The following is a 56555-nucleotide window of genomic DNA, read 5'->3' as shown; positions in this document are numbered from 1 at the left end:
TACGGCCGGAAGTGGCCGCCATGGTGAAATTCAGCCAGCTCAATCTGCTGGATGCGCGGTGGGGACTGAACGAGCAGTTCGACGCCATCTTCTGCCGCAACGTGATGATCTATTTCGACAAGCCGACACAGAACAAAATCCTGCAGCGGTTTGCGCCCTTGATGAAAGCGCATGGCTTGTTATTTGCCGGACATTCCGAGAATTTTTCCTCTGCCCAGCAGCCGTTCCGGCTGCGCGGCCAGACCGTGTATGAGCTGGATGCCAGGCAAATCAAGGACAGCACATGATTTCGGCGGCGGAAGAGTCGGTGGCGACGCACCATTATTTCGATCGCGAGTTCGATATCGCGGCGGTCAAGCTGTTGCCGAACGAGTATTACGTCACGCCGGAAGACATGGTGCTGAGCACCGTACTCGGTTCCTGCGTGTCTGCCTGCGTGCGCGATAGTACTGCCGGCATCGGCGGCATGAATCACTTCATGCTGCCGGACGACGGCAGTTGCGCCAACAGCGGCAGCAACATCGCCGCCTCCATGCGCTACGGTGCTTATGCCATGGAGATGTTGCTGAACGAGTTGCTCAAGGCAGGCGCGCGCCGCGAACGGCTGGAAGCCAAGGTATTCGGCGGCGGCGCGGTGCTGGCCAATATGACGATGCTGAATATCGGCGATCGCAATGCCGATTTTGTATTGCGCTATTTGCAGATGGAACAGGTGCGGGTGGCGGCCCAGGATTTGCGCGGCAATCTGCCGCGGCGGATCAGCTATTTCCCGAAAAGCGGCAAGGTCATGGTGCGCAAGCTGCATCGCATCAACGACGCCGAGCAGATACAGCGTGACGAGCAGCAATTGGTGCAGACTCTGGCGCAACAGCCGGTGCGCAGCAAAGTTGAATTATTTGATACGACGATTCGTACGGCTAATCGTGCGGCGACCCGTAAGAAGATCGTACTACAAGGTGGGAGCAGCGCGTGAACGATAAAAAAATCAAAGTACTGTGCGTGGACGATTCAGCGTTGATACGCAGCTTGATGACCGAGATCATCAATAGCCAGCCGGACATGACGGTGGTGGCGACCGCACCCGATCCCCTGGTGGCGCGGGATCTGATCAAGCAGTTGAATCCGGATGTGCTGACGCTGGACGTCGAAATGCCGCGCATGGACGGTCTGGATTTCCTGGAGAAATTGATGCGGCTGCGGCCGATGCCGGTGCTGATGGTGTCCTCTCTGACTGAGCGCGGTTCAGAAATTACGCTGCGGGCGCTGGAGCTGGGAGCGGTCGATTTCGTCACCAAGCCGCGCCTCGGCATACGCGAAGGCTTGCTGGAATATACCGACCTGATTGCCGACAAGATCCGGGCCGCCGCCCGCGCCCGCCTGCAGTCGGCACGCCGGCCTGGCCCTGATGCAACTGCGGGTGCAGGATTGACGCCGATGCTGCGCAGTCCATTACTGAGTACTGAAAAATTGATCATCATCGGCGCCTCCACCGGCGGTACCGAAGCGATCCGGGAAGTATTGCAGCCGCTGCCGCCGGATAGTCCCGGCATCATGATCGCGCAGCATATGCCGCCCGGCTTTACCCGTTCCTTTGCGCAGCGCCTGGACGGTTTGTGCCGCATCACCGTCAAGGAAGCCGAACACGGCGAGCGGGTGTTGCCTGGCCATGCCTACATCGCACCCGGCGGCTTTCATCTGTCGCTGGCGCGCAGCGGCGCCAACTATATTGCCCATCTGGACCAGGAAGCGCCGGTCAATCGCCATCGGCCGTCGATCGATGTGCTGTTCGATTCGGTAGCCAAACACGCTGGCAAAAACGCCATCGGCATGATCCTGACCGGCATGGGGCGTGACGGTGCGGCCGGTTTGCTGCGCATGCGCCAGGCCGGCGCCTACACCCTGGCGCAAGACGAAGCCAGCTGTGTCGTATTCGGCATGCCGCGCGAAGCGATTGCCATGGGCGCGGCTAACGAGGTGGCTGGAATCGATGAGATGAGCCAGCGCCTGATGGCGCGTCTGATGTCGTACGGAGAGCGCTCCAACCGGGTATGAGGGGGGCGAGCAAGCCCAAGCTGTTTTTTTTGGGCATTTGTGACGTTATACGGAAAGAGCGTCAGGAATTCGTTCAAATTTCAATTGCTGGCAGGTCTTGTTTTTAGTGTGGAGTATCTAGTGCGGAGTAATCATGGTTGATAAAAGTATCAAAATTCTGGTCGTGGACGATTTTCCTACCATGCGGCGGATTGTACGAAATCTCTTGAAGGAGCTCGATTTCGTCAATGTCGACGAAGCCGAAGACGGCGCAGCGGGACTGGCCAAGCTCAAGGATGGCAATTTCGGCTTTGTCGTATCGGACTGGAATATGCCGAATATGGACGGCCTGACCATGTTGCAATCGATACGTGCCGATCCCGTCCTGGCCAAGCTGCCGGTGCTGATGGTGACTGCGGAAGCCAAAAAGGAAAACATCATCGCCGCCGCCCAGGCCGGCGCCAACGGTTATGTGGTCAAGCCCTTTACTGCGGCTACTCTGGAGGAGAAGATCACGAAGATATTCGAAAAAATTGCGAAAGAGAGTGCCTGATATGAGCGTCGCCATACAGATGCCCTCCGCCGGAGATTCTGCCGAGCAGCTGGTCAACCGCATCGGGCACTTGACGCGCCTGCTGCGCGAGAGCATGCGGGAGCTAGGCTTGGACCAGGAAATCGCCAAGGCAGCGCAGGCGATTCCAGATGCCCGCGACCGTTTGAATTACGTGGCGGCGATGACCGAGCGCGCGGCTGAAAGAGCCCTTAACGCGATTGACGTTGCCCAGCCGATCCAGGAAAAACTAAGCAAGCAAGCCAAGGCGCTCAATCAACGCTGGGACGAATGGTTTGTCAGCCCGGTAGAGCTGGACGATGCGCGAGTACTGGTGCTGGATACCCGTACTTATCTGAAAGACGTACCGCAGCAAGCCTCGGCCATCAATGCACAACTGATGGAAATCATGATGGCGCAGGACTTTCAGGATCTGACCGGGCAGGTCATCAAGAAAATGATGGAAGTCGTGCACGAGATGGAGAAGCAGTTGCTACAGGTGTTGATCGACAACACGCCGCTGGAAAAGCGTAGCGACAGCAACGGCTTGCTGAATGGCCCGCAGATGAAGGCGGAAGAGAATCCCGACGCGGTGTCCGATCAGGGGCAGGTTGATGATTTGTTGTCCAGTCTGGGGTTTTAGAGATCGAACAGATTGAATAACAATCACGGACCGTCGTGGTAACAAGGCTGTTGAAGTTGTAGTTGTAGTTGTAGTTGTAGTTGTAGTTGTAGTTGTAGTTGCTTTTGATGTGAATTCCGCATTGAGACGTTGCCAAATGTGGCGGGTGTCAGTCGGGAATTGTGGGGGAACATGTTTGAGCGAAGCGAGTTGGTTTCCCCACCCGACTGACACCCGCTACATTTGGGGACCTGACCGAAGGGAAGGCAACGGCTTTGCGGTCGCCTTTCTTTGCTTACTTTCTTTGGCGAAGCAAAGAAAGTGAGTAGCTGCCGGGCTACCCCCGGCATGCATCCACGGAGTAGCGAACGTTTTAAGTAACGATGAAATTTCGTCGCATGCAACGGCACTCACTCCGTGGCCCGTTAAATGGGGTCAGAGTAATTTTCGCAAAGGGCGCGCGAAAAAAAACTCCGACCCCATTTAACTGCGCATTTGGTGGCGCCTATGCTGGCAGTTTCCATCGATTGCCCGAGCAACATGCCGATCCCCGCCTTGTTTGGCCGATTGCATCACCCCGCTTGCATCAATAATCCACATTGATAGGGCGCAATTCGTCCCTTCTGGTACGGAGCATGCATGGCGGAAGAAAGCGATCTCGAAAAAACGGAACCCGGTTCTCCACGACGTCTGGAAAAGGCGCGTGAAGAAGGCCAGGCTGCGCGTTCACGCGAGTTGAGCACCTTCGTCATGCTGAGCACCGGCATCGGCGGTCTATGGCTGACCGCCGTGCCGATGGCGGAACACATCGGCCACGCCTTGCGAAATGGCATGCAATTCAAGCGTGCCGCCGCTTTCGATTCTTCTTACATGCTGACCCAGGCTGCCGCTGCCGGACAGGAAGCGCTGCAAGCCCTGCTGCCCTTGCTTGGCATGCTGGCATTGGCCGCCCTGACAGCACCGGTGATGCTGGGCGGCTGGCTGTTTTCGCCGGACGCGATGGCGCCGAAATTTTCAAAGCTCAACCCCGTAGCAGGCATCGGCCGCATTTTCTCCAGCCAATCCCTGGCCGAGCTATTCAAAGCGTGCACCAAATCGGTACTGGTCGGCGGTATCGGCTATTGGGTCATTTCCCATAACCTGGACAATCTGCTCGGCCTGCTGAGCGAGCCGGTACATGGCGCTTTGGCGCACACGGTACGGCTGGTGGCCAATTGCTGCAGCTTGATCATCGCGTCGCTGTTGCTGGTGGCAGCCATCGACGTGCCATATCAGCTGTGGAGTTTTTACCGCAAGCTGCGCATGACGCGCGAAGAATTGAAGCAGGAGCACAAGGAAAGCGAAGGCGATCCGCATGTCAAAAGCCAGATTCGCCGCCAGCAACAGCAGATGGCGCGCCGTCGCATGATGGCTGAAGTCGCCACTGCCGACGTAGTAGTCACCAATCCGACCCACTTTGCGGTCGCCCTCAAATACAGCGATAAAGAAATGCGCGCGCCCCGGGTGGTTGCCAAAGGCGCCGACCTGGTGGCATTGCGGATTCGCGCAATCGGCGCCGAACACAAGATTCCCATGCTGGAAGCGCCACCCTTGACCCGGGCGTTATATCGCCATACCAACCTGGGCGAGGAAATCCCGGCCGCCCTGTATACCGCGGTGGCCGAAGTGCTGGCCTGGGTCTACCAATTGCAGCGCTGGCGCAGCGAAGGCGGCATAGCACCACGCACGCCGGCTGATTTACCGGTTCCCGATTCACTTGACATCTTAGGGAGCCCGGCATGAAGCCCGCAGGTTCAGATTTCTCATTCAGCGCCTTGCCACGCTTAGGAGCGGCGCTGTTGGCAGGCAACAGCGTCAAGGGCATGGCGGGTCCGGTGCTGATCATCATGATTCTCGGCATGATGATCCTGCCCTTGCCGCCATTCCTGCTCGATTTGCTGTTCACTTTCAATATCGCGCTGTCGGTGATGGTGCTGCTGGTCAGCATGTACACCATGAAAGCGCTGGATTTCGCCGCCTTCCCTGCGGTCTTGCTGTTTTCTACCTTGCTGCGCTTGTCGCTCAATGTGGCTTCCACCCGCGTGGTGCTGCTGGAAGGCCATACCGGACCGGATGCCGCGGGCAAAGTGATCGAAGCCTTCGGCCACTTCCTGGTGGGCGGCAATTTCGCCGTGGGTATCGTGGTTTTTGTGATTCTGGTGGTGATCAATTTCATGGTCATTACCAAGGGCGCCGGACGGATTGCCGAAGTCGGCGCGCGCTTTACGCTGGATGCGATGCCAGGCAAGCAGATGGCGATCGATGCCGATTTGAACGCCGGTCTGATCGGTGAAGACGTGGCGCGCAAACGCCGCGCCGAAGTCGCCCAGGAAGCGGATTTCTACGGCTCCATGGACGGCGCCAGCAAGTTCGTGCGCGGCGATGCGGTGGCAGGTTTGCTGATCATGGTGATCAATGTGGTCGGCGGCCTCATCGTCGGCGTCGCTCAGCATGGTCTGGATATTTCGGTGGCGGCCAAGAATTACACCCTGCTGACCATTGGCGACGGCCTGGTGGCGCAGATTCCGGCGCTGGTGATCTCCACTGCCGCCGGCGTGATCGTTTCGCGCGTGACTACCGACGAGGATGTCGGCCAGCAGCTGATGGGGCAGTTGTTTTCCAATCCGCAAGTGCTGTTCCTGACCGCAGGTATTATCGGCCTGATGGGACTGGTGCCGGGCATGCCGCACGTGGCGTTCCTGATTATCTCTGGCGGCCTGGTCTATCTCGGCCGCCGTTTGCTGCAACGTACTGCTGCAGCCGACTATGCGGCCAAGGCGCCGCCGCCGTCTGCCGCTGCAGCGGAACCAGCCGACGCCAGCTGGGATGACGTGGCGCTGGTCGATCCGCTAGGGCTGGAAGTCGGCTATCGCTTGATTTCATTGGTGGACCGCAGCCAGAACGGCGAGCTGCTCGGACGCATCAAGAGCATACGCAAGAAATTTGCCCAGGACATCGGTTTCCTGGTGCCGGTAGTGCATATCCGCGACAACCTCGAACTCAAGCCGAACACCTATGTGATCACCCTCAAAGGCGTGCAGATCGCGCAAGGCGAAGCGTGGCCGGGGCAATGGATGGCGATCAATCCGGGGCAGGTCAGCGCTACGTTGCCAGGTACCCAGACAGTCGATCCGGCATTTGGCCTGCCGGCGGTCTGGATCGAAACCCATATGCGGGAACAGGCTCAGATCTACGGCTATACCGTGGTCGACGCCAGCACCGTGATCGCCACCCATCTGAACCATCTGATCCATGCCCATTCGTCCGAGCTGCTGGGGCGGCAGGAAGTGCAGCAACTGCTGGACAGGGTAGGCAAGGACGCGCCGAAACTGATCGAGGACCTGGTGCCGAAGATGTTGTCGCTGACCACCTTGCAGAAAGTATTGCAAAACCTGCTGGATGAAAGTGTTTCGATCCGCGACATGCGCACTATTCTTGATGTGCTGCTGGAGCACGGCGCCACCGTCAGCGACGCCAACGAGTTGACATCGCTGGTGCGGCTGGCGCTGGGACGGGCCATCACGCAACAACTATTCCCAGGTAGCGGCGAATTGCAGGTGATCGGTCTCGACAATTCGCTTGACCGGGTCCTGTTGCAGGCGCTGACCAACGGCAGCGGCCTGGAGCCGGGCCTGGCCGACAGCCTGTTGACGCAGACCCAGGCGGCCATCGCGCGCCAGGAGCAATTCGGCTTGTCGCCGGTGCTGGTGGTGCAACATCCTTTGCGCGTCTTGCTGGCGCGCTTCTTACGCCGCAGCTTGCCTCAGCTGAAGGTGCTGTCGCACGCTGAAATTCCTGATACCCGCACCATCAAAGTAACGGCCACCATCGGAGGCAAGTCTTGAGCATGAATAACAACGCCGCCAACATCGAGAACCGCGTCACCATCGTCGCCCCATCCAGCCGCGAAGCACTGCGCCTGGTACGGGAGCGGCTGGGGGCGGATGCGATTATCGTCTCCAACCGGGTGACCGCAGCCGGCGCCGAAATCGTCGCCATGCTGGAAACGGCGGTTGATCTGCAGACCCCTTTGACGCCGCCAGCGGCTGTCGTACCTGCCGCAGCGGCGACTGCATTATCTGTATCAGTACCGGCACCGGCGCAGCCGGCGCCAAGCACGGTTGCGTCCATCAGCAACGATAGCGTCATCAGCGAGATTCATTCGATGCGCGGCATGATCGAAGAGCAGTTGGCCGGCCTGGTGTGGAATGACAAGCAGCGCCGCGATCCGGTGCGCGGCCATCTGCTGCGTACCTTGCTGGGCGCCGGGTTCAGCGCCAGCCTGGCGAAGGCGATGCTGGATCATCTGCCGACCGGCCAGAATTTTGCTACAGGCATGGCCTGGGTCAAAGCCGAACTGGCGCGCAATCTGCCTTTGATGGAAAACGAAGACGCCATGATGGACAACGGCGGCGTCTACGCCTTGATGGGACCGACCGGCGTCGGTAAAACCACCACCACCGCGAAGCTGGCGGCACGTTGCGTCATGCGCTTCGGCGCCGACAAGCTGGCGCTGCTGACTACCGACAGTTATCGGATAGGTGCGTTCGAACAGTTGCGCATCTACGGCAAGATTCTTGGCGTATCGGTGCATGCAGTAAAAGATGCGGCCGATTTGCGACTGGTGCTGGATGACCTGCGCGATAAACACATGGTATTGATCGATACGGTCGGCAAGAGCCAGCGCGATCGCAGCGTCTCCGACCAGGTCGCCATGCTGTGCGGCGCCGGGCGCCCGGTCAAGCGCCTGCTGCTGCTGAATGCAGCCAGTCATGGCGATACCTTGAACGAAGTAGTGCACGCCTATAAAGACGGCGCAGGCGGCAATCAGCTGGCAGGTTGCATCTTTACCAAAACCGACGAGGCAACCCATCCCGGGGCGTTGCTGGATACCGTGATACGCCATCGCTTGCCGGTGCACTACGTCTCCTGCGGCCAGAAGGTACCGGAAAACCTGATGATTGCCGAGCGCTCGGAGCTGGTCGACAGCGTCTTCCAAAGTGCAAGCCGGAGTGCTCTGTTCGTGCCGGGCGAAGCCGATCTGGGCGAGTTGCCGGCGGCATTGAGCAACGACACCGAGCTGGCTGCCGCCGCCGCAACCACAGAGCGTCTGCGCAGTCAATGCCAGCAACTGATCCGGGTCTTGGCGCATGACGCTGAAGAGCTGGCAGCCAATGCCGCTGCGCTGGCTGACGGCCAGATCGGTTTCGAGGCCAGCAGCGCATTGTGGCGCGACCTGGCAAACGACAGCGTCGGCAGCCAAGAGGCAAGCCGCAAGTTGTTGGTGCAGGCGAATACAGAAATAAATACTGCCTGCGCTGCCCATGTGCTGGCAATCAGCGGCAAGACTGAATTGCTGGCCAGCCGCAGCGGCGATGCCTACACTTTGCAATCCAGCTTGTTGCTGTCAGATCGCGACGGCATGCCGCTGGCGGCGCCGCATCAATTGCTGTCCACCGCACTGGCGGCCGACGCAGCTGGCGCCTTGCCAACTCCGGCGCAGCGCCAGCTGACGTGGCTTAGCCGGCAGGATTTCGGCAAGCCCCTGGTGCATCTGCTCGACAGGATGCCGGCGCCAGGCATGATTCAATCCTGGCAGGCTGACGGCCTGCTGTGGCTGGCGCGGGCGCGCGGCACGACCAGCGTGACGGCTAACGGCGGCAGGACAACGCTCGCAAAACTGGCTGCGCAGCTGGTCTTCAGCGCTCCCGAGGCAATCGTCTACAAAGGCAAACCGGCGCAGCAAACGCTGGCGGAGGTGGCGGTCAATTTGCGTGGCGACACCTTGCACGGCGCATGTCTGTGCAATTTGCGTTGCGTGGCCACGCGCATCGTCGATCGACACAGCGGCAAGCTGCTCGCCAGCTGGTATTTGCTGAGCAATGTCGCACCATCGGCGACGGCATCGCAACTTGCCGCATGGTATTGCTGGAAACAAGCCGCCGATCCTTATTACAAGCTGCTCAAACAGGCCATCCAGCAACTCGATGCTTGTACCGAACCGGGCGACGGCCATATGCAGAAGCGGCTGCTGGTGGCGGCGCAGGTCGGCACCACCATCTGGCGGCTGGCGCACAGGCCGGACGGCTGGGCTGTTGCGGCGCGCGCGCTGTTGGCGCAGCTGGCGGGACATCGGATACGCTCCAGTGCCGTCACTGTCGCCTCGGCGGCGGCGCTGTTTGAAGGATTTGGCAAGCTGATTGCAGTATTGGATGCGTTGGCGCTGGATGTCGACAATGTGCTTGACGCAGAACCTGGTCTGGCTGCGGCAAGCAGCACAGCGGCCTTGCAAGGGTGAGGGAGCTGCTTTGAACAAGGTGGTCAGCGATCAGGCAGACGGTTTGCGCTACCTGATGGCGCAGCATTCAGGCATGCAGGCAGCGCATGTCATTGCATTGGTCGGCAGCAGTCCTCGGATTGGCGTCACCAGTGTCGCGTTGAACCTGGCTGCGGCTCTGGTGCAGCAAGGAAAAGAGGTGTTGTTGCTGGATGAGCAGAGCGGATCGCGTTCGGCAACTGCAATGTGCGCGGGAGCTGCGGCGGGCAGCTGGTCGGATGTTGCCGCCGGCGGCATGTCGCTGCCGCTTGCCGCATCGCGCATGGCCTGTGGCGCGTTGCTGTTGCCCGTGTACAGAAATGATTTGGCCGCGGCGGCGACCGCGGTGCGCAGTGTGTTTCAAGGGCAGGTGATCCTGATCGACGCCCGCCTGGATGAAAGCGGCGCCTTGTCGCCTTTGGCGGCGCAAGCCGACGATGTGATTGTGGTGTTGCGGCCGCAGGCGGCATCGATTACCGCGGCTTACACCTGCATCAAGCAGTTGCATTATGCGCACGCGCTGCAGCGCTTAAGAATCATGGTCAATCAGGCGGCGGGCATGCCGGAAGCGCAGCGCGTGCTGAATAACCTGGCCGCCACCGGCAGCCGTTATCTGGGATTGGCGCTGGAATCGGCCGGTTGCGTGGCGGCGGATCCGTATCTGGCGCGCGCCCAGGGCCTCAAGCTGAGTGTGGTAGAGGCATTCCAGACCAGTGCTGCAGCGGTCGATTTTCGTCGCATCGCTGGGCAGCTGCTGCAATGGCCACGTAATGTTGAAACTGCAGTTGAAACTGCGGGTGCCGCTACGGCTGCCGCCACCGCGCGGGCGCATTGATGAAATCGCGCATTGTTGTTAACCGAAATCTGAACACTGTGTGAGTAAGGCAGGAAGAGGAAACCATCATGTATACCGCTCAGGGAAAAATCGATAAATCCGATACGTTGGCGAAGTACGCGCCGCTGGTGCGACGCCTGGCTTTACAGCTGATTGCGAAATTGCCGGCCAGCGTGGAACTGGACGACATGATCCAGGCCGGCATGCTGGGTTTGCTGGACGCCGCCAATCGTTACCAGGATGACCAGGGCGCGCAATTCGAAACCTATGCCAGCCAGCGCATTCGAGGCGCGATGCTGGACGAGCTGCGCGCCAACGACTGGCTGTCGCGTGGCTTGCGGCAGTCCTCGCGTAAAGTGGATGCTGCGGTGCAGGCATTGGAGCAGAAACTGTCACGCTCGCCCAGCGAACGTGAAATCGCGGTATCGATGCAGCTGTCTTTGGAAGACTACCAGCATCTGCTGCAGGAAATTCATGGTTCGCAGCTGGTGTATTACGAAGACTGCGAAGGCGGCGGCAACGAAAATTCCTTTCTCGACCGGCAGCACGGCTACGGTGATCGCGGCGGTGCTGACGATCCGCTGCAGCGGATGCTGGATAGCGGCATGCGCCACATGCTGGTGGAAGCGATTGCACTGATGCCTGAGCGCGAAAGGTTGCTGCTCAGTTTGTATTACGAGCAAGAGATGAACTTGCGGGAAATCGGCGCCGTGCTGGAAGTCAGCCAGTCGCGGGTTTGTCAGCTGCATAGCCAGGCCATCAGCCGCTTGCGGGTGCGTCTGAGCGAAGCCAGCCGGAGCGAGCTGGCCTGAGATGGCGCTCTCAACTTGCGCCGCATCCAGGGCGCGAACGTTACTGCGCAATTTATGCGCCGCGGCCGCCAGCTTGCTGGTGTTGCCGGCGGCAAGCGTCTGTGCCGGCGACAGACCCGCCGCGGCCATCAGTCTGAGCACTTATCTTGAGCGTAATGGAAATTTGGCCGCCGGCCCCGGCGCCATACGAATCGACAGCGGCGCCAGTGAAGGCGGAGCTGGCCGGGTTGCCGGTTCCTGGAGCAGTTCAACTTCTGCGCCAGCGATGTTTCATCGTGGCGTACGCTATCAATCGGCCCAGATTGCCCCGCTCGGCAGCGGGATCAATGCAACTTCGAAAACGCGCCGGGTCGGATGGCAATACAGCTTCCTGACGGCGGCGCCTGCCGGCATCCATGCTTATTTATGCAATTACGCCAGATGCATAGGCCTTGGCGGCGCTAGCGGTAGCACCGGTGCTTTCGAAGGCGACAACGGCTTTTCGAATTTTGTATTTGCTTTTGTTATCGACGGCCGAGACCCCTTGAGCCCCGCGTTGCAGGGATCGGCCAGCCAGGTGATAGTCAGCTACGAATAGGAGCCCGCAAGTCCGGCCCGGAGCGGCGCTTCAGCCCGATGCCAGGCTATGGCCGTTGCCGAGCCCAACCTTATGCATGCCATCCGCGCCATACAGCGATTGCCCGTGGGCACGCAGGTAATTGATGGAGCGCCGCACAAAATCCAGATGGGTATGGATCATGATGCCGTTGCGATGATTGTTGTCGCGGGCCTGGGCAGCACTTTTCAGTAACTCGTGCCAAACCTGTTGCGCATCGCTGCCGCTGGCGGCAGCTACGGCGTCGCCGCCTTCTCGCCCTGGCGCAAAGCCGACCGCTTGTTGCCGCTGTTCCCGTTCCTGCTCAAGCCGGGTGATACGTTCGGCCAACTCAGCCTTACGCTCAGTAATCAGCGGCAATTCCTCAAAGCGGCTCTTGATCAGCGCCTCCGCCTCTTGATCCAGCAGGCTGAGAAAGCTCTCCATGATGGCGCGCTCCTGGTTCAGATGCTTGAGTAAGGCGCTGCTCATGATGGTTTCTTGCCCAGCAGGTCGCGCACCGTATCGAGCAAGCCGTCGGCGATTTTTTCGGGATTGATCTGATAGCGGCCTTCGCTGATAGCCTGGCGGATTTGCGCCACCTTGGCCGCATCGAAATCGCCGGCGCCGGGTCGCAATAACTGGGTTTGCAGCTGGCGCACTTGCGCAGACAATGAATTCAGGGCGGCTGGCATAGGCGGACTGGCGCTGTTGGCGGTGCCGGTAGCCGCGGCGTCAATGGATGCGGCACGGGCCGCGTTATCCTTGTTGAACGCCACATTGGCTTGGTTCGGCACACTACTAAGCGGCTTTGCAGGTTGATCGATTTTCAAGATGTTTCCTCTAAGGGATCTGTCCGGTATAACGGCAGCTGCTGCGGAAAGTTTAGGGTTACGACAAAAATAGTGTTTATTGCAAGAGTTGATATTAATTCGGCAATTCCACCGAGCCGTCGGCCCGGACCATGCCGCTCAGCGTCTGGCCGGCCTGGGTCTTGACCTGGATAGTCGCACCGGCAGCGGCGTTGGTCATCGCCCGTCCTTCGGTGCTGACTACGAATCCGGAACCCTGGGATTGTACTTTGACATTTTGTCCCTGTTGTATCACAGTTGCGCCGCGCAGCAGTTCCAGCCGCAGCGGTGCGCCCAAGGCAATCCGGTTCGATGCCACCATGCCGCTGGCTTGCTGCGGATTGGTAATCACGCCGCGCGGCAGGGCGCTGAGATCGCCCTGGCGTAGCTGGATATCGGCAACGCTCAAGGTGTCGCCGGCGTTGATGGGGCGACCGGCCACATAATAATTCGCCTCTACCGCCACATAGGCGGGAACATAGCGGGTCCACGATGGCGTAGCGGGGCCGTCGCCGCTGTTGTTGCCATTGCAGCGCAGGCCGACCGAGACGCGGCCCCACACCCGGGCGCCGTTGGGCAGGAAAGCTTCGAGCGCATTGCAGTCGGGCAGGGCGCCCGACATGGGCGTGTCGATGCGGATGCTGACTTTGCCCGGCAGGCCGCTGGTCTGGGTCAACAGGAACTGCTCAATCACGGGTTTGGCGCCGCCGCTTAGTTCCGTCGCCCTGGCGAATGCGGGATGGCTGCTGATGCTCAAGCCGGCGGCAACAAGCAGGTACAGGAAGTGCAAGCACGGATTTACAGAACGGCGCGCAGAACGACGCCACCGGCATAAATTTGCACGCATAAAAACCTTCCTTATTCAAAATCCAGCGCGGCCGAATAGCCGCTATCAGATTCTAGACAATAGCCCGGCATCGCCAAGCGCCGAACTGGGTAGCGATTCACGTGTTGTTTGGGCCATTGGATTGAAATCCCCTACCTATAATGAATTGTGGAAATTTGTCGTGCCGGCGCAAATATCTGGCGGCCGGCGCTCTGTAAACTAAGGATATCCGATGGCGAATGTGGGCGAATGCAATGAAGAAATCCCGGCTACGCTGGCAGGCTTTCTGCGGCAGATGCGTTTGAAGCAAACGGGCGAGAACGGCAAGAGAATGTCGTTGACGGCAATGCACCGGCGCTGCGGTTTGTCGGTGCCGGTGTTGAGCAAGCTCGAGACCGGCAGGGTGATCGATCCCAGCGGTTCGACCATCAAGCGAGTACTCGCCGGCTACCAGCTAAGTTTCGATGAAGTGGCCAGATATTTTCCCAATCCAAAACGATGATGGTCTGTCTTTAATTCTGGATATTGAATCTTGAATTAAAGCCCAATCAGCCGCCTGTTCCAGCGATTGCCTCCAGCCGCCGCTACCTATAATCGCTTTCATCAAAAGGTCTGTTGAGGGTAGGTACAAGATGGTTGATAAACTGGATGCGGCATTGCGCTTTCAGCAGGAAGCACTGAATTTGCGGGCACGCCGGCAAGAGGTTCTGTCGTCGAATATCGCGCATGCCGACACGCCTAATTACAAGGCGCGCGATTTCGATTTCAGCAGCAGTCTGACGCAAGCCATGGAGCAAGGCCGGCAGGCGCAGTCGATCAGCATGGCAACCACCTCCGGCCGTCACATCCAGGGCGAAGCGACAGTCGCCAGCGATCCGGATTTGCTGTATCGGGTGCCAACCCAATCCAGCATTGACGGCAACACGGTGGAGATGGATGTGGAGCGCGTCAATTTTACCGACAACGCTGTGCATTATGAATCCGGCCTGACCGTCATAGGCGCACAAATCAAGTCATTGCTGTCAGCCATACAGCAATGATCATTCAATGAGCTTTCCGTCATAGCCAAGGAATCAGGTATGTCAGCTTCCAATGTTTCCATGAATATTTTCGACGTTGCGGGTTCCGCCATGAGCGCGCAGTCGCAGCGCATGAACGTCACCGCCAGCAACCTGGCCAATGCCGATAGCGTGTCCGGCCCCGACGGCCAGCCGTATCGCGCCAAGCAGGTGGTGTTTGCGGTGGCGGCAGGCGATCAGCAAGACTCGTCCGCGGCTGTCGGCGGCGTGCAGGTGGCGGGCGTGGTGGAAGACCAGTCGCCGCTGAGGATGGTGTACAACCCGAAGCATCCATTAGCCGATGCCAGCGGTTACGTCACCATGCCGAACGTCAATGTGGTGGAAGAAATGGTCAACATGATTTCAGCTTCTCGCTCGTATCAAGCCAACGTGGAGGTGCTCAATACCGCCAAGACCATGATGCTGAAAACACTGACGATCGGTCAGTAGGCAGATCAGCAAGCAGTGCAGCAGGTAGTGCGACATTAAATTCAGAATCAATTGATTGACTCAGTTGATTGACTAATTCGCGGTGTAATACCGCATCAGGAGAGAACCACCATGGCAGTTTCGGGCGTCACATCAACGGATACCAGTGCCGCAAATGCGCTGGCGGGAGCTACCTCCAGCAGTTCGGATCAAGAGCAGCGCTTTCTCAAATTGCTGGTTACCCAATTGAATAACCAGGATCCTCTGAATCCGTTAAGTAACTCGGAACTGACTTCCCAGCTGGCGCAGATGAGCACCGTCAGCGGCATCGAAAACCTGAACGGCACGCTGAACTCACTGGTGGCGCAAACCGGCGCCAGCCAGACCCTGCAGGCGGCGTCACTGATAGGCCATACGGTATTGACGCCGGGCAGCAATGTCGCGCTCACGGGCGGCGCGGCGACTTCGTTCGGGCTCGACATGCAGGGTGCTGCCGATACGGTCAAGGTCACCATTACAGACGCCGCCGGCAATACGGTACGTACGATTGACGTGGGAGCGCTGCCTCAGGGCACCAAGACCTTGTCATGGGACGGCAAGAACGATGCCGGTACCGCGATGGGCGATGGCGCCTACAAGATCAGCGTGGCCGCCGCCGTTGGCGGCAGCGCAGTTGCTGCCAACACGCTGACGTATTCGCAAGTTGCGAGCGTGGCGCAGACAGCCAGCGGCGTCACATTGAACCTGGGGGCGGCCGGTACGGCGGCATTGAGCGACGTTAAGCAATTTCTATAAACCGTTTTTTTCATTGTTCTTCCGCTATTCGGAAGCTGAAAAAATGCTGCAAATTGATTTCAAAAGGAGTGGACCATGGGTTTTCAACAAGGCGTAAGCGGATTGAATGCAAGTTCCAGCAATCTCGATGTGATCGGCAATAACGTTGCCAACTCGGGTACCGTGGGTTTCAAGGCCGGCAGCGTGTTGTTTGCCGACGTGTATGCAGGGTCGCGCGTCGGCCTCGGCACCCAAGTGGCAGGCGTTTCGCAAAATTTCACGCAGGGAGCGGTGCAGACCAGCACGCGCGCACTGGATGTGGCGATCACCAATGGCGACGGGTTTTTCCGCCTGGCCAGCCCTTCCGGTGAAGTATCTTATTCACGCAATGGCCAGTTCAATATCGACAAGGATAACTACATCGTCAATTCCGGCGGCCTGCGGGTGACCGGCTACCAGGTCGGCGCCAACGGCAGCATCGCTGGCGGCACGCCGGCAGCGCTGCAACTGCCGGCTACCGCAATGACCCCGAATGCGACTACCAAGATCAACGCGCAATACAATATCGATTCGCGCAGCACGGTACCGATCACCACACCGTTCAACGCAACGGATTCGACCAGTTTCAATTATCAGAATGCGGTTACCGGTTACGACTCGCTGGGCAACCCGCATGAAATCACGAATTTCTTTGTGAAGACCGCGGCCAACGCCTGGGATGTCTATCAAACCGTCGACGGCGGCGCCAGCAGCAAGATCGGCGCACTGACATTCGATACGGCAGGCAAGATGCTGACGCCGGCTGCCGGCACCCTGGCCCCCGCCGCAATACCGCTGGCGAACGGCGCCGCACCGTTGAATTTCACGATCAACCTGACCGGTACTACGCAGTTCGGCAATGACAATGCGGTCGCCAAGCAGACCCAGGACGGTTATACCTCCGGCACTCTCACTGCGTTTGCCATCAATTCGGACGGCACGGTAACCGGCAAGTATTCTAACGAACAGACCAAAACCCTGGGCCAGATCGTCCTGACTTCATTTGCCAATCCGGACGGCTTGAAATCCATGGGCGGCAATGTCTGGTCTGAAACAGCTGCATCAGGCCAGCCTCTGGTAGGGACTGCGGGTGCGGGAACCAAGGTAGGTTCTTTGACTTCCGGTGCGCTGGAATCTTCCAATGTCGACCTCACTGCAGAGCTGGTCAACATGATCATCGCGCAACGGACCTATCAAGCCAATGCGCAAACCGTTAAAACGCAGGATCAGGTCATGCAGACTTTGGTCAGCATGCGTTGATGATGGATCTCGCTAGCGTAAGTGCTGTCGCCGGGATCGCAACTATCTGGGAGAAAACATGGATCGCATGATCTATATCGCCATGAGCGGCGCCAAACAGGCCATGGAGCAGCAAGCTTCGGTGGCCAACAATATGGCGAACGTGTCGACTCCCGGATTCCGGGCCCAGCTGAATAATTTCCGGGCTGTGCCGGTAGTCGGCCAGGAGGCGGCAACCAGGGCCTTTGTGGTGACGGCAACGCCGGGCGCCGACATGAGTACCGGGCCGATAACGGAAACCGGGCGGCCGATGGATGTCGCGGTGCGCGGCGACGGCTGGCTGACGGTGCAGACTGCAGACGGCGGCGAGGCGTATACCCGGGTCGGCAATTTGCAGGTCGGCGCCGACGGCCAGCTGATGACAATGAACAAGTTGCCGGTAGTCGGCGATGCGGGACCGATGGCGGTGCCGCCCGGCGCCGCAGTGATGATCTCTGCCGACGGCCTGGTGAGCGCCATCGGCGCCGGCGATCCGGCCACCAATGTGGCCCAGGTCGGCCGTTTGAAGCTGGTTAATCCGGCCGCCGCCGATCTGCAGCGCGGCGACGACGGCCTGTTTCGCATGCGCGCCGGCGCCGCAGCGCCGGATGCCGATCCGGCGGTGACGCTGCAGACCGGTGCGGTCGAAGGCAGCAATGTCAATCCGGTGTCGGCGATGGTTGACATGATCGCCAATGCGCGCAGTTTTGAAATGCAGATGAAGGCGGTCAAGAGCGCCGATGAAAATGACCAGCGCGCGAACCAGCTGCTGAGCATGAGCAGTTAATTTACTGCATTAGTTTATTTTTTTGACAGGAGCTTCACCATGATGCGTTCCCTTTCCATTGCCAAAAGCGGTCTCGACGCGCAACAGCAGCAGCTCGACGTGATTTCCAATAACCTGGCCAACGTCAGCACTACCGGCTTCAAGCGCAGCCGCGCGGTGTTCGAAGACTTGATGTATCAGAACCTGCGCCAGGTAGGCGGCCAGACTTCGGATCAAACCAATTTGCCGTCCGGTTTGCAGATCGGCACCGGGGTACGGTTGGTGGCGACCGAGCGCATCCATACCCAAGGCAATCCTACCAAGACCGACAATACCAAGGATGTGGCGATCACCGGCGACGGTTTTTTCCAGGTGCAAATGCCCGACGGCACCACAGCCTACACGCGCGACGGTTCGTTTCAATCCGATTCGACCGGCCAGCTGGTGACTGCCAGCGGTTACCCGGTGCAACCGGCCATCACCATTCCGCAAAATGCGACCAGCATGACGATTGCCAAGGACGGCACGGTATCGGTAACCCAGGCTGGCAGCACTGCCAGCGTCCAGGTTGGCCAAATCCAGCTGGCGACCTTCTTGAATTCGACCGGCCTGCAAAGCAATGGCGAGAACCTGTACACGGAAACCAATGCTTCCGGCACGGCTAACCAGACCACCCCGGGCCAGAACGGCGCCGGCACGCTGAGCCAAGGGTATACCGAATCGTCGAACGTGAATGTGGTGGAGGAACTGGTGAACATGATCCAGACCCAGCGTTCATACGAAATCAACAGCAAGGCGGTCACCACTTCAGACCAGATGTTGCAGCGCCTGACGCAGTTGTGATGACGGAGCCGACATTGAAATATTGCGCCAGGTGTGTATTGCTGACGGCTGTGTTGCTCGGTGGCTGTGCGCAATTGCCGCGCGAGCCGTTGGTGCAGCAGCCGATGACTGCCCGCGCCGAAGTGCGGCCGGCGGCAGCGGTGAATGGCGCCATCTATCAATCCGGCTTCAGCAGCCAGGCCTTGTTTGAAGACCGGCGGCCGCGCAATGTCGGCGATATCCTGACGATTATCGTCAGTGAAAACGTCAATGCCAGCAAGAATTCAGCCGCCAATGCCAGCCGCAACGGCAGCACCAGCAGCGCCCTGACGGCGATACCGAAAATCTTCGGCGGCCTGTTCGGCAATCTGGATGCCGAGGGCAAGGCCAGCAACGCACTCACCGCCAAGGGCGGCGCCAATGCGGCCAATACTTTCAACGGGGTGATTACCGTTACCGTGACTGAAGTGCTGGGAAACGGCAACCTGATGGTCAGCGGCGAGAAGCAGATGATGATCAACCAGGGCACGGAATTCATTCGTTTCTCCGGGGTGGTCAATCCGCGCACGGTAAGCGGCAACAATAGCGTGGCCTCGACCCAGGTGGCGGACGCCAGAATCGAATATAGCGCCAAAGGCTATATCGACGAGGCGCAAACCATGGGCTGGCTGCAGCGTTTCTTCCTCAACGTCTTACCGTTCTGACCATGCGATCACGAATCCAGCGATTTCTACAACGTGCCGCATGCAGTCGCGGCGGCTTCTGTTTGATGCTTTGCATGATGTGCAGCACGCCGTCATTGCATGCGGAGCGGCTCAAGGAGCTGGCCAGCATCCAGGGTGTGCGCGATAACCCGCTGATCGGCTACGGCCTGATGGTCGGCCTGGACGGCAGCGGCGACCAGACCATGCAGACACCGTTCACCACGCAGACCTTGAACAATATGCTGTCGCAACTCGGCATCTCGATGGCGCCTGGCACCAACATGCAGCTGAAGAACGTGGCGGCAGTGATGGTGACCGCAACCTTGCCGTCGTTTGCACGCCCTGGACAAAACATCGATGTCACAGTGTCTTCGATGGGCAATGCCAAGAGCCTGCGCGGCGGCACCTTGCTGATGACGCCGCTCAAAGGCGCCGACGGCACGGTGTATGCGATCGCCCAGGGCAATATGGTGGTGGGCGGCGCCGGCGCTTCGGCCAATGGCAGCAAGGTGCAAATCAATCAGCTTAGCTCCGGCCGGATTCCAGCCGGCGCCATCGTCGAGCGCGCGGTGACTTCGCCGCTGGGTGACGCCAACACCTTGACCTTGGAATTGAATGTCTCCGATTTTGGCACGGCGCAGAAAGCGGTCGATGCGATCAATCGCAGCTTCGGCGCCGGTACCGCCAGTGCGCTCGATGCGCGGGTGATCCAGGTAGCTGCGCCGGCGCAGGCGGAAGCACGCGTGAGTTTCCTGGCGCGCATGGAAAATATCGATATCACACCGGCGCAGGCGGCGGCGCGGGTAGTCATCAACGCGCGCACCGGTTCGGTGGTGATGAACCAGACTGTGCGGGTACTGGACTGCGCGGTGGCGCATGGCAATTTGTCGGTGGTGATCAATACCCAGCCGGTGATCAGCCAGCCTGGCCCGTTTTCAGGCGGCAGCACCGTGCTTACGCAGACTTCGCAAATCCAGGTGAACCAGGCCGGCGGTGCTTTGCAGGTGGTCACGAACGGCGCTTCGCTAGCCGATGTGGTGAAGGGCTTGAATACGCTGGGCGCCAACCCGCAGGATCTGGTGTCGATCCTGCAGGCGATGAAAGCCGCAGGCGCCTTGCGCGCCGAACTTGAAATCATTTGAGGTAGCGCATGAGTGTCTCCGGGCCTGCAGGTACTATCAATGGCAACAGCCGCAGCGGCGATCTGGATCAGCGCTTTGCGCTGGATGTGCAGGGCGTGGATGCTTTGCGCCGCACCACCAGGAACTCGCCGCAAGACGGCTTGAAACAGGTTTCGCGCCAGTTTGAAGCGATGTTCATGCAGATGGTGCTGAAAAGCATGCGCGAGGCGACGCCGTCGGACGGCATGTTCGATAGCCAGCAAGAAAAACTGTATACCTCCATGCTGGACCAGCAGCTGGCGCAGAATCTGTCGGGGCGCGGGCTGGGCCTGGCCGAAGCCATGCAGGCCCAGCTTAGCCGCGCCGTAGATCCGTCCCAGCAGCAGGCATCGCCGCTCAGCAAGATGCCGGCACCCCTGATAGATCAGCATCCGGCCCAGCCTGCCGCAGCGGCAACGCCGAATTTAAATTCGAGCCCTGCTAATTTGCAGAATCTGTCCCTGTACGACGCTGCCGACTATGGTTACGGGCGCGGCGCCGCCGGCAATTCGCAGGCGCATGTTGACCAGTTTCTGTCCCGTATGAGCTCTTCGGCGCAAGTTGCCAGCCAGGCCAGCGGCGTGCCGGCGCAACTGATCCTGGCGCAAGCGGCATTGGAATCGGGTTGGGGCAAGCGCGAAATCAAGGGCGACGACGGCAGCCGCAGCCATAACCTGTTTGGCATCAAGGCCGGCAAGGCTTGGAAAGGGCCGGTGGTCCAGGCTGTCACCACCGAATACGTGGATGGCGTGCCGCAGCAGACCAGGGCTTCGTTCCGCGCCTACGCTTCGTACGACGAGGCATTCTCCGACTACGCCCGATTCCTGGCAGGCAATCCGCGTTACGCGCAGGTGCTGGCGACGCGCGATCCGGCCGAGGCGGCACATGGCTTGCAACGCGCAGGTTACGCCACCGATCCGCAGTATGGCGAGAAGCTGGTGCGCATCATGAAGCAAATCCTCTGATTTCGTTACATGGAACCGGATCGCGTCTCAGCGATATATATGAAATGAGTTCTGTCGTTACCCTCAAATTTTCCAGGCTGCTGCCGTTATATCTTAAGTGAGCTTGGCGGAGACGCCGGGCGGTTGCCCTCTTAAAGGACGAATGTATGGCCAACAGCATGTTTTTTACCGGGCTCAGCGGGCTCAACGCGGCGCAAGCAGGATTGATCACTACCGGCCACAACACCGCCAACGTGAATACGCCTGGCTACAGCCGGCAAACGGCGCAAGTAGTATCCGCCGGCGGCACCTATACCCCTAGCGTAGGTTTTTTCGGCAACGGCGCGCAAGTGGTGGATGTCACCCGCAGCTACGATCAATTCCTGAGCTCTCAACTGAACCAGGCGCAATCGACCAATCAAGCGCTGACGACGTACTCTACCCAGATCAACCAGATCAACAATCTGCTGGCCAACCAGACTACCGGCCTGGCGCCGATGCTGCAGACCATGTTCAAAGGTGTGCAGGCGGTAGCCAATACGCCGGCCGATGCAGCGGCGCGGCAGCAGCTGATCAGTTCGGGCCAGGCCCTTGCCAATCAGTTCCGCACCATGAGCCAGGTGCTGACCGGCCTGAACGGCAATGTTAACGATCAGATTTCCGGTTCTGTCGACCAGATCAATACGTATGCCACCCAGATCGCCAGCATCAACAAGCAGATCGCCTTGCTCAGCAATGCTGCCGGCGGCCAGGCGCCGAACGACTTGCTGGACCAGCGTGACAGCCTGGTGAATGGCCTGGGCCAATTGGTGGCGACCAAGGTGGTGGTGCAGGACGGCGGCCAATACAATGTATTTATCGGCAGCGGCCAGACCCTGGTGCTGGGCGACAAGGCTTCGACTTTGAAGGCAGTCACCGCCGCTGCCGACCCCAGCCATACTTCGGTCGCCTTGGTGAATGCCGCCGGCGTCGCGGTGGAGATGCAAGACGCTGTCCTCAGCGGCGGCTCGCTGGGCGGGCTGATGCAATTTCGTGACCAGACCCTGGGCGATGCCCAGAACGCCTTGGGGCGGATGGCGATCGGTTTGGCCGATACGTTCAATGCCCAGCACAAGCTAGGCATAGACCTGAACGGCGGCGCCGGCCAGGATTTCTTTTCACAAGCCAGTCCAGCTGCAATTGCCAATGCCCGCAATACGGGCAACCTGGTAGTCACGCCATCGTTCAGCGATACCAGCCAGCTGACTGCCAGCGATTACCGGGTCGACGTCGTCAACGTCGCCGGCAGTCCGCAATATTCGGTGACACGTCTGGCCGATAATAAAGTGCTGGGCAGCTATGCAAGTTTGCCGGTCACCTTCGACGGCGTCTCGCTGCAAGCTGCCAGCGGCGCGCCGCAAGTCGGCGACTCTTTCCTGGTGCAGCCGACGCGCACCGGCGCGCGCGATCTGGCCGTGATGGTCACCGATCCGGCCAAGATAGCCGCGGCTTCGCCTATCGTCACCGGCAATGCCGCGGGCAATCAGGGCAGCGCCAGTATCAGTGCCGGCAAGGTCGACGCCTCGTATCTGGCGACGCCGCTGACTACGCCGGTGACGCTCAAATACGATAGCACCACCGCGCCAGCCAGCTTGTCCGGCTTTCCTGCCAGTGCTGCCGTCACGGTAAGCAATCCGGACGGCACGGTGGTCAACTACGCTGCTGGCGCCAGCGTCACCTACACTGCGGGCGCCGCCTATAGTTTCAATGGCATCACCGCCACCGTCAGCGGCAAGCCGGTGAATGGCGATAGTTTCACCATCGGGCCGAATACCGGCGGCGTTTCGGACGGCAGCAACGCTTTGCTGCTAGGTGCTTTGCAAAACAAGAAAACCCTGGCCGGCGGCACCGCCAGCTATACCGATGTCTACGGCCAGCTGGTCAGCACGATTGGCAATAAAGCCAACCAATTGAGCATCGCCAATACCGCGCAAACCAGCCTGTCCGGACAGATCAAGGCGGCGCAGCAATCGGTATCGGGGGTGAATCAAGATGAAGAAACCGCCAATCTGCTGATGTTCCAGCAAATGTATCAAGCCAATGCCAAGGTGATCCAGACAGCTTCGACCATGTTTGATGCGATCCTCGGGATCGCCGCCTGATCGGCGTTTGTGGCGGCCGCATTGGCCAGCAGGATGAGCTGCAGTAATAAAGGAGAACAAGATGCGCATCAGTACCCAATCGTTTTATGATCAGAGCCTGTCTGCGATGGGCTCCCAGCAAACCAGTTTGTTGCGCGTGCAACAGCAGATCGGTTCCATGACAAAAATTCTGACACCTTCTGACGATCCGCTAGGCGCAACCCGAGCGCTCGCCGCATCGCAATCGATTTCGCTCAACGATCAATATTCGACCAGCCGCGCCCAGGCATCGCGCACGCTGGGGCTGGAAGACAATGCACTGCAAAGTGTCACCACGCTGTTGCAAAATATCAAGGGCCTGGTGGTACAAGCGGGTAACGGCACGATGACCGATGCCGACCGCAATTCGGTGGCCACCAGCTTGCAAAGTAATTACGATCAACTGCTTGGCTTGGCGAATACCGATGACGGCAATGGCCAGTTTCTGTTCGCCGGTTTCAAAAGCGGTAGTGCGCCCTTCGTGCAGCAAGCCGGCGGTGGCGTGCAGTATGTCGGCGATCAAGGTCAGCAGCTATTGCAAGTCGACGTCTCACGGCAGATGGCGGGAACGGATGACGGCCGCAGCATTTTTCAAAGTGCGCAAGGCGGTGCCGGTTATGTCATGACTTCGGCAGCTACGAATGCCGGTGACGGCGTATACGGCGCCACTTCCGTGATAGATGCCAGCAATCCGGATTTCGGCAAGAATTTTTCGATCAGTTTTACTTCGGCCACCACGTTCACCGTGACCAATTCCGATACGCCGCCGGTAGCGACGACAGGAACTTACACGTCCGGCGCGCCGATTCAATTCGGCGGTTTGCAGATTACCCTGACCGGTGCGCCGGCCAGCGGCGACAGTTTTAATGTCAATACCGCAAAAAATGCGAATCCGGATATGTTTGGCGCGCTCAAGGATTTGATAGGCGCCCTCAAGACGCCGGTCGACAACGGCACTGCCGCGGCCAAGGCGCAATTGCAGAATTCGCTGAGTACAGCCAACGTCAAGTTATCCAATTCGCTGGACAACGTGTTGACGGTGCGGTCGTCGGTGGGCTCACGCATGCAGGAACTCGACACGCTCAACACGAATGGCGATGCCCGCAATTTATCGGATAAAAGCTATTTGTCTAGCATCCAGGATCTGGACTACAGCAGCGCAATTACCGAGTTGTACCAGCGTCAGACTGCATTGCAGGCAACGCAGCAGACCTTCGTCCAGATTCGAAAGATTTCGCTGCTGAATTATCTTTAATACATTTGACCCTACGGCCGCAAGGCCTGCGCTACGTGCAGCATGTTGGCCAGGCCAAGCGCGAACTCCTGTTCCAGGAATGGCCCCAGGTGCGGGATCAGTTGTTGCAGCATCGTGATGCCGCCCAGCAGAGTCAAGGGAAAGCCGACGGCAAAGATGCTCAGCTGCGGCGAAGCCCGGTTGAGAATGCCCATGGCCAGATTCAAGGTCAGCAGGGCGGCGACAAGGGGCAGCGCCAGCATCAGGCCTGCCGAAAAAACATTGGCGCCGGCCAATGCCAGGAAATGCCAGCCTTCGGCCGCTAGCGGCGCATCGGAAATCGGTAGAACGTGGAAGCTTTCGACTAGCGTGCTGATTACCATCAGATGGCCGTCTACCGCCAGGAAAATCAGCATCGCCAGCATATTCAGCAAACTGGCCAGCACCATGGTGTTGCCGCCGCTGTTGGGGTCGAAGAAGGAGGCGAAGGACAAGCCCATCTGCAAGCCGGTATAATCGCCGGCAGCTTGTACCGCGGCAAACACCAGCCGCATGGAAAAGCCCATGGCCGAACCGATCAGTACTTGCTGGATCAGAATCCACACGCCGCCGGCGGAAACCAGTGGCACGGACGGCATGGCGCCCAGGGTAGGACCGATGGCAATCGCCAGCAATGCTGCCAGGCCGACCTTGACCTGATGCGCCACTTTTTTTTCGCCGAATATCGGACTGCTGCTGATCAGGGCCAGCATCCTGACGAAGGGCCACACAAATGCCGCTATCCAGACACTGAGTTGCGTAGAGGTGACTGACAGGACCGGCGACATCAGCCAACCAGTTGCGGAATGCTGGAAAACAACTGGCGCATGTAATCCAGGATGGAGTTCAGCATCCACGGACCGGCAATGACCATGGTCGCACACACGGCTAATAATTTCGGAATGAATGACAGGGTCATTTCATTGATCTGGGTGGCGGCTTGAAACAGACTGATGATCAAGCCGCTGATCAAGGCCACCAGCAGCAGCGGCGCACCCAGCAGGAGAGTCATTTTCATGGCTTGGTAGCCGAGCGCCATTACCGATTCAGGAGTCATGTTAGTGCCTCAGGTATAAAAACTTTGGGCTAATGCGCCGATCAGCAGTTGCCAGCCGTCGACCAGCACAAACAGCATCAGCTTGAACGGCAGCGAGATGGTGGCAGGCGGCACCATCATCATCCCCATCGACATCAGGACGCTGGCCACCACCAGATCGACGATCAGGAACGGGATAAAGATGGTGAAGCCGATCTGGAACGCTGTCTTGAGCTCGCTGATGACAAAAGCTGGCACCAGTATCCTTAGCGGCACTTCTTCCGGACCTTGCATCTGCGGTGTTTGCGCCAGCCTGGCAAACAAGGCCAGATCGCCTTCGCGGGTCTGCTTCAACATGAACTGCTTGAACGGCTGGATGCCGCGCTCGAGCGCTTGTTCGGCGCTGATCTTGTTGTCGGAGAACGGCTTGTAGGCGTCGCTGTAGGCTTTGTCGAATACCGGCGACATGATGAAGAAGGTCAGGAACAGCGCCAGTCCGACCAGGATCTGGTTGGGTGGCGAACTCTGGGCGCCGATGGCGGTGCGCAGCAAGCCCAGCACGATGATGATGCGGGTGAAACTGGTCATCGTCAGCAGCAGTGCCGGCAGGAACGAGAGCGAGGTCAGCAGCAGCATGGTCTGGACGCTGAGCGACCAGGTCTGGCTGCCGCCCGGTCCGGCGCTGCTGGTGATGCCGGGCAGCGCTTGTGCGGCGGCTATGGCTGGCAGCAGGCTGATTGCCAGAGATAGTATTGGCAAAAGCGCCGACCGCAGTTTACGGTGTCGCGCAAGGAAGGAGAGAGGGCGCATTCTGCCTGTCGTTTCGAATAAATGAATAGTGTGTGGCTTGAGCGCGGTATATTTATTTGCGTCCCAGCGACTCTCGCAGTTTTTGCGCGAAGGCGCCGGCGGCATTGGTGGCCGCAATGGCGCCGCGTCCGGTCGGTAGCTTGGCGTCCTCCGCCAGTTCCTGCGCCGGCATGCTGTGCAGGGATTGAATCTGTCCCGGTGTTACTCCCAGCGCCAGCCAGGTACCGCCGATTTCAATCACCACCACCCGTTCGCGTTGGCCGATAGATGTGCTGGCAATCACTTTCACCAGCCGACCGCTGTTGTGCTTTTGCAGTCCCATGCGGCGCGCCGCCCAAGCGCACAGGAAAATCAGCGCAAGTACCACCGCCAGGCCGGAAGCCGCTTGCAGCAAACCTGCCGCGCCCCAGGATGGCGCCGCTGTGGAAGCTATTGCGACAGGAGGCGTAGCGATCATGGCCGAAGCGGGCAGGGCCAGGTATGCCGACAGCAGCAGTAGTCCTAAGCTCCGCCGCAGCATCATTAAAGGTGTCATCGATTCAGTTTGTGTATGCGTTCGGACGGCGTGATGATGTCGGTCAGGCGGATCCCGAATTTGTCGTTGACCACCACTACTTCGCCCTGAGCGATCAGGTAACCGTTGATCAGCACGTCCATCGGTTCGCCGGCCAGGCCATCCAGTTCGACTACCGATCCTTGCGACAGCTGCAACAGGTTCTTGATAGTGATCCTGGTGCGTCCCAGCTCGGCAGTCATCTGCACCGGGATATCCAGGATCATGTCGATATCGGTCTTGGCTACTTCGGCGGTTTCACCGCTGAGCGGCTGAAATACCTTGGCAGCAGCAGGGGCGGCAGCCGGCGCCGGCTGCGTAGCAGCGGTCTGGGCGGCGAGCGCGCTGGCCCAGTCGTCGGCGGCTTCGGCGTTTGGATCCGGCTTGTTTTCGTCACTCATGTTCATTTCCCTTTGTATCACCTGAATCACCTTCGCGGTGATTGATCATTTTTTCTACCCGCAGCGCATAACGGCCGTTGGAAGTGCCGTACCCGCATTCCATCACCGGTACGCCGTCTACCTTGGCGATAATCGATTCCGGCATTTCTATCGGCAGCACATCGCCGACTTTCAGTTTGAGAAGCTGACCTATGGTCGACGGCAGGGTCTGGAAATCGACTTTCAGCTGGACATCGGCGCTTTGCACCTGCTGCGACAGTTGCTTGACCCAGCGCTTGTCGACTTCGACCTCATCCTGAACCGGATTGGAGAGCAAGTCGCGTATCGGTTCTATCATCGAATAGGGGATGCAGATATGCAAAGCACCGCCGATAGGCCCGAACTCGATATGGAAGGTGGTGTTTACCACTACTTCATTCGGCGTCGCAATATTGGCGAACTTGGTATGCATTTCCGATCGTACGTATTCGAAGTCGAGCGGGTAGATCGGATTCCAGGCGCTGCCATAGCTTTCCACCGCCAGGTTCAACAGCCGGGTGATAATGCGTTGCTCGGTCAGCGTAAAATCGCGCCCTTCGACCCGCATGTGGAAACGACCGTCGCCGCCGAACAGATTGTCGACTACCAGGAACACCAGGTTTGGATCGAATACGAATAGCGCCGTGCCGCGTAACGGTTTCATGTGCAGCAGGTTGATGTTGGCGGGAACCGGCAGATGGCGGATGAATTCGCCATATCTCTGAACCTGCACGGCACCTACCGAGATATCGGCGCTGCGGCGCATGAAATTGAAGAGCGAGCTGCGCAACTGACGCGCAAAGCGCTCATTGATGATTTCCAGCGTATGCATGCGGCCGCGCACGATACGTTCCTGGGTGCCAAGATTGTAGGCTTGTACGCCTTCCGGATTCGGCGCCGGCGCAGCGGCGACATCGGCTTCGCCGGTGACCCCTTGCAGTAGTGCGTCTACTTCGTCCTGAGACAGTAGCTGTTCATAAGCCATAGCTGGGTCTCGGTTTCACTGCACCACGAAGGCGGTAAACAACACATCGGTGATGTGTTGCGGCGGCTGGCTGCTGGCCAGGGGCTTGTTCAATGCCTTGAGGATTTCTGCAGCAAGCTTGTTCTTGTCGTCGGCAGTGACCAGCGAATTCGGATCGCGGTTCGACAACAGGCTGAGAATCCGGCTGCGCGTCTCTGGCAAGTACTGGGCAATCTGCGCCTGGGTCTTGGCGTCCGCCACTTTCAAGGTCAGGCCGATGTGCAGGAAACGATCGCGGTCTTCCGCCTGCAGGTTGACGGTGAATGGATCCAGGGCGACAAAGATCGGTGTCTCCGGGACTGGCGCTGCGACGGTCTTGCTGTCTGCTTGCATGCGGGTGAAATAATAAGCGGCTCCGGCCGCAACCAGGGCCGCGGTGAGGACGATCAAGATCAATCCAAGCTTGCTTTTTTTGGGTGCTGCCACTGCGTCGTCGGTGATGGTTGCCATGGTTTTTCCTGCATCAGATTTCAGCGTCCATTCTTTGCCAAAAGGGCTTCGAACCATCTGCTGATATAAAGGGAGAAAGCGCTTCAGATCCTGCATTTGTTGCGCCGGGAAGTTCGGTTTTTTTTCTGTTAGGCAAAAATATCGACCTTGCCATTGCCATTCCTGCTAAGCGGGACTGCGCTACGTTCCACGTTGCCGCTTAGCTGGTTTACCGCTGTGCCGGATTGGGATTGATTGTTTGAACCCCTGTGGCCGCTCTGATTCTGGGCAAATGCGCTTTGCTGCTGTTGTTGCGGTTGCTGGGCGTCTGCGCTGACCGATGTGTTGCCCAGGCTGATGCCGCTCTCGGCCAGGCTGCTGCGCAACTGCGGCAGGGCTGCTTCCAGCGCCGACCGTACCGACTGATGGGCCGAGACAAACATGGCTTGCGCCTGGTTGTCGTTAATGGTCAACGTCACTTTCAACGGCCCCAGGTCCGGCGGGTTGAGGTGCAGTTCGGCGCTCTGGTTGTTGGTGTTGCCCATCCAGATCACTTGTTTGCCGAGTGCCGTGCCCCAGCCATCGCTGCCGACCACGGGCGATAGCGCCAGCTTGACCGGGGTCGGCGGTGCTGAGCTAGCCGCCGCTGCTGTCGTTTGCGTGTGCGTCACGGCTGGATTCACCTGCGCTGTCATGTCCAGATTTGGCGCGCCGGAGTTGCCGGCGGCCGCCGTGGCTGCCGTGACGGCGCCGCCACTGCCGCTCGCATTGGCGCCAGCCGCAAGGTCTGTCTTGCCGGCGTCGACCTTGGCTGCGGTCAGACTATCCGGGCGTTCCGATTTTTCCAACTTGTCACGCTTGCCGTCGTCATGTGCCGCCTGCTGTCCGGCGCCATCGCCTGCTGCTATCTGGTGGATCGACTGCTGCGGATTATGTGGCGACGAGGTGTACTCTGCGCTACCTGGCTCCTGGTTCGCCAGAGCACTCTGTTTAGAGGGTGTTGCACCGGCTGGACTGGTGTGAGCAGCCATTTGAAACGCCGAGGGCAGGGCAGATCCAGCGGGGGACGTGCTTTTATCGGAGGTTTCCGCGGTCGCTGCAGTCGTCGCGGCAGGCGCACCGGATCTGCCGCCGGCGGCGGCAATTGCTGCATTGAGTTGGCTCTCCGCGGCCGATTGCAGCTGATTCTCGCCGCCGGACGGAGGAGGGGCCTCGATCGCTTTGGCAGCGATCTGTGGCGAAGCCAGGAACGCTAACGCCGGCGCTGCGGCCGGATCCTGCTGATGTTCGCGGTCATTCCCGGTATTGGCACTGGCCTGCCGATGCGCTGCTGCGCGCTCGGCCGGCTTGGCGCTGCTTGCGACATTCTCGGCAGACTTGTCGGAACCCGCGAGTGAACGGTTCAATACCTTGCCGAAATGATCGGCGTCCGGCTGCTGTGCATGCGCGTTGTTGCCGGCGCCGCTGGTTGAAGGCGCCGTCTGCAGGGCAGCGGTGCCGGATGAAACAATGATAGACATGACGATTCCTCGATGGATTATTCTGCTGCAGCGAGCATGCGCAGCCGGAATTGCCGGGCTGCGTGTTCGTCGCTGGCGTGCTGTTCGCGTTTATTGACCAGTTGCGCCTGTTGCTGCCTGACGCGCGCGGCCAGCGTGTCGAACGAACTCAGGCGGCGCTTGTCCTGTTGCCAGTCGCTGCGCCCGCGCGCCAGCCGTGAATCGGCCTGGGCGGCCACTGCGCGTTGCTGTTCGATAGCGCCGTCCAGCGTGCCGATGAAGTGCTGGAAATTGCGCCAGCGTGACGACGACACCCCATCCTGCATCTGGGTTTGCAACTGATCGTAGTATTCCTGGCGATAGCGGATCAGCAGCTCCAGCTTTTCCGCAGCGCTGATCTGGGTGCGCTGCAACTGTCCCAGGCGACGGGTCGCTTCGTCGGTCTTGTTCTGGGCTAGTTCAATCAACATGGCGAGCGGTAACGTATTTGACATGATGTCCTCTCAAACCTCGGTATCCGTTTTCATTGCGGCGTATCTGTAAGTTAACGGCAACTTTCATAAAAAATGCAGAAGCGCTTGGATGCGCTGTGCTGTGCTTGATTGGCTTACTCCGGCTGAAACAATTGCTCCAGTTGCGCAATCGCTTCCATATAGTCGGCGCGCTCGGTCATTCCCTGCTGCAAAAAAGCTTCGATTTTCGGATACAGCGCAATCGCCTTATCCAGTTGCAGGTCATGGCCCGGGGCATAAGCGCCGACGCTGATCAGGTCGCGGTTGCGCTGATATCGCGACAACATTTGCTTGAAGCGCCGCACCGCATCGAACTGGGCCGGTTCGATCAGGGAAGTCATGGCGCGGCTGATCGAGGCTTCGATGTCGATCGCAGGGTAGTGGCCGGATTCGGCCAGGCTGCGCGAGAGCACCACGTGCCCGTCCAGGATCGCGCGCGCGGCATCGGCAATCGGGTCTTGCTGATCGTCGCCTTCGGTCAGCACGGTATAGAAGGCGGTAATCGCGCCGCCTTTGCCGGAGGCGTCGCGGGCGCCGTTGCCGGCACGTTCCACCAGCGCCGGCAGTTTGGCGAATACCGATGGCGGATAGCCCTTGGTGGCCGGCGGTTCGCCCACCGCCAGGGCGATCTCGCGTTGCGCCATGGCGTAACGGGTGAGCGAATCCATGATCAGCAAGACATCCTTGCCTTGATCGCGGAAGTATTCGGCCAGCGAGGTGGCATAGGCGGCGCCCTGCAAGCGCAATAGCGGTGAAGTATCGGCAGGAGCGGCGACGACAACTGCCCGCGCCAGTCCTTCCACGCCTAAGGTGTTTTCGATGAAATCCTTGACTTCGCGGCCGCGCTCGCCGATCAGGCCGACAATGATGACTTCGGCGCTGGTATAGCGCGCCATCATGCCAAGCAATACGCTTTTGCCGACTCCGGAACCGGCAAACAATCCCATGCGCTGGCCGCGTCCGACAGTCAGCAGGGCATTGATGGCGCGCACACCGACATCCAGCACGCTGTCGATAGGCGCGCGCGCCAATGGATTGACGGGTGCTGCCGACAGCGGCACTTCGCGGCTGAAATCCAAAGGGCCGAGACCGTCCAGCGGCCGGCCTGCGGCGTCGACTACCCGTCCCAGCATGGCTTCACCGACCGGCAGGCGTTTGCTGCCAGGTTCAGCCGGCGGGCTGCCGTTGCCAGACACTGCGGCAGCTTCGAGCGGATAGACACGCGCTCCGGGCAATAATCCTGCGACTTCGGTTTGCGGCATCAGGAACAGGCGGTCGCCGGCGAAGCCGACTACTTCGGCTTCGGTCGTGCGTTGCGCATAACCCGGCGGCAGTTCAATCAGGCAATCGCTGCCTACCGGCAGCCGCAGGCCGACGGCTTCCAGCACCAGGCCGACCGCACGGGTCAGGCGGCCATAGGTGCGGATCGGAATGCTGCGGCCCACGCTTATGCTGGCGTTGCCAAGCGTGTTACGCCAGGCTTGCAGATGGCGATTGTTTGCCGCTTGATCGGCGCCGGCCGGCTTATAGGCGTCAGTCATGGGATGGTGTTGCCACGCTGGCCTGGCTGCGGCCAAGTGCCGCCGCTACTCTCTGCCAGCGGGTTTCCATGGTGGCGTCGAGTTCGCCGCTGCTGGCTTGCACCCGGCAGCCGCCGCGGGTAATGGCCGGATCGCTGCGCAACAGCCAGCCGGCAGCTTGCAGATCTTCCGTCAGGTACTGCTGCACCAGCGCCATATCGTCGGCATGCAATAGCAGGCGCGGGGTGCCGCTCAACGCCGGTTCGGTCTGCAGCAGTTCCCTTACCACGGCCAGGATCAGCTGCGGTTCTACCGTCAGTGCCTGACGCACTACCTGGCGCGCAATATCCAGCGCCAGAGTCAATAAATCATCGGCCAGTTCCTTTTCCGCCAGACGCAGTGCGCCGGGCATGGCCAGGCTCAATGCATGCAAGCCGTCGGCTTCTTTGCGTGCAGCTGCCAGACCGGCGGCATAACCTTCTTGCCAGCCTTCGGCATGGCCTTGCTGGCGGCCTTCGCTGGCGCCGGCTTGTTGCGCCTGCTCGCGCAGGCGCTGCAGTTCGGCTTCGTCTATCAGCAGTTTCGGTTCCAGCTCTGCCAGCAACGGCTCGGTAGTGGGCGACGGCGCTGACAAATCTGCGGCGGACCGGTCTGCCGGCTGCTGCACGTCTCCCATCTCCCAGCGCTGCCAGGCGCTCATCGGCTGTTTTGGCAGATTTGCGGCAAGCGGCGCTTTGCGACGGGACGACAATTTGCCGTAACCTTGAGCGAGTTCAGACATAGGCGTCGCTGCCCTGTCCGCCGATCACGATTTCGCCGGAATCCGCCAGGCGCCGTACGATCTGCAGGATGCTCTTTTGCTCGCTCTCGACTTGCGAAACTCTGACCGGGCCGCGCACTTCCAGGTCTTCGCGCAGCATTTCGGCAGCGCGTTGCGACATGTTGCGCAAGAATTTCTCGCGCAACTCCGGCGCCGCTCCCTTGAGGGCGATGATCAGCGATTCCGATTCGACTTCCTTGAGCAGCAGCTGGATGCCGCGATCTTCGATCTCCAGCAGATTCTCGAACAAGAACATTTCGTCGATAATCCGTTGCGCCAGGTCGCCGTCGTGTTCGCGCACATGCTGGATCACGCTTTCTTCCTGCGTACTGCTCATCAGATTGAGAATTTCCGCTGCGGCTCGGACGCCGCCCAGGCGGCTGCGCTTGACGCCCTGGCCCGACAACAGGCCGGACAGCACATCGGTCAATTCGCTCAGCGCCGCCGGTTGTACGCCGCCGAAGGTGGCAACCCGCAGGATCACGTCATGCCGCAAGCGCTCGGTGAATAATTCCAGCACCTCGGATGCCTTGCTGCGGTCCAGGTGCACCAGCAGGGTGGCGATGATCTGCGGATGTTCGTCGCGGATCAGCTCTGCCACCTCGTTGGCTTCCAGCCAGTTCAAGGTATCGATGCCGTTGGTGGAATTGTTGCCGGATTCGAGAATGTCTTCGATCAGGCTGGCGGCGCGGTCGCTGCCCAGCGCCTTGTTCAACACCGCCCGGATATAGCTGCCGGAATCCAGGTTGAGCGCCGAGAACTGCTCCGTTTCAAGCCGGAATTCTTCCATGACTTCAGCAATCTGTTCACGCGTTACCTGGCGCAGCTTGGACATCGCCATGCCGAGTTTTTGCACGTCTTGCGGGGTCAGGTGCTGGAACACGGCAGCGGCGCCGTCCTCGCCCAGCGACATCAGCAGGATCGCGCTCTTTCTGATTCCTTCGTCACTCATTGTTGCCCATCCAGTTCTTGATTACCATGGCGACCAGGCGTGGATCTTTCTCGGCCAGGCTTTGTGCGTGCTGCATATTGTCTTGATGGCGGTCTGCCTGGCGTTGTTTCGCCTCTTCGCTCAACTTGATTTGCTCCGGCGACAGCTCCTGCGCATCCGCTGCTTTGGCGCTTGCTCCGGCGACCGCAGATGCGGCGGGCTGCGGCCCTTGCAGATGCTTGCGCAACAGCGGGCGGACCAGACCGAACCACAGCCACAGGCCAAGCATGCCGAGCAGCAGATACTTGCCTACGCTCTTGGCCAATTCGATGTTGTCGGCCTGGCGCCAGACTGGCAACTCCGGTTCCGCCGCATCGCCGGCAAACTGGCTGTTCACCACATTCAGCGAATCGCCGCGCTCGACGCTATAACCCATTGCCTGTTTGACCAGGTTTTTCACCTGCTCCAGCTCGGCCGCCGGCAGTGCTTGCGTGACCACCTTGCCCTGGGCGTTGGCGGCGCCGCGGTAGTTCACCACCACCGCTACCGACAGGCGTTTGATGGCGCCGGCGCTCTGCTGCACATGGCTGATCGATTTATCCACTTCGTAGTTAGTGGTGACGTCGCGGCGGACGTTGCTGGAACCGCCGCTGCGAGCGGCGCTATTGGCTGCATTTGCAGCGCCGGCCGGATTGGCTTGCGCATTGGCCGCGGCGGTCGGGGGCAGGCTAACGGGCGCAGTCGGATTGGCCGGCGGCTGATTCGACAAAGCGCCGGGAATCCCACCCGGCGGAGTCGCCCCTTGCTGGTTGGCGTCGCTCGACTGCTGGCTGCGGATAGCGGCCTTGGCCGGATCTTGATTCGGCGTGTATTTTTCGTCGGTATGCTCGACCGTCGAGAAGTCGATGTCTGCCGCAACCTGTGCACGCACATTGCTGGCGCCGACTATCGGTTGCAGGATTGCTTCGATCCGGCGGATATAACTCTGTTCGATTTCCTGCGCATATTTGAGCTGGCTCGCATCCAGGCCGCGATTGCCGGTGGCCGGCGTCGACAGCAGATTCCCGCTCTGATCGACTATCGTTACATTCTTGGCGCTCAGTTCCGGCACGCTGCTCGAAACCAGGTGGGCGATGGCGCTGACCTGGCCATCATCGATGGAGCGTCCCCGATGCAAGGTGAGGATTACCGATGCGCTGGGTTTTTGCTGGTCGCGCACAAATAGCGAAGGTTTGGGCAGCGCCAGATGGACACGCGCTGCTTCAACTGCTGAAATCGATTCTATCGAACGGGCCAGTTCACCTTCCAGCGCGCGCTGGTAGTTGACCTGCTCGGCAAACTGGCTAACGCCGAACTTCTGATTGTCCATCAGTTCAAAGCCGACCGATCCGCCCTTGGGCAGACCTTGCGACGCCAGCCGCAAGCGCGCTTCGTGGACCTGTTCGGCGGCGACCAGTACCGCGCCACCGCCTTCGGCGAACTTGTAGGGAATGTTCATTTGCTGCAGCGAGGCGATGATGGCGCCGCCATCGCGGTCTGACAGATTGCTGTACAGGACACGATAATCGGGAGTTCGGCTCCAGAGCCAGAAAGCGGCGATGGCTGCTACTGCGAGCGAAGCGCCGATGATCAACGGCAGCTTTGGATTGGTGCGCAATTGTTCCAGCAGCGCCGGCCTCTTGTCGCCAGCGCGGTCGGCGCCCGTCGCGGCTGCGTTCATGCAGCCACCTCGGATGAAGTATGGCTGTAACGGCTACTGCTGTTCACTATGCGCTTCTGTGTATCGGACATACAGCAAGCTTTCCTTAGAATGGGATAACAGATGTCAACAAAGGTAATCCAAGACAGCCTGTGTCGACGCTAATGATTGTCAACGGCTGGGCCGTGTTTCGATCGCTCGAATAGCTGCGGTTTTTCCCATCATTTGCCGCTATGCAAAAAAATCATTGCTGTTACGCTGCTTGGCAACAGCTAACAATTCTCGTCAGGACCGGGCGGCGCACAGGTCGGATTCAACGGCGACGACGAGAAATGAGAATTCGGAAAAACCAGGCAAGAGAGGATGGAATATGGCGATAGCGGCGATCGAATCGGTATTGCAGCAATTAACGGCGACGGCGCAAATCGCCGGCGGCAGCGCAGCGGCTAACAACGCTATAGCCGGCGGCGGCTTTGCCGACGAAATGAAAAAAACGCTGGAACGCATCAGCACCGGCCAACAGCACGCGGCCGGCCAGGCCGAGGCATTCGAGCTGGGTAAGCCCGGCGTATCGCTGAATGACGTGATGATCGATTTGCAAAAGGCGAATGTTGGTTTTCAGATGGGCCTGCAAGTGCGTAACCGCGTGGTTGCCGCTTATCAGGAAATTATGAATATGCCAGCCTGAAAGTCAGTTTTGGACCAAGCATGTATGGAGCAGGGCGATAGTTATCTGTTGCAGGACGCGACCGACATCGAAAGCGTCCTGCGTGAGCTGGAGCGTCAAAACAGCCCGATGACCATGCGCCTCGTGACTGGCGGCGATAGCGTCGCTACCCGTCTGGTGGCGGTGGCGCTGGCGCATGACATCTTTATCCATGCAGGTGACGCCGAAGGCAGCGGGGCGCATTACATGCCAGGCGAATTGCTGTGTTTCGACGGTGCGCTGGATGGCGCCGGGGTTCGTTTCGTGACCAGTGCCGCGCGCAACAGCATGAATCCCTGGCGGACGGCGCTAGCGGCGACGCTGCCCGCTTGCATTGCATACTATCCGCATCAGAAATTCATCCGGATAGGAATGCAGCCGGTCGAGGCTTGCGTAGTGCGCGCGAAACGGCGCGACGGCAACGATTTTGTGCTCGATGTCCACGATTTGAGTGCACGCGGCATCGGTTTGCGCTCGACCTATGTCTCCTTGCAAGCGCTGCCGGTCGGCACCATCCTGCCGGCGGCGGTGCTGGATTTTCGTTCTTCCGGCCGCTTGCTGGTGGATTTGCGGGTGGTGTTTAGCCGCTGCGTACAGGGGGCGGATGGCGTCATCAACCATTTCGGCTGTTATTACGTCGACCTGGATCAGGCCCGGCAGAGCCTTGGCGGCTTGTTGAGCGTCTGAGGCGGCGCCGCTGCCGCTTTATTTTATGACGGAGCCTAAATGTTTTCCAGGCAACTGCCGATAACCTGAATAACGGTGGCTTGCTGATCTTGGTGGTTGTTTCTGCCAAGAAGCGGTCCAGCGTTACGGCGGCTTAGCCGGAACCCATAAACTTTAGCAACAGGAGTCATGCCATGTCTGTCATCAATACCAATATTCTCTCGCTGGTAGCACAAAACAACCTCACCAAATCGGCATCTTCGCTGAGTTCGGCTATTCAACGTCTGTCCTCCGGTATGCGTATCAACAGCGCCAAGGACGACGCTGCAGGCCAGGCAATTGCCAATCGTTTCACAGCCAACATCACTGGCCTGACACAAGCATCGCGTAACGCCAACGACGGCATCTCGCTGGCGCAAACGACTGAAGGCGCGCTGACTGAAGTCAACAACAACTTGCAACGTATCCGTGAATTGTCGGTACAGGCAGCCAGCGGCACCAATTCTTCCAGCGATCTGCAATCGATCCAGGATGAAGTTGGCCAACGCCTGAAGGAAATCGACCGTATTTCTTCGCAAACCGACTTCAACGGCGTCAAAGTATTGGCAACCAATCAGACTCTGAATATCCAGGTCGGCGCCAACGACGGCCAGACCATCGGCATCGGTTTGCAAAAGATTGATTCGACTGCGCTGAAACTGAACACGCTGAACCTGGCTGGTCCTACCGGCGCGACAGCTGCCTTGACACCTACCGGCAAAGACAACACCGGTGCTTCGGTTGCCGTGGTTGCAGGCGGCTTCACTGCTGTCAACCGCGATCCGGCAGCAGGCTTCACAGCGACTGTCGCCGATCTGGTTACTGACGCACGCGGCAATTCCTATGTCAAGAACGGCGCTAATTTCTACGCCGCCACTGTGACTGTAGCTGACGCTACCCAAGGTGCAACCGCTGCCAATCCTACCGCGACCGTCACTTACGATTCGTCGAAATCGTTGACAGCCGCCAGCGGCAGCCCGTTGACAGCGATGGACAGCGCCTTGTCGCAAGTTGACAGCCTGCGCAGCTCGCTGGGTGCGGTGCAAAACCGTTTTGCTTCGACCATCGCCAACCTGGGCACGACAGTAACCAACCTGTCTTCTTCCCGCTCAGGCATTCAAGATGCAGACTACGCGACTGAAGTGTCGAACATGACACGTTCGCAGATTCTGCAGCAAGCAGGTACTTCGGTGCTGGCGAAGGCGAATCAATCGACCCAAAGCGTTTTGACACTGCTGCAATAAGCGTCGAGCCAGCACTGAGTTGATTCCGCAAACTGCAGATTGATGCGTTTGCGGAGTTTGCCAAAACTGGAGGGTGGCCGGTCGTGCGGCCGCCTTCCAGTTCCAGATGTTTTGCCCAGTCAGGTTTGCGCTTGCAGACCTGAGCGGACAAGGTATAGCCGGAAGAGGATGTGATGCCAAATTCAATCAATATGGGTTCCGCCGGCAGGATGACGCCGGCCGACGGCGCCGTTGCCGAAGCTGCAGCCGCTGTCAATGCGAAAGCCGTTGCTGATACCGCCGGTGTTGCGAATAGAGCGCAGGACGCTAGCGCCGGCAAGCCTGCGGGTGTGCCAGAGCGGGGGCAGATCCAAAGCAAGATCGACGATATCAATCGCCAGCTGCAACTGAAGGCGGTGAGCGTGCAGTTCCAGATTGAACCTGGTTATAAAGACGTGATTTTGAAGGTGCTGGATCAGCAGGACGGCAAAGTGCTCTTGCAGATTCCCAGTGAAGAAGTGGTGCGGATCGCCAAGGTAATGGACCAGATGAAGGGCGTATTGCTGGAAAAGACTGCGTAGCGATCGCTGGCTGTCGGACCGACTGAAAACGTAATTGAATATAAAGGAATTGATATGGCGTTAGTTACCAACCTGGGGGCTGCATCCGGACTGCCGCTGGCTACTTTGCTGAGCAGTATTACCGCCTCGGAAAATCTGCCTCTCACCGCAATGAGCAACCAGCAGAGCGCCTATAACGCCAAGCTGTCGGCCTACGGCACCATACAAAACGCCCTGAGCACATTGCAGGCGGCGGCCGCCCAGCTGGGCAATCCTACGCTGTTTCAGAATGTCACGGCTGCTTCGAGCGCAACCTCGGTGCTGAGCGCGACTGGGACTGCAGCCGCAGGCAGCGGAACGTATGCGATCAACGTCGGCCAGCTGGCGCAGGCGCAGTCGCTGGCAACCGGCGGCGTGGCCAGCACGACCGCCGGCATAGGAACCGGCACTGTCACCGTGCAATTCGGCAGCATTTCCGGCGGCACATTGAATGCTGCTACCGGCAAATATAGCGGGGCGACGTTTACCGCTGACAGCACGCGTGCTGCGGCTTCGATCACGATCGATTCCAGCAGCAATACGCTGGCAGGGATTCGCGACGCCATCAATAAAAACACAAGCCTTGGCGTCACGGCTACCATCGTCAACGACGGCAGCAGCGCTCCGAATCGTCTGGTGTTGACCTCCAACCAGACTGGCGCAACGTCGACCATGCAGATTAGCGTGAGCGGTGACGCGGCGCTGTCGAATCTGTTGTCCAACGATCCTGCCGGAACGCAAAACCTGCAGCAAACCGTTGAGGGCAAAAACGCGCAGCTGACGGTCAACGGCATCGCTGTCACCAGCGCCAGCAATACCGTCAAGGAAGCGGTGCAGGGCGTGACCATGACGCTGGCCGGCACCGGCGCCAGCAGTCTTTCGTTGCAGAGTAACACTGCTACCGTACAAGCGGCGATTACGAATTTTGTCACCACCTATAACAGCTTGCAAACCCTGACTAAGCAATATACTGCTTTTGATACGGCGTCACAGTCGCAGGCGCCGCTGAACGGGGATTCGACCCTGCGCAATATCCAGACGCGCATCCGCGATACCATGAACACGCCGCAACCTGCCAGCGGCAGCGGTGCGCCATTGACGATGCTGGCGCAGATCGGCGTGACGTTCCAGTCAGATGGCAGCATGGCGATTGACACGACCAAGCTGACCAGCGCCCTTGCTACTAATCTGAGCGGTGTGCAAAACCTGTTTTCCAGCGCTTCCGGTACTACTGGCTTCGGTTCGAAGATGTCGACCTTGCTCAGCGGATTTACTGCCAGCAACGGGCCGCTGAAGTCGGCTACCGATGGCCTCAACAATTCCTTGAAAACGCTGGCGACGCAGATGACCAGCACGCAGTCAATGATAAGTACCACGATTGCGCGCTATACCAAGCAGTTTGTCGATCTCGATACGCTGGTCGCCGGGATGAATCAGACCAGCAGTTATCTGACCCAGCAATTTGCTGCCATCAACGGCACCACTTCCAAATAAGGCGAGGTTTCATGTACACATCATCTGCAGCCACGCCAGTGCTGAATCCTGGCGCTCGCGCCTATGCTCGGGTCGGCATCGAAAGCGCCGTCATGAGCGCTTCGCCGCAACAGTTGCTGAGCATGCTGTTCGACGGCGCCAAGGCGGCCATCAGCATGGCCCGCCATCATATGGCAAGCGGCGATACGGTTGCCAAAGGCAATGCCATCTCGAAAGCTGTCAGCATCATCGACAGCGGCCTCAAAGCCAGCCTGGATCCCGATGCAGGGGGCAGCGCCGGCGCCGAGCTGGCGGCAAACCTGTCGTCGCTCTACGACTACATCAATCAGCGTTTGTTGTACGCCAATCTGCGCAATGATCCTGGTTTGCTGGACGAGGCTGACCGGCTGTTGGAAAACATCGCATCGGCCTGGCGCGAGATCAGCGTCACGCAAAACCATGCGGCGGCTTCCGATCGTTCGGCAAGGGGATGATATGGCGTCTCGACATGATGTGATGGATTGCTACGAGAAAATCGCGCCGTTGACCGGCCGCATGCTGGAATTGGCGCGCGCCGGCGACTGGGAAGGTCTGATGTTGCTGGAACAGCAGTTCCGTTCTTGCGTCGAGCGCTTGAAAGAGATTGAGCTGGCGGCACCTCTGGAGCCGTCGCAACTGGTGCGCAAGCATGATTTGCTGAGCCGGATCCTGGCCGATGATGCAGAAATCCGCGACATCGTTACGCCGGAACTGGCGCAATTGAGCAGTTTGCTGGGCAATATGCATCGCCAGCAACATCTTAACCATGCTTACGGCCAGTAATTTTGAGCATGTGCCATGAGCGGCGGCACGCCCCTGATTGACAAGTTGCTGGCGCCGGCAACGGCGCAACGCTCTGACCTGGTGCCGCTGAAAGGGCAGCTCGCCATCTATGCGCCGGATGTGATTACCGACATCGAAGCGATAGCGAACGATACCCGCCTGCCGTCGCGTGCAGCGGTTGACCGCCAGCTCGGCGTCGACCTAGGCCAGCCGGCGCAGCCAGGCACCGCCCGGCCGCCGCCCGGCGTTGCTGACGGCGCCAGCTTGAGTGCGGCTGCGCGCGTCATCAGCGAGTTGCTGGGTAGCGCGCCAGCCATGAGCGAGGCGGTACGCGGCAGCACGCCCTTGTGGCCGACAGCCGCTGCGCTGGAACCGCAACAACTGTCCGCCGCACTGGCGCGCAGCGTGGCGGACAGCGGTTTATTTTACGAATCCCATCTGTTGCAATTTTTCAGCGGCCAGCGTTCGTTGGCCCAGTTGCTGCAAGAACCGCAGGCGCACCTGAGGCTGCCGTTAGCGGCTGCCGAGGCTCCAACTACTCCCGGCGCTAGCCACGTCGCGGCAAGCATGGCTGCGGAAGCGATTCCCCTGGTGCGCCAGCAGCTTGAGCTGCTGGCGCTGTCGCAATTCCGCTGGAGCGGTGAAGCCTGGCCGAATGCCGGCATGGAATGGGAGGTCACGGAGCAAGGGCGGCGCCAGCAAGGCGGTACCGGCAATAATGGCTCGGCTGGCGAGCTGCACGCCTGGAGTACTCGCCTGAGCATGACTTTGCCGCGGCTCGGCAACATCGAGTTACGCCTGAGTCTGGCAAACGATAGCTGGCGTGCGTATCTTGGCGCTGCCGAGCTTGCCACGCTTAACGCCATGCGCGCCGACAGCGCGCATTTGCGGCAGCGATTTTCGGCTGCCGGCTTGCTCCTGAGCGGCTTGGAAATGGCGCAATTGCCGCAAGCGGCAACCGAAGACGCATCGGATGAAAAAAATGACAGCAAAAGTAATTAATTGTATTGGGGCAATGTTTTTTGCCTGCGGGACACGTTTGTCGCGTGCATGGCAAGCTGGAATGGCGCAAACGCATGGCCTTGGCAAGCCGGTGAGCCACTATGGAAACTGAAAATTCAAACCGTAAAGACGTGGTAGCGTTATCATATGCTCGCCCGGACTCGGCGCCGGTGGCTGTGGCAAAAGGCTATGGCGCGGTGGCCGACGCCATTGTGCAGCGGGCGCGCGAAAACGGCTTGTATGCACATGCTTCGCCCGATCTGGTGAAGCTGTTGATGCACGTTGATCTGGACCAGCAGATTCCGCCGCAGCTTTATCTGGCGGTAGCTGAATTGCTGGCGTGGATATATAGCTTGGAAGATGGCCAGAAGCAGCCGGAGTCCGCTTGAACCTTGCAAGATTGAAGACCGGCCGCAGATACATATTATGTATTTAATATAATTGGGTGACATTGCGGCAAAATGTGCGCATGTTGTAGGTAAAGTTGTTTCTGTCGCATTGCGCAGACATATTTGCAGATCGATAATGCTCGGTCTTCGATTGTGAAATGAGATTATCAAAGAATCATGGATATGAAAGCTGCGTCACCGATTCGGGTATTGATCGCTGATGATCATCGCATTGTCAGGCGTGGGCTGCAGCATATTCTGAATGCCAGCCCAGGTATCACCGTGATCGGCGAGGCCAGCGACTATAACGGCATTATCGATACCCTGAGAGAGCAGCAGTGCGATGTTCTGTTGCTGGATATTTCCATGCCTGGCAAAGACGGCATTGAAATCCTGCATTTGCTCAAAAAGCGTGAACCTGAGCTGCGCATCATGGTGCTAAGCAGTCACAGCCCGGAACAATTTGCCGTGCGTGCCCTGAAGGCGGGTGCGGCCTCCTATCTGACCAAAGACGGCGCTCCCGATGAACTGGTGGAAGCGGTGAAGGTGGTCGCGCGCGGTCGTAAATACATCAGCAAAAGCTTGGCCGAATCGCTGGCGAATCACGTCATTGAAGAAGACAAGCTGATGCCGCATGAACAATTGTCCAACCGGGAATTCCAGACGGTGCGGATGATCGCCTCGGGCCAGACCCGCGCCGAGATTGCAAAAAGTCTTTCCATCAGCCCCAAGACCGTGAGTGTCTATCGTTCGCGCGTACTTGAGAAAATGGGGGTGAACACCAACGCCGAGCTGACCCACTACGCCATCGAGCACGGTTTGCTCGAATAAGCCTGCGGACGTTTACCCGTCCTGGCGGCAAGATGATCACCCATCTAAGCCCTGAATAGAGGGCTGTTTCAGGCCCTTTTCCCACCATCGATAGCGCCTGCTCCTGTTTATATTGAGTCACTTAGCCTGCTGCATGAAGCCGGATTTCCTCCATTCGGTACGGCAGCAAGTGCATTTCAATTTATCAAGGATCAAGTTCATGACGCTTGCCGCTCAAACGCCGACTCAGATGCGCCGTTCTGCCGTTCAACATGAAGTAGCCGGCCACGAATTCCTGACCTTTACCTTGGGTAAGGAAGAATACGGGATCGACATTCTCAAAGTACAGGAATTGCGCGGTTACGACAATGTCACCCAAATTGCTAACGCGCCTGATTTCCTGAAAGGGGTGGTCAATCTGCGCGGGGTAATTACGCCCATCATCGACATGCGCATCAAGTTCAAGCTGGACGCTTCCAGCTATGACCAGTTTACCGTGGTCGTGATCCTGCATCTGGGGCAGCGCACGGTAGGCATGGTGGTAGACGGCGTGTCCGACGTGATTACCTTGTCAAGCCAGCAAATCAAACCGGCGCCGGAAATGGGGACGGTCCTCAACACAGATTATCTGATCGGCTTGGGTACGCTCGACGACCGCATGCTGATTTTGCTGGATATCGACAAATTGATGTCGAGCGATGAAATCGGCTTGATTGACAAGCTGGCAGCAAGCTGAGCACCTGACCGCCGCACCGGCTCAGTCGTTGAAACTGGAGGGGACATGCAGTTTGCAAATACAAGAATAGGAGTCCGGCTGGCAGTCGGGTTTACGTCCATATTATTACTGGTCGTGGCAATTACAGGGATAGGCATCTGGCGCTTGCAGCAGACCGGCGCCGCAGTCGAGAACATGGTGTCGCAATTCCTGGTACGCGAAAGACTGGCGGCGGAATGGCAGGATGCGGTAGCGGTCAACGCGGTGCGCACGATGGCGGTAGTCCGCAGCGACGACAGTAAAGTCCAGAAAGTTTTTCAGTCGGAAATGGGCGCAACGTCGGAGCGAGCCTCGGATTTGCAAACCAAGCTGCATGGGCTGTCTGACGATAAGGGGCGGCAAGCATTGGCGGAAATAGCCGCGGCCCGCGCCGCCTACACTGAAATGCGGGACACCGTATTGACCACGCGGCAGTACGGCAGCGCAGAAAGTGCGACGGCCATGATCGAGAAGGATCTGGATCCGGCGCGCAAGGAGTACACGGACAAGCTGCAGAAGTTCGTCGATGTGCAACGCCAGGCAATTGATGTCGCTGCGCTGGATATTGCCGCCAACTATCGCTCCGGCAGGATTTTGCTGGTCACGTTTGGCGTTCTGGCAATCTTGCTCGGAGCCATGTTCGCGTGGCGCTTGAGCGCTGGCATCGTCAAGCCGCTGCAGGATGCTGTCGCCGTGGCGCAGCGCGTGGCGCAAGGTGACCTTAGTTCCAGCATCGAAGTAAGGAGCCGAGATGAAACCGGGCAGCTGCTGCAAGGTATTAAAGAGATGATTTTCTCCTTGCGCGACACGGTCAGCCGGGTGCGCAACGGCACGGAAAATATCGTGACAGCCTCGCGTCAGATTGCCGCCGGCAACCTGGATTTATCCAGTCGCACCGAAGAACAGGCCGCCAGCCTGGAGCAAACCGCGGCTTCGATGGAGCAGTTGACCTCGACCGTCAGGCAAAATGCCGACAATGCGCGGCAAGCCAACCAATTAGCTGAAAATGCAGCGTCGGTCGCCTTGGGCGGCGGTCGAATGGTGTCCGAGGCGGTCGCCACCATGGCCCTGATCAAGGGCAGCTCGCACCAGATCAGCGATATCATCGGCGTCATTGATGGCATTGCTTTTCAGACAAATATATTGGCGCTGAATGCTGCCGTGGAAGCGGCGCGCGCCGGTGAGCAGGGCCGCGGTTTTGCAGTGGTGGCTGCCGAGGTGCGCAATCTGGCCCAGCGTTCAGCGGTCGCCGCCAAGGACATCAAGGTATTGATCGGGACATCGGTCGACACGGTTGACGCTGGCAGCAAGCAGGTCGACGCGGCTGGCGCGGCGATGAGCGAGATCGTCGCTTCGATCCGGCGCGTGGTCGATATCATGGCCGAGATTGCCGCCGCCAGCGAGCAGCAGAGTAGCGGCATCGAACAAGTCAACCAGGCGGTGGGGCAAATGGATCAGGCCACGCAGCAGAATGCTGCTCTGGTAGAGCAGGCGGCAGCGGCAGCGCACAGTTTGCAGGAACAGGCTGGGGAACTGCTGCAAGCAGTCAGTATCTTCCGTCTGGAAGCGGAAGCCGGGCGGATAGATTCGGACATATTGGAAAAGCAAGATTTGACGGAGCCGAAGCCATCTTTGGACTCGCCCGAGACGCATGGCGCCGGTGGCCGGCCGATACCGACACTGGCTAGTGTAAATTGATCCGCCGCCAGCTTCCACGATGCGGGATAATAGCGGGTACGTGCAAGTTACTCCGGTACTAAAACCATGGCCACCGACGTGCTTCGCGTATTGTGGCGGTAATCTCTGTCACAGTTCCCAATTGATTGTATGCCCATCGTAATGCAAAGATTCACCTCTGCCTGGCGCCGCCTGCTAGCTGCTTCAAAGACGGATAACCTGTTTTGCGGCTCGCGTTTCACGCGCCTTGTCTACGCTATCGTCGTAATTGCCATTCTTATCATTGGCTACGTCTGGCTGTACGCCGGTTATCAAATCGGTTCCGATTACGAACGTGACATTAAAACCATTCAGCTTAGCCACACCATCGTGGTGCGCGATTTTTCCCAACGCCTGCTGCGATCGATAGACGAACGCGACCGCTTGCTTAAACTGGTACGCGGCGATTACCAGATTGTCGGTGGAAAAATCGATCTGCAGCGCTATACAGCGATATTTGGCGGCTTATACACGCAGTTGACATTGGTTGACCAGAGCGGGCGTCTGCTGGCCTCAACCCGTAGTACGGCCGCTGCCGATTGGAGCGGCAATGAATTGTATGTTGCGCAGCGCGATCATCTGGACGACTCGTTGCGGTTTGCCCGTCCGCGCAGATTACCCGGCAGTGATCAATGGCTGATGCGTATGGCGCGCCGCATGTTCTCTGACAAGGGAGAATTCGTCGGCATGGTGGAGCTGGAATTCGCGGTAGATCGGCTGCCGGCGCTGTACGCGAGTCTCGACAGGATTCGTGCCGGCCAGCAGCAGGTAGTCGGCAGCGACGGCATAGCTTCCGAGACGTCGCACGTAAACGAGAAAATGATCTTGCGCCGGATTGATGAAACGATCATGGAACTGGACAATAGCGAACTCAACAGAGAGCAATTGTTCGCCGATCAGAAAGCGCCTGATGACCAGCATTCGTGGGTGTCGCGCAAACTGGAACCTTATCCACTCCTGTTGTCGGTGAAACTGCCCGATCCGGAACCGTTGCGGGGCCAGGACGATTCCAAACTGACGGGATACATCATGTACGCCTGCGTGCCGACCTTGTTGATCTTGTTGTTGATCACGCTGACCTACCGCACCATCAAGCGACAATATGAGGTGGTGCGAAAATATGATTCCTTACGGCGCCGCGCGAGCGATGCCGACAAACGGAAATCGCGTTTTCTGGCGACCGTCGTGCATGAGCTGCGCATTCCCTTAAGCGGCGTCCACGGCTATTCCGAGCTGGTGCGGGATACCAGCAACGATCCACAGAGCCGCGAGTTCGGCGACCTGATTCATCAAAGCGCGATCTATTTGCATGGCTTGTTGAATACTTTGTTTGACCTGGCGCGCATCGAAGCCGGCAGGGTAGTGATATTCCACGAGAATATCGATACGCTGAATTTTTTCGAATACATCGGTTCCATGCATAAAATCAATGCCGACAAGAAGGGCTTGAGTTTCCAGATGCGGCTGGCGCCGGACTTGCCTGGCAATTTCCTGTGCGATCGCGTCAGGCTGTCGCAAATTCTCAATAACATGCTTGATAACGCTGTCAAATTTACCGTGACCGGTGGTGTTACGGTAGAAGTGACTACGTTCATGAATAAACTTAAGATCAAGGTGTTGGATACCGGCCCTGGCATCTCCAAAGGAGAGCTGAAGCATTTATTCGAGTATTTCTATCAAGCTGAATCGGTGCGCGCCGGTCGTAGCCGCGGCTTGGGTTTGGGTTTGTCGCTGGCCAAGGAGTTTACCGATTTGATACGCGGTAGCATTCGCATCGACTCGGAAGTGGGAATCGGCACTGTGGTCAATCTGAGCATACCTCTGAATGCGCGCTAGGCGGAGCGCTAGGCGGAGCGCCAGGCCCTAGGAGGCGGTGATGCGTTCGGCGTTAATTCTTGTGGTTGAAGATCATCCTATCAACCGTCGCATGCTGCAGGCACAGCTCGCGGCTGAAGGGTGGCAAAGCGAACTGGTCGCTACCGGCGCCGAAGCCTTGCTATGGCTGACGCATACCCGGCCGCTGGCGGTAATCACCGATTACGTGCTGGAAGACATGACCGGTGTCGAACTGCTGCAGCGGGTCAGGCGCTGGGAAGCCGATACATCGGCATTGCCGCCGATCCCGATGATTCTGTACAGCGGTATGTCGCTCGAATATCTGCAACGTGAATCAAGAGGCCTGGATTGCACCGCCATCCTCACCAAGCCCATCAGCCGCGCGCAACTGCGGCAAACGCTGGCGCCGGTGGTTCCGCAGGAACCGGTGTCGACAAGCTCTAGCGCCCCCGATGACTTATTGACGGATTTTCTACAGTTTGCTTATCTGCAACTGGCCAGTCTCGAATCAAGCATTAAAAACAGGCGATGGGAGGAGACTGCGACCATCGCGCATGGCTTGCGCGGCGCAGCCGCCGTATTGCAACAGACAGAAATTTCACAATTTTCAGCTGAAATCGAGAACCAATCCCGCAATAATGCATCTGAGGTTACGGAAGAAGCTTACCGCCGTTTGCAAAATGCGCTGGACAAGCTGGCTTTGCAGCTCAAGGCAAGCCATGCAGCGTCTCTGCCGAGATCGTTGTAAAAGTTTTTCCCTCATCTTCATTCTCCCCTGGCAGCCGCGCAATGCGGCACTGACGTAGGAATAATGCCTACATCAAATCAGCCGAATATTTCATTCATATCGAGAACCTTGCCGACTTATTTCTTTTTTGAAACATCCCATAATTGCCTGGAAGCAGCGAAAAAAAGACAAGAAACTAAAAGATTGCTAACCAATTGCCGTAAACACTAACAAGTAGTTTCAGTCTGGGGACAAGCATGGACAGTAATGGATTTGTAAACGAGGTAAGCGAAGTCAATCTCTCTTATCTGCTGCTGGCGCAACGGCTGTTGCGCGAGGATAAAGCGACAGCCATGCTCCGTATGGGATTGAGCCGGGAACTGGCCGACTTGCTCGGCAATCTCTCTTTGTCGCAAGTGGTAAAGCTGGCGGCATCGAGCCTCCTGTTGTGCCGCTTCCGGTTCGACGATCACGCGATTCTTTCATCGCTGACGCATAGCGACAAAGACCATGCACTACAGCAGGCGCACGCCTCGATCCTGCTGGCAGGACAACCACTGGAAGGCGTCCGATGAAGCCATCCATTCTGATCGTCGACATTGCTTTCACTTTCGGGGCCGGCAATCGTGGCTACTAACAAAAGCGTGATCCTGGAAGCCCAGGAAATCCAATTGGCCATCGATCTGATCAAGCTCGGCGCGCGCCTGCAATTTCTGGAGGCGGAAACCTCCTTGAGCCGCGATCGCCTGATCAAGCTGTACAAGGAAATCAAAGGAATTTCACCACCCAAGGGATTGCTGCCGTTTTCCACCGACTGGTTCATGACCTGGCTGTCGAATATCCATTCGTCGATGTTCTACAACATCTATCGCTTCATGCTGGCGCATGGCGACGGCCAGCAGATTGTCGCGGTGGTCAAGAGTTACCGGCTCTATCTGGAGCAGGTTGAACGGCAGGGCGGCAAGCCGATGCTGGATTTCACCCGCGCCTGGACCCTGACCCGTTTCTTCGACAGCGGCATGCTGCAGCTGAGCACCTGCAGCCGCTGCGGCGGCCGCTTCGTAGCGCACGCCCATGACCTGCAAAACGGTTTCGTCTGTGTCTTGTGCAGGCCGCCGTCACGTGCCGGCAAGACCCGCAAGTCGAGTTCCCCGCTTATCGATCAAGAGTCGGACCAGAACCATGATCCGGCGCACGGATACCGGCCGGTGCCGCAGTGGATTGCGAGTCATGCCAAGGGCAGTGCCGCCTGAGCATGTGGTAACTCCGGGCAGAGCCGGGCGACCCGGCAGCTTCAACCGTATGAGGTTTATTTCAAGGGGAATCAAAAGTGCTAGTTTTTGTCGGCTATATCGTTGTTATAGCTTCTGTGTTTGGCGGTTATGCCATGTTGGGCGGCCATCTCGGAGTGTTGTTTCAGCCGGTTGAATTGCTGATGATCGGCGGCGCCGGGGTTGGCGCTTTTGTGGTCGGCAACGATGGCAAGGCCATCATGGCTACTCTCAAGGAATTGCCGAAGTTGCTGCGCAGTTCGAAGCACAATAAAGAATTGTACATGGAGCTCATGGCCTTGCTGTATGTACTACTGGCGAAAGCGCGCAAAGACGGCATGCTGGCGCTGGAAGCGGATATCGACGATCCCTTGAGCAGTTCCATCTTCGCACAGTATCCGCTGGTGCAGCATGATCCGCGCGTGATTGAATTCCTCACCGACTACCTGCGCCTGATTGTCAGCGGCAATATGGATGCCTTTGAAATCGAGTCGCTGATGGACCATGAAATAGAGACCTACAAGCACGAGGCTGAAGTACCTGCGCACTGCTTGGCCAAGGTTGGCGACGCCTTGCCTGCGTTTGGCATCGTGGCGGCGGTAATGGGAGTAGTGCACGCGCTCGCCTCCGCCAATTTGCCGCCATCGGAAATGGGGGAATTGATTGCGCACGCAATGGTCGGTACTTTCCTCGGGATATTGCTGGCATACGGCTTCGTGTCGCCGCTGGCGACATTGATCGAGCACCAGGTCGCGGAATCGGCGAAAGTGTACCAATGCATCAAGGTCACTTTGCTGGCGAACCTGAACGGCTATGCGCCGCAGCTGGCGGTGGAATTCGGCCGCAAGGTGCTGTATTCGACCGAGCGTCCTTCGTTCACGGAACTGGATGACCATGTGCGCCAAGTCAAGAGCCGCTAGTTGTTCCGGACTCAAGACGGAGGCCGCATGAGCAAGACTAACAAACAGCGCATCATCGTCAAACGGATAGTTGCTGGAAAGCATCAAGCGCATGGCGGTAGCTGGAAAATCGCTTACGCTGACTTCATGACGGCGATGATGGCGTTTTTCCTGGTGATGTGGCTGCTATCCATTTCCTCGCCAAAGCAAAAGGAAGGGATCGCCGAGTATTTCAAAATGCCGCTGAAAGTTGCTATCAGCGGCGGCGAGAAAAGCAGCTCCAGCAGCAGCGTAATTCCCGGTGGCGGAACTGATTTCACGCAAGTGGATGGGGACGACAAGCGCAGCAATACCGATACCGTCGATAGCGACCGATTGCGGGTCTTGAAGAAACGGCTGGAGCAGGTGATTGACGCCAATCCGGTACTCAAGCAGTTTCGGCCGCAACTGCTGATTGACATCACCAGCGAAGGGCTGCGGATTCAGATCGTCGATAGCCGCAACCGGCCGATGTTCGATCTTTCCAGCGCCAAGGTGCAGCCGTACATGAGCGTCATCCTGCGCGAGATAGGGCCGGTGCTGAATGAACTGCCAAACAAAATCACTTTGGCCGGACACACCGACGCCACGCCTTATGTGCTCGGATCAAAGTATTACAGCAACTGGGAGTTGTCGGCGGATAGAGCCAATGCGTCGCGACGCGAGTTGATTGGCGGCGGCATGACCGAGCAGAAGGTGTTGCGTGTGATGGGAGTGGCTTCGACCATGGATCTGAACAAGGCCGATCCGCTGGATCCGATCAATCGGCGTATCAGCATCGTTGTGCTGAATCGACGTGCGCAGACGCAGATAGAACAGGAAAATGCCGGCGGCAGCGATGCCGGCCTCAAGCTCGACGCGCAGAAGGACAGCGCAGGCCAGTTGCGAGAGGGTACGTCCAGGCCGTCGCCAAATGCAGCGGACCATCCTGAAAAGCCATGAACGCGGGCCTATATGACAACTAAGACAATATTGGTGGTGGACGACTCGACGGTAATGCGCAAGCTGATTGCAGCGACTTTGGCCGACAGCGTCTATCAGGTTCTGCTGGCGGCGGATGGCGCGGCAGCGCTGCAACATGCACGTGCAGCGGCGGTCGATCTGGTCCTGACCGATTGGAATATGCCGATCATGGGCGGTCATCTGCTGATTCGTGAGCTGCGTCAGCTGGAAAATTATGCCGAGACGCCGATCCTGGTGCTCACCACCGAGGCTAGCGATACGGAAAAATCCGACGCGCGCGCGGCAGGCGCCAGCGGCTGGCTGAGAAAACCGATAGAACCCGCCACCTTGCTGGAAGTGGTCGCCAGTTTGCTGGATGCAGAGTAGCGATGACGGCTTGTTATGCGTTTTACCGTTGGAGTGCAGCACGTCAAACAATCAGAAGAGCAGTAAGGAGATCACAACGATATGGATATTACCGAGTTTTACCAGACCTTCTTTGAAGAAGCGGACGAACTGCTGGCCGAGATGGAGCAGTTGCTGCTGGGGCTGGATATGGATGCGCCCGACAGCGAGCATCTGAACGCCATATTTCGCGCCGCGCATTCGATCAAGGGCGGCGCCGCCACTTTCGGATTTGTGGCGTTGACCGACACTACGCATCTTTTGGAAAATTTACTGGACCGTGCCCGTCATCAGGAAATACGACTGCGCAAGGAAATGATCGACGCTTTTTTGGAAACCAAAGACGTGCTACAAGAACAGATAAGTGCTTATCGGGCCGGTACTGAACCAGATCCTGAGATGGTCGCGCGGATTTGCGCGGTATTGCAACAATTGGCGCATGAAGAAAGCGCAGGCGCCGCTAGTCCGGCGCTTGCGGCGCCGGCGCCGATCGCCAGTGCGGCGCCGGTGGCCGGGCCATCGTCTGCCGTTGTCGCTGATAGTTCGCAACTACGGGTAAAGTTTTCCAGGATATCCGAAAGCGATCGCAAGCTGCTCAGTTCGGAACTGGAGAATCTGGGGGAAGTGGTGGCGCAGACACAAAGCGAGGACAGTCTGACCCTGTGGCTGGAAACCAGCTGCAAGGCAGACGACATCATCGCAGTGTGCTGTTTCATCATCGATATCGATCAGATCGATATCGCGCAAGAAGCCGTTGCATCGGCGGACTCTGCGGCAGCTGCGCAACCGCTAGCCGAAGCGCCATCCATTGCGGTGGCGGAACCTGTGGCGGCGAAGGTAATCGCTATCGCGACGGCGGCAGCGCCGACACAACCCAAGGCTGCGGCAATTGCAGCCAATCCGGCTGCGCCCGCAGCCGCCAAGGAGTCCAGTTCGATCCGCGTCGATGTGGAAAAGGTCGATCAGATCATCAACCTGGTCGGCGAGCTGGTGATCACCCAATCGATGCTGGCGCAGACCGCGGCGACATTGGATCCGGTGTTGCATGAACGCCTGCTGAACGGCATGGGGCAGCTGGAACGCAACGCGCGCGATCTGCAGGAATCGGTGATGTCGATCCGCATGATGCAGATGGATTATGTATTCAGCCGTTTCCCGCGCCTGGTAAGGGATCTGACCGACAAGCTTGGCAAGCAGGTGCAATTGGTGACCTTTGGTAAAGCCACGGAATTGGACAAGAGTCTGATCGAGCGCATCATCGATCCCTTGACGCATCTGGTACGTAACAGCCTGGATCACGGCATTGAAAAGCCCGAGCAGCGGATCGCTGCCGGCAAGGACCCGGCCGGCCAATTGCTGCTGTCGGCCCAGCACCAGGGCGGCAATATCGTGATTGAAGTCAGCGACGACGGCGCCGGATTGAACCGGGAAAAAATCCTGGCAAAGGCGATCCAGCAAGGCATGGCGATCAGCGAAACGATCAGCGACGACGAAGTCTGGCAATTGATTTTTGCCCCTGGTTTTTCCACCGCTGAAAAAATTACCGATGTTTCAGGGCGCGGTGTCGGCATGGACGTGGTCAAGCGCAATATCCAGGAAATGGGTGGCCATGTCGAAATTTCCTCACGTCAGGGCAACGGCACCACTACCAAGATCGTGCTGCCGTTGACGCTGGCGATTCTTGACGGCATGTCGGTAAAGGTCGGCAATGAAGTCTATATCCTGCCGCTGAACTTTGTCATCGAATCCTTGCAGCCGCGTGCCGAGGACATTCATTCCGTGAGCAATGAGGAGCAGGTCTTGCATGTGCGCGGGGAGTATCTGCCATTGACCGAGTTGCATCGCGTGTTCAACGTTGCCGATGCGCGCACCGATCCTACCCAAGGCATCGTGGTGATTTTGCACGGCGAAGGAAAACGTTTCGCTTTGCTGGTGGATCAGCTGGTCGGCCAGCACCAGGTAGTGGTGAAAAATCTGGAAACCAATTATCGCAAAGTCCCTGGCATCTCTGCCGCCACCATTCTTGGCGACGGCAGTGTTGCCCTGATTGTGGATGTCTCGGCGTTGCAGCGCGCCAACCGCGAGAAAACGCCGCTGTTGGCGGCAGCTTGAAATGTCAGATGAAAAGCGGCGCATAGCGTAAGAAATCTTGAAAGAAGAGAGAGAACGACATGGTTAACGATCACAATGAAATTCTGACGGGACAGGACGAGTCCGAGGGACAAAAATTCCTGGTGTTCACGCTTGGCAGCGAAGAATACGGGATTGATATCTTGAAAGTGCAGGAAATCCGCGATTACGAAGCGGTGACCAGGATTGCTCATGCGCCGGACTTCATCAAAGGCGTCACCAATTTGCGCGGCATCATCGTGCCTATCGTCGATTTACGGATTAAGTTCCATCTCAAGAATATCCAATATAACCATCAAACAGTTGTGATCATCTTGAATATCGCCGAGCGCGTGGTCGGCATATTGGTTGATGGCGTTTCCGATGTGCTTACTTTAGGCCGCGATGAAATCAAGCCGCCTCCGGAATTCGGCGCGGCCTTGTCGGCTGAATACCTGAGCGGCCTGGGCACGGTGGAGCAGCGCATGTTGATACTGATCGATATAGAAAAGCTCATGTGCAGTCCGGACATGGCTTTGTTTGAAACCGCGGAAGCAGCCTGAGGTAGCGACGGTATAGGCGCATGACGACAGGAATGTAGAGATGAAACTTCACGATAGTCAATGGCAAAAGCTGGAACCTTTAATGATAGGGAAACAAGGCGATCCTGGCGCCAAAGGGCGCGATAACCGCTTGTTTATCGATGCTGTGCTTTGGGTCATCAGCAATAAATCCATATGGCGTAACCTGCCTTCCGAGTTCGGTAAATGGAATACCACCTATATGCGCTTCCGGCGCTGGAATGAGTGCGATATCTGGCGTCAGCTGGAACAGGATATGTACGATGATCCGCTTCTGAAATCCATGTTCCACGAGATCGTAGCGTATGGCGATCAGCAAACCGGGCGCATCAAGCAAAGGCTGGCAAGGCGCGCGAAGAAACTGGTTTACAACTCGGCGCTCGGCAAGGTGGACGGCGCTAGAAATAAGCCAGCCGGCGCAGACGAATCGACTTCGCATTGGGTTGGCCTGGTGATGAGAGGAAGCGCGGTTTAACAGGTGATTTTTGCAGGTTTTTTGAATTTGTTTTTCTGAAATATAAATGTAAAGAGACAGCTCCTGACAATCTCGTAATTTGCCGTTCAAGAAAGTCTGACGACGTCCGTTAATACAGTAAACGGATGGCCTGTCTGGCCAATGATGGAAGCAAATATTCTGAGGATGTTATGAACAGGGAACTGTCTGCCGGATGTTCGTTGTCGATGATTGCCATGGCCGTATCGGTCGTGATCTCGGGTTGCGGCGGGGGCGGCGGCGGCAGTGCCGATAGCAACCCGTCTGCACCCGCAGTACCAAGCGCACCGCCTGTTACGGCAACTCCCGCACAGGATAGCAACAGCGGCAACGCGATAGTCCCGCCGCCACCGAGCATGCTGAACGTGCAGGACCCCAGCAATACCAGGGCTGCCCACAGCCAGGGCCTGACCGGAGCCGGGATCACGGTCGGCATAGTCGATACCGATTTCGATGTAAGCGATCCCCAGCTGGCCGGACGCATCAGCAAGACGGTCTACAGCGTCGGCGGCGCCAACGGCAATATGCACGGCACGGAAGTGGCGGAGGTCTTGGCGGGAAATACTTTAGGCGTCGCCCCCGGCGCCTTCTTGCAAGCCGCCGCCGCCGGCACTACCGGCAACGGTCTGCTGCTCAATAACCAGATGTACCAGGATCTGTTTGCCAAGGGGGTGCGGATCTTCAACCAATCCAACGGCGTCAGTTCCACCGGCGCGTCGGTCGGCCTGGCGCTGTCGCTGCATGCCTTGTACCAGCCGTATGTGGCCCAGCAGAGTTTGTTCATCTGGTCTACCGGCAATGACGGCGCCGCGCAGCCGACTCTGAATGCCAGCCTGCCGAGCTTGTTCTCCGACCTGCAAAGCGGCTGGCTGGCGGTGACGGCGGTCAATGCCGTCGGCGGCAGCAACGGCTATGCCGTCAGCGACACGGTGCCGGGCGT

62 protein-coding genes (1 of these 62 running past the window's edge) are annotated in these 56555 nt (G+C 58.5%); 46 read left to right on the top strand and 16 right to left on the bottom strand.

The window, feature by feature from the left end; genetic code table 11:
- From BLV81_RS04935 to BLV81_RS04880, 11 genes are all read left to right on the top strand, one after another.
- On the top strand, nt 1-287 hold the final stretch of the coding sequence (locus BLV81_RS04935; protein ID WP_092353040.1) for a CheR family methyltransferase. 583 nt of this gene lie to the left of the window's left edge; the window shows 287 of its 870 coding nt (coding positions 584-870); the start codon falls outside the window, past its left edge; its stop codon occupies nt 285-287.
- Nucleotides 284-973, top strand: a complete 690-nt coding sequence (gene cheD, locus BLV81_RS04930) for a chemoreceptor glutamine deamidase CheD (RefSeq protein ID WP_255364964.1) — start codon at nt 284-286, stop codon at nt 971-973. Before BLV81_RS04935 ends, cheD begins: the two co-directional genes overlap by 4 nt.
- A 56-nt stretch (nt 974-1029) precedes the next feature.
- Nucleotides 1030-2052 (top strand): protein-glutamate methylesterase/protein-glutamine glutaminase, encoded by a 1023-nt coding sequence (locus tag BLV81_RS04925; protein WP_369823816.1) that lies wholly within the window; start codon nt 1030-1032, stop codon nt 2050-2052.
- Between the two features lie 133 nt (nt 2053-2185).
- A complete protein-coding gene (cheY, locus tag BLV81_RS04920) occupies nt 2186-2584 on the top strand; it encodes a chemotaxis response regulator CheY (RefSeq protein ID WP_092353036.1) in 399 nt (132 codons plus the stop codon).
- A 1-nt stretch (nt 2585) separates the two neighbouring features.
- Nucleotides 2586-3224 (top strand): protein phosphatase CheZ, encoded by a 639-nt coding sequence (cheZ, locus tag BLV81_RS04915; protein ID WP_092353034.1) that lies wholly within the window; start codon nt 2586-2588, stop codon nt 3222-3224.
- Between the two features lie 618 nt (nt 3225-3842).
- Nucleotides 3843-4985 carry a flagellar biosynthesis protein FlhB gene (gene flhB / locus BLV81_RS04905; RefSeq protein WP_092353030.1) on the top strand — a complete coding sequence of 381 codons (1143 nt, stop codon included), beginning with the start codon at nt 3843-3845 and terminating at the stop codon, nt 4983-4985.
- Nucleotides 4982-7087: a flagellar biosynthesis protein FlhA gene (gene flhA, locus BLV81_RS04900; protein WP_255364963.1), complete on the top strand. Its 2106-nt coding sequence runs from the start codon at nt 4982-4984 to the stop codon at nt 7085-7087. Before flhB ends, flhA begins: the two co-directional genes overlap by 4 nt.
- A gap of 2 nt (nt 7088-7089) precedes the next feature.
- Nucleotides 7090-9540 (top strand): flagellar biosynthesis protein FlhF, encoded by a 2451-nt coding sequence (gene flhF / locus BLV81_RS04895; protein WP_092353028.1) that lies wholly within the window; start codon nt 7090-7092, stop codon nt 9538-9540.
- Nucleotides 9479-10393 carry a P-loop NTPase family protein gene (locus BLV81_RS04890; protein ID WP_176992753.1) on the top strand — a complete coding sequence of 305 codons (915 nt, stop codon included), beginning with the start codon at nt 9479-9481 and terminating at the stop codon, nt 10391-10393. Before flhF ends, BLV81_RS04890 begins: the two co-directional genes overlap by 62 nt.
- A 68-nt stretch (nt 10394-10461) precedes the next feature.
- Entirely contained in the window at nt 10462-11205 is a 744-nt protein-coding gene (locus BLV81_RS04885; RefSeq protein WP_092353024.1) for an RNA polymerase sigma factor FliA, read from the top strand.
- Between the two features lies 1 nt (nt 11206).
- On the top strand, nt 11207-11782 hold the full coding sequence (locus BLV81_RS04880) for a flagellar protein FlhE (protein WP_092353022.1): 576 nt from the start codon (nt 11207-11209) through the stop codon (nt 11780-11782).
- A 30-nt stretch (nt 11783-11812) separates the two neighbouring features.
- Here the strand turns inward: BLV81_RS04880 and BLV81_RS04875 are convergent, their stop codons facing one another.
- From BLV81_RS04875 to flgA, 3 genes are all read right to left on the bottom strand, one after another.
- The gene (locus tag BLV81_RS04875; protein ID WP_092353020.1) at nt 11813-12271 is read right to left on the bottom strand and encodes a flagella synthesis protein FlgN; all 459 of its coding nucleotides are present in this window, start codon (nt 12269-12271) and stop codon (nt 11813-11815) included.
- Nucleotides 12268-12612: a flagellar biosynthesis anti-sigma factor FlgM gene (flgM, locus tag BLV81_RS04870; RefSeq protein WP_255364962.1), complete on the bottom strand. Its 345-nt coding sequence runs from the start codon at nt 12610-12612 to the stop codon at nt 12268-12270. Before flgM ends, BLV81_RS04875 begins: the two co-directional genes overlap by 4 nt.
- A gap of 94 nt (nt 12613-12706) precedes the next feature.
- Nucleotides 12707-13477: a flagellar basal body P-ring formation chaperone FlgA gene (gene flgA, locus BLV81_RS04865; RefSeq protein ID WP_092353018.1), complete on the bottom strand. Its 771-nt coding sequence runs from the start codon at nt 13475-13477 to the stop codon at nt 12707-12709.
- A 211-nt stretch (nt 13478-13688) separates the two neighbouring features.
- Between flgA and BLV81_RS04860 the strand changes: the two genes are divergently transcribed.
- From BLV81_RS04860 to flgL, 12 genes are all read left to right on the top strand, one after another.
- Complete coding sequence (locus tag BLV81_RS04860) at nt 13689-13958, top strand: helix-turn-helix domain-containing protein (RefSeq protein ID WP_092353016.1); 270 nt, start codon at nt 13689-13691, stop codon at nt 13956-13958.
- Between the two features lie 130 nt (nt 13959-14088).
- On the top strand, nt 14089-14496 hold the full coding sequence (gene flgB, locus BLV81_RS04855; protein ID WP_092353015.1) for a flagellar basal body rod protein FlgB: 408 nt from the start codon (nt 14089-14091) through the stop codon (nt 14494-14496).
- 60 nt (nt 14497-14556) lie between these two features.
- The gene (gene flgC / locus BLV81_RS04850; RefSeq protein WP_092353392.1) at nt 14557-14964 is read left to right on the top strand and encodes a flagellar basal body rod protein FlgC; all 408 of its coding nucleotides are present in this window, start codon (nt 14557-14559) and stop codon (nt 14962-14964) included.
- A gap of 111 nt (nt 14965-15075) precedes the next feature.
- Nucleotides 15076-15738, top strand: coding sequence for a flagellar hook assembly protein FlgD (locus tag BLV81_RS04845; RefSeq protein WP_092353013.1), 663 nt, complete (start codon nt 15076-15078; stop codon nt 15736-15738).
- Nucleotides 15739-15813: 75 nt separating this feature from the next.
- Nucleotides 15814-17016, top strand: a complete 1203-nt coding sequence (gene flgE, locus BLV81_RS04840; protein ID WP_092353011.1) for a flagellar hook protein FlgE — start codon at nt 15814-15816, stop codon at nt 17014-17016.
- Between the two features lie 58 nt (nt 17017-17074).
- Entirely contained in the window at nt 17075-17821 is a 747-nt protein-coding gene (locus BLV81_RS04835) for a flagellar basal body rod protein FlgF (protein ID WP_092353009.1), read from the top strand.
- 39 nt (nt 17822-17860) lie between these two features.
- A complete protein-coding gene (flgG, locus tag BLV81_RS04830) occupies nt 17861-18643 on the top strand; it encodes a flagellar basal-body rod protein FlgG (RefSeq protein WP_092353007.1) in 783 nt (260 codons plus the stop codon).
- Nucleotides 18643-19326, top strand: a complete 684-nt coding sequence (locus BLV81_RS04825; RefSeq protein WP_092353005.1) for a flagellar basal body L-ring protein FlgH — start codon at nt 18643-18645, stop codon at nt 19324-19326. The genes flgG and BLV81_RS04825 overlap by 1 nt, the downstream gene beginning before the upstream one ends.
- A 2-nt stretch (nt 19327-19328) precedes the next feature.
- Nucleotides 19329-20468: a flagellar basal body P-ring protein FlgI gene (locus BLV81_RS04820; RefSeq protein WP_092353003.1), complete on the top strand. Its 1140-nt coding sequence runs from the start codon at nt 19329-19331 to the stop codon at nt 20466-20468.
- A gap of 8 nt (nt 20469-20476) precedes the next feature.
- Nucleotides 20477-21451, top strand: a complete 975-nt coding sequence (flgJ, locus tag BLV81_RS04815) for a flagellar assembly peptidoglycan hydrolase FlgJ (RefSeq protein ID WP_092353001.1) — start codon at nt 20477-20479, stop codon at nt 21449-21451.
- A gap of 146 nt (nt 21452-21597) precedes the next feature.
- Nucleotides 21598-23571 (top strand): flagellar hook-associated protein FlgK, encoded by a 1974-nt coding sequence (gene flgK, locus BLV81_RS04810; protein ID WP_092352999.1) that lies wholly within the window; start codon nt 21598-21600, stop codon nt 23569-23571.
- A 61-nt stretch (nt 23572-23632) separates the two neighbouring features.
- Entirely contained in the window at nt 23633-24844 is a 1212-nt protein-coding gene (gene flgL, locus BLV81_RS04805) for a flagellar hook-associated protein FlgL (RefSeq protein WP_092352998.1), read from the top strand.
- Nucleotides 24845-24855: 11 nt separating this feature from the next.
- Here the strand turns inward: flgL and fliR are convergent, their stop codons facing one another.
- The 13 genes from fliR to fliF form a co-directional block, all read right to left on the bottom strand.
- Nucleotides 24856-25650: a flagellar biosynthetic protein FliR gene (gene fliR / locus BLV81_RS04800; protein WP_092352996.1), complete on the bottom strand. Its 795-nt coding sequence runs from the start codon at nt 25648-25650 to the stop codon at nt 24856-24858.
- A complete protein-coding gene (fliQ, locus tag BLV81_RS04795; RefSeq protein WP_092352994.1) occupies nt 25650-25919 on the bottom strand; it encodes a flagellar biosynthesis protein FliQ in 270 nt (89 codons plus the stop codon). Before fliQ ends, fliR begins: the two co-directional genes overlap by 1 nt.
- A gap of 9 nt (nt 25920-25928) precedes the next feature.
- Complete coding sequence (fliP, locus tag BLV81_RS04790) at nt 25929-26708, bottom strand: flagellar type III secretion system pore protein FliP (RefSeq protein WP_092352991.1); 780 nt, start codon at nt 26706-26708, stop codon at nt 25929-25931.
- Nucleotides 26709-26760: 52 nt separating this feature from the next.
- A complete protein-coding gene (gene fliO, locus BLV81_RS04785; RefSeq protein ID WP_255364960.1) occupies nt 26761-27231 on the bottom strand; it encodes a flagellar biosynthetic protein FliO in 471 nt (156 codons plus the stop codon).
- A gap of 8 nt (nt 27232-27239) precedes the next feature.
- Nucleotides 27240-27662, bottom strand: a complete 423-nt coding sequence (fliN, locus tag BLV81_RS04780) for a flagellar motor switch protein FliN (protein WP_092352988.1) — start codon at nt 27660-27662, stop codon at nt 27240-27242.
- A complete protein-coding gene (gene fliM, locus BLV81_RS04775) occupies nt 27655-28665 on the bottom strand; it encodes a flagellar motor switch protein FliM (RefSeq protein WP_092352986.1) in 1011 nt (336 codons plus the stop codon). The genes fliN and fliM overlap by 8 nt, the downstream gene beginning before the upstream one ends.
- 15 nt (nt 28666-28680) lie before the next feature.
- Nucleotides 28681-29154, bottom strand: a complete 474-nt coding sequence (gene fliL, locus BLV81_RS04770) for a flagellar basal body-associated protein FliL (protein WP_092353390.1) — start codon at nt 29152-29154, stop codon at nt 28681-28683.
- A 128-nt stretch (nt 29155-29282) separates the two neighbouring features.
- On the bottom strand, nt 29283-30653 hold the full coding sequence (locus BLV81_RS04765; RefSeq protein ID WP_092352984.1) for a flagellar hook-length control protein FliK: 1371 nt from the start codon (nt 30651-30653) through the stop codon (nt 29283-29285).
- A gap of 17 nt (nt 30654-30670) precedes the next feature.
- Nucleotides 30671-31126, bottom strand: a complete 456-nt coding sequence (gene fliJ, locus BLV81_RS04760) for a flagellar export protein FliJ (RefSeq protein WP_092352982.1) — start codon at nt 31124-31126, stop codon at nt 30671-30673.
- Nucleotides 31127-31239: 113 nt separating this feature from the next.
- Nucleotides 31240-32685 carry a flagellar protein export ATPase FliI gene (gene fliI / locus BLV81_RS04755; RefSeq protein ID WP_092352980.1) on the bottom strand — a complete coding sequence of 482 codons (1446 nt, stop codon included), beginning with the start codon at nt 32683-32685 and terminating at the stop codon, nt 31240-31242.
- Complete coding sequence (gene fliH / locus BLV81_RS04750; protein ID WP_092352978.1) at nt 32678-33445, bottom strand: flagellar assembly protein FliH; 768 nt, start codon at nt 33443-33445, stop codon at nt 32678-32680. Before fliH ends, fliI begins: the two co-directional genes overlap by 8 nt.
- Complete coding sequence (fliG, locus tag BLV81_RS04745; protein WP_092352976.1) at nt 33438-34436, bottom strand: flagellar motor switch protein FliG; 999 nt, start codon at nt 34434-34436, stop codon at nt 33438-33440. The genes fliH and fliG overlap by 8 nt, the downstream gene beginning before the upstream one ends.
- Entirely contained in the window at nt 34429-36135 is a 1707-nt protein-coding gene (gene fliF, locus BLV81_RS04740) for a flagellar basal-body MS-ring/collar protein FliF (RefSeq protein WP_092352974.1), read from the bottom strand. The genes fliG and fliF overlap by 8 nt, the downstream gene beginning before the upstream one ends.
- Before the next feature lie 349 nt (nt 36136-36484).
- On the opposite strand from fliF, the gene fliE reads away from it, so the two are divergent.
- From fliE to BLV81_RS04625, 23 genes are all read left to right on the top strand, one after another.
- Nucleotides 36485-36802 (top strand): flagellar hook-basal body complex protein FliE, encoded by a 318-nt coding sequence (fliE, locus tag BLV81_RS04735; protein WP_092352972.1) that lies wholly within the window; start codon nt 36485-36487, stop codon nt 36800-36802.
- Between the two features lie 24 nt (nt 36803-36826).
- Nucleotides 36827-37507: a flagellar regulator YcgR PilZN domain-containing protein gene (locus tag BLV81_RS04730; protein ID WP_092352970.1), complete on the top strand. Its 681-nt coding sequence runs from the start codon at nt 36827-36829 to the stop codon at nt 37505-37507.
- A 173-nt stretch (nt 37508-37680) separates the two neighbouring features.
- The gene (locus BLV81_RS04725; RefSeq protein WP_092352968.1) at nt 37681-38769 is read left to right on the top strand and encodes a FliC/FljB family flagellin; all 1089 of its coding nucleotides are present in this window, start codon (nt 37681-37683) and stop codon (nt 38767-38769) included.
- A gap of 173 nt (nt 38770-38942) precedes the next feature.
- Entirely contained in the window at nt 38943-39329 is a 387-nt protein-coding gene (locus BLV81_RS04720; RefSeq protein WP_092352966.1) for a flagellar protein FlaG, read from the top strand.
- 54 nt (nt 39330-39383) lie between these two features.
- Nucleotides 39384-40841, top strand: coding sequence for a flagellar filament capping protein FliD (fliD, locus tag BLV81_RS04715; protein WP_092352964.1), 1458 nt, complete (start codon nt 39384-39386; stop codon nt 40839-40841).
- Nucleotides 40842-40852: 11 nt separating this feature from the next.
- Nucleotides 40853-41314 (top strand): flagellar export chaperone FliS, encoded by a 462-nt coding sequence (fliS, locus tag BLV81_RS04710; protein WP_092352962.1) that lies wholly within the window; start codon nt 40853-40855, stop codon nt 41312-41314.
- A gap of 1 nt (nt 41315) precedes the next feature.
- Entirely contained in the window at nt 41316-41642 is a 327-nt protein-coding gene (locus BLV81_RS04705; RefSeq protein WP_176992751.1) for a flagellar protein FliT, read from the top strand.
- A 15-nt stretch (nt 41643-41657) separates the two neighbouring features.
- A complete protein-coding gene (locus tag BLV81_RS04700; RefSeq protein WP_092352958.1) occupies nt 41658-42644 on the top strand; it encodes a flagellar hook-length control protein FliK in 987 nt (328 codons plus the stop codon).
- 101 nt (nt 42645-42745) lie between these two features.
- Nucleotides 42746-43033 (top strand): EscU/YscU/HrcU family type III secretion system export apparatus switch protein, encoded by a 288-nt coding sequence (locus BLV81_RS04695; protein ID WP_092352957.1) that lies wholly within the window; start codon nt 42746-42748, stop codon nt 43031-43033.
- 183 nt (nt 43034-43216) lie between these two features.
- Nucleotides 43217-43864: a response regulator gene (locus BLV81_RS04690; protein ID WP_176992762.1), complete on the top strand. Its 648-nt coding sequence runs from the start codon at nt 43217-43219 to the stop codon at nt 43862-43864.
- Nucleotides 43865-44063: 199 nt separating this feature from the next.
- The gene (locus tag BLV81_RS04685) at nt 44064-44579 is read left to right on the top strand and encodes a chemotaxis protein CheW (RefSeq protein ID WP_092353388.1); all 516 of its coding nucleotides are present in this window, start codon (nt 44064-44066) and stop codon (nt 44577-44579) included.
- Nucleotides 44580-44624: 45 nt separating this feature from the next.
- Nucleotides 44625-46295: a methyl-accepting chemotaxis protein gene (locus tag BLV81_RS04680; protein WP_092352953.1), complete on the top strand. Its 1671-nt coding sequence runs from the start codon at nt 44625-44627 to the stop codon at nt 46293-46295.
- Between the two features lie 141 nt (nt 46296-46436).
- On the top strand, nt 46437-48149 hold the full coding sequence (locus BLV81_RS04675) for a sensor histidine kinase (RefSeq protein WP_176992750.1): 1713 nt from the start codon (nt 46437-46439) through the stop codon (nt 48147-48149).
- A gap of 40 nt (nt 48150-48189) precedes the next feature.
- Nucleotides 48190-48897 (top strand): Hpt domain-containing response regulator, encoded by a 708-nt coding sequence (locus tag BLV81_RS04670; protein ID WP_092352949.1) that lies wholly within the window; start codon nt 48190-48192, stop codon nt 48895-48897.
- 236 nt (nt 48898-49133) lie between these two features.
- Entirely contained in the window at nt 49134-49451 is a 318-nt protein-coding gene (gene flhD, locus BLV81_RS04665) for a flagellar transcriptional regulator FlhD (protein ID WP_092352947.1), read from the top strand.
- A gap of 51 nt (nt 49452-49502) precedes the next feature.
- Nucleotides 49503-50129 carry a flagellar transcriptional regulator FlhC gene (gene flhC, locus BLV81_RS04660; RefSeq protein WP_092352945.1) on the top strand — a complete coding sequence of 209 codons (627 nt, stop codon included), beginning with the start codon at nt 49503-49505 and terminating at the stop codon, nt 50127-50129.
- 77 nt (nt 50130-50206) lie between these two features.
- Nucleotides 50207-51067 (top strand): flagellar motor stator protein MotA, encoded by an 861-nt coding sequence (motA, locus tag BLV81_RS04655; RefSeq protein WP_092352943.1) that lies wholly within the window; start codon nt 50207-50209, stop codon nt 51065-51067.
- Between the two features lie 27 nt (nt 51068-51094).
- On the top strand, nt 51095-52027 hold the full coding sequence (gene motB / locus BLV81_RS04650; protein WP_092352941.1) for a flagellar motor protein MotB: 933 nt from the start codon (nt 51095-51097) through the stop codon (nt 52025-52027).
- Between the two features lie 12 nt (nt 52028-52039).
- Nucleotides 52040-52414: a response regulator gene (locus BLV81_RS04645; RefSeq protein ID WP_092352939.1), complete on the top strand. Its 375-nt coding sequence runs from the start codon at nt 52040-52042 to the stop codon at nt 52412-52414.
- 81 nt (nt 52415-52495) lie between these two features.
- Entirely contained in the window at nt 52496-54544 is a 2049-nt protein-coding gene (cheA, locus tag BLV81_RS04640; protein ID WP_092352937.1) for a chemotaxis protein CheA, read from the top strand.
- Nucleotides 54545-54603: 59 nt separating this feature from the next.
- On the top strand, nt 54604-55104 hold the full coding sequence (locus tag BLV81_RS04635; RefSeq protein WP_092352935.1) for a chemotaxis protein CheW: 501 nt from the start codon (nt 54604-54606) through the stop codon (nt 55102-55104).
- A 40-nt stretch (nt 55105-55144) separates the two neighbouring features.
- The gene (locus BLV81_RS04630) at nt 55145-55597 is read left to right on the top strand and encodes a transposase (protein ID WP_092352933.1); all 453 of its coding nucleotides are present in this window, start codon (nt 55145-55147) and stop codon (nt 55595-55597) included.
- 170 nt (nt 55598-55767) lie between these two features.
- Nucleotides 55768-56555 (top strand): S8 family serine peptidase (locus BLV81_RS04625; RefSeq protein ID WP_255364957.1); only part of this gene is annotated, 788 nt, incomplete at its 3' end.

It is taken from the genome of Collimonas sp. OK242 (assembly GCF_900107095.1).
In the GTDB taxonomy this organism is placed as follows: Bacteria; Pseudomonadota; Gammaproteobacteria; order Burkholderiales; family Burkholderiaceae_D; genus Collimonas.
The sequence above is the reverse complement of the archived record's forward strand: the minus strand, read 5'-3'. Positions and strand labels throughout refer to the sequence as shown.

Coding starts and splice junctions, on each gene's coding strand:
- BLV81_RS04635 (WP_092352935.1), top strand. CDS start 54,604: ATGGTTAACGATCACAATGAAATTCTGACGGGACAGGACGAGTCCGAG.
- cheD (WP_255364964.1), top strand. CDS start 284: ATGATTTCGGCGGCGGAAGAGTCGGTGGCGACGCACCATTATTTCGAT.
- fliR (WP_092352996.1), bottom strand. CDS start 25,650: ATGTCGCCGGTCCTGTCAGTCACCTCTACGCAACTCAGTGTCTGGATA.
- cheY (WP_092353036.1), top strand. CDS start 2,186: ATGGTTGATAAAAGTATCAAAATTCTGGTCGTGGACGATTTTCCTACC.
- flhB (WP_092353030.1), top strand. CDS start 3,843: ATGGCGGAAGAAAGCGATCTCGAAAAAACGGAACCCGGTTCTCCACGA.
- BLV81_RS04875 (WP_092353020.1), bottom strand. CDS start 12,271: ATGAGCAGCGCCTTACTCAAGCATCTGAACCAGGAGCGCGCCATCATG.
- fliD (WP_092352964.1), top strand. CDS start 39,384: ATGGCGTTAGTTACCAACCTGGGGGCTGCATCCGGACTGCCGCTGGCT.
- BLV81_RS04700 (WP_092352958.1), top strand. CDS start 41,658: ATGAGCGGCGGCACGCCCCTGATTGACAAGTTGCTGGCGCCGGCAACG.
- fliF (WP_092352974.1), bottom strand. CDS start 36,135: ATGAACGCAGCCGCGACGGGCGCCGACCGCGCTGGCGACAAGAGGCCG.
- flgG (WP_092353007.1), top strand. CDS start 17,861: ATGATGCGTTCCCTTTCCATTGCCAAAAGCGGTCTCGACGCGCAACAG.
- BLV81_RS04825 (WP_092353005.1), top strand. CDS start 18,643: ATGACGGAGCCGACATTGAAATATTGCGCCAGGTGTGTATTGCTGACG.
- fliH (WP_092352978.1), bottom strand. CDS start 33,445: ATGTCTGAACTCGCTCAAGGTTACGGCAAATTGTCGTCCCGTCGCAAA.
- fliS (WP_092352962.1), top strand. CDS start 40,853: ATGTACACATCATCTGCAGCCACGCCAGTGCTGAATCCTGGCGCTCGC.
- fliG (WP_092352976.1), bottom strand. CDS start 34,436: ATGAGTGACGAAGGAATCAGAAAGAGCGCGATCCTGCTGATGTCGCTG.
- flhA (WP_255364963.1), top strand. CDS start 4,982: ATGAAGCCCGCAGGTTCAGATTTCTCATTCAGCGCCTTGCCACGCTTA.
- flgA (WP_092353018.1), bottom strand. CDS start 13,477: ATGCGTGCAAATTTATGCCGGTGGCGTCGTTCTGCGCGCCGTTCTGTA.
- BLV81_RS04820 (WP_092353003.1), top strand. CDS start 19,329: ATGCGATCACGAATCCAGCGATTTCTACAACGTGCCGCATGCAGTCGC.
- BLV81_RS04890 (WP_176992753.1), top strand. CDS start 9,479: ATGTGCTTGACGCAGAACCTGGTCTGGCTGCGGCAAGCAGCACAGCGG.
- BLV81_RS04675 (WP_176992750.1), top strand. CDS start 46,437: ATGCAAAGATTCACCTCTGCCTGGCGCCGCCTGCTAGCTGCTTCAAAG.
- fliO (WP_255364960.1), bottom strand. CDS start 27,231: ATGATGCTGCGGCGGAGCTTAGGACTACTGCTGCTGTCGGCATACCTG.
- fliL (WP_092353390.1), bottom strand. CDS start 29,154: ATGGCAACCATCACCGACGACGCAGTGGCAGCACCCAAAAAAAGCAAG.
- BLV81_RS04695 (WP_092352957.1), top strand. CDS start 42,746: ATGGAAACTGAAAATTCAAACCGTAAAGACGTGGTAGCGTTATCATAT.
- BLV81_RS04730 (WP_092352970.1), top strand. CDS start 36,827: ATGGAGCAGGGCGATAGTTATCTGTTGCAGGACGCGACCGACATCGAA.
- fliI (WP_092352980.1), bottom strand. CDS start 32,685: ATGACTGACGCCTATAAGCCGGCCGGCGCCGATCAAGCGGCAAACAAT.
- BLV81_RS04765 (WP_092352984.1), bottom strand. CDS start 30,653: ATGTCTATCATTGTTTCATCCGGCACCGCTGCCCTGCAGACGGCGCCT.
- cheZ (WP_092353034.1), top strand. CDS start 2,586: ATGAGCGTCGCCATACAGATGCCCTCCGCCGGAGATTCTGCCGAGCAG.
- BLV81_RS04690 (WP_176992762.1), top strand. CDS start 43,217: ATGAAAGCTGCGTCACCGATTCGGGTATTGATCGCTGATGATCATCGC.
- BLV81_RS04685 (WP_092353388.1), top strand. CDS start 44,064: ATGACGCTTGCCGCTCAAACGCCGACTCAGATGCGCCGTTCTGCCGTT.
- BLV81_RS04885 (WP_092353024.1), top strand. CDS start 10,462: ATGTATACCGCTCAGGGAAAAATCGATAAATCCGATACGTTGGCGAAG.
- BLV81_RS04835 (WP_092353009.1), top strand. CDS start 17,075: ATGGATCGCATGATCTATATCGCCATGAGCGGCGCCAAACAGGCCATG.
- flhF (WP_092353028.1), top strand. CDS start 7,090: ATGAATAACAACGCCGCCAACATCGAGAACCGCGTCACCATCGTCGCC.
- flgE (WP_092353011.1), top strand. CDS start 15,814: ATGGGTTTTCAACAAGGCGTAAGCGGATTGAATGCAAGTTCCAGCAAT.
- cheA (WP_092352937.1), top strand. CDS start 52,496: ATGGATATTACCGAGTTTTACCAGACCTTCTTTGAAGAAGCGGACGAA.
- BLV81_RS04720 (WP_092352966.1), top strand. CDS start 38,943: ATGCCAAATTCAATCAATATGGGTTCCGCCGGCAGGATGACGCCGGCC.
- BLV81_RS04725 (WP_092352968.1), top strand. CDS start 37,681: ATGTCTGTCATCAATACCAATATTCTCTCGCTGGTAGCACAAAACAAC.
- flgJ (WP_092353001.1), top strand. CDS start 20,477: ATGAGTGTCTCCGGGCCTGCAGGTACTATCAATGGCAACAGCCGCAGC.
- flgK (WP_092352999.1), top strand. CDS start 21,598: ATGGCCAACAGCATGTTTTTTACCGGGCTCAGCGGGCTCAACGCGGCG.
- BLV81_RS04670 (WP_092352949.1), top strand. CDS start 48,190: ATGCGTTCGGCGTTAATTCTTGTGGTTGAAGATCATCCTATCAACCGT.
- BLV81_RS04845 (WP_092353013.1), top strand. CDS start 15,076: ATGGCAGTTTCGGGCGTCACATCAACGGATACCAGTGCCGCAAATGCG.
- BLV81_RS04630 (WP_092352933.1), top strand. CDS start 55,145: ATGAAACTTCACGATAGTCAATGGCAAAAGCTGGAACCTTTAATGATA.
- flgL (WP_092352998.1), top strand. CDS start 23,633: ATGCGCATCAGTACCCAATCGTTTTATGATCAGAGCCTGTCTGCGATG.
- fliM (WP_092352986.1), bottom strand. CDS start 28,665: ATGGCTTATGAACAGCTACTGTCTCAGGACGAAGTAGACGCACTACTG.
- BLV81_RS04925 (WP_369823816.1), top strand. CDS start 1,030: ATGACCGAGATCATCAATAGCCAGCCGGACATGACGGTGGTGGCGACC.
- fliJ (WP_092352982.1), bottom strand. CDS start 31,126: ATGTCAAATACGTTACCGCTCGCCATGTTGATTGAACTAGCCCAGAAC.
- motB (WP_092352941.1), top strand. CDS start 51,095: ATGAGCAAGACTAACAAACAGCGCATCATCGTCAAACGGATAGTTGCT.
- flhD (WP_092352947.1), top strand. CDS start 49,134: ATGGACAGTAATGGATTTGTAAACGAGGTAAGCGAAGTCAATCTCTCT.
- flgB (WP_092353015.1), top strand. CDS start 14,089: ATGGTTGATAAACTGGATGCGGCATTGCGCTTTCAGCAGGAAGCACTG.
- fliP (WP_092352991.1), bottom strand. CDS start 26,708: ATGCGCCCTCTCTCCTTCCTTGCGCGACACCGTAAACTGCGGTCGGCG.
- flgC (WP_092353392.1), top strand. CDS start 14,557: ATGAATATTTTCGACGTTGCGGGTTCCGCCATGAGCGCGCAGTCGCAG.
- BLV81_RS04880 (WP_092353022.1), top strand. CDS start 11,207: ATGGCGCTCTCAACTTGCGCCGCATCCAGGGCGCGAACGTTACTGCGC.
- fliE (WP_092352972.1), top strand. CDS start 36,485: ATGGCGATAGCGGCGATCGAATCGGTATTGCAGCAATTAACGGCGACG.
- BLV81_RS04705 (WP_176992751.1), top strand. CDS start 41,316: ATGGCGTCTCGACATGATGTGATGGATTGCTACGAGAAAATCGCGCCG.
- BLV81_RS04680 (WP_092352953.1), top strand. CDS start 44,625: ATGCAGTTTGCAAATACAAGAATAGGAGTCCGGCTGGCAGTCGGGTTT.
- BLV81_RS04645 (WP_092352939.1), top strand. CDS start 52,040: ATGACAACTAAGACAATATTGGTGGTGGACGACTCGACGGTAATGCGC.
- fliN (WP_092352988.1), bottom strand. CDS start 27,662: ATGAGTGACGAAAACAAGCCGGATCCAAACGCCGAAGCCGCCGACGAC.
- BLV81_RS04860 (WP_092353016.1), top strand. CDS start 13,689: ATGGCGAATGTGGGCGAATGCAATGAAGAAATCCCGGCTACGCTGGCA.
- fliQ (WP_092352994.1), bottom strand. CDS start 25,919: ATGACTCCTGAATCGGTAATGGCGCTCGGCTACCAAGCCATGAAAATG.